Origin of the sequence: Corynebacterium tuberculostearicum SK141 (assembly GCF_000175635.1) — a bacterium.
GTDB classification, from domain to species: Bacteria; Actinomycetota; Actinomycetes; order Mycobacteriales; family Mycobacteriaceae; genus Corynebacterium; species Corynebacterium tuberculostearicum_C.
In genome coordinates, this window is record NZ_ACVP01000027.1 from 1 (window position 1) to 57,671 (window position 57,671).

Sequence of the window (57,671 nt, forward strand, 5' to 3'; positions counted from 1 at the left end):
GGTTCGGCCAAGGCGCTAAGGCTTAAGTGTCATTCATGTCATTTGGGTGCGGACCGCCTCGTCCCTCTTCGCCCTCATCCAGGGCGGTGATGGCAGCCATCTCGTCCTCGGTGAGCTCAAAGTCGAAGACGTCGAAATTCTCCGCGATGCGCGATGGCGTGGCGGACTTAGGGAAGAGGATGACGCCATTTTGCAGGTGCCAACGGATGACGACCTGCGCTGGGCTGACATCGTGCGCCGCAGCGGCGTCGGTGACCTCGGGGGCATCCAAAATATCGCTCTTACCCTGCCCCAAAGGCCCCCATGCCTCAATAGCGACGGTGTGGGCGCGGAAGGCGTCCAGCTCGCGCCAGCGCTGCAGGTAAGGGTGAAGCTCAACCTGATTGACCGCCGGCTTGACGTCGGTCTTGAGCTCCAGCTGGTCCAGGTGCTCGAGCTCGAAGTTGGAGACGCCGATGGACTTTGCCTTGCCCTGCTTTTGCAGCTCGATGAGCTGCTGCCAGGCCTCGACGTAGGTTCCCTTCGCCGGGGTCGGCCAATGGATGAGGTAGAGATCCACATACTCTAGGCCGAGCTTGTCCAAAGATTCATCAAGTGCTGCGGCGGCATCGGTCTGGCGGTCATTCCACAGCTTGGTGGTGACAAAAAGTTCCTCGCGCGGGATGCCGGACTTGGCAATTGCCCGGCCCACGCCTTCCTCGTTGCCATAGATAGCGGCGGTATCGATATGGCGATAGCCCACGCGCAGGGCCTCGGCTACCAGCTCTTCGGTCTTATCCGGATCCATTTGGAATACGCCAAAGCCCAGCTGCGGGATGGTATTGCCGTCATTAAGGGTGATGTTAGGTACGCTCATGCGCCCCAGACTACCTGCCTACTGCAGTGGGCCGAGCGTGATGAATTTATTCCACGTCTCCCACTCATCTTGCAGGCGGGCGCGCTCGTGGGGTGGGGTAGCGGTGCCGTCGATAAGCGCGGCATCAATCATGAGCACGCCATTGTCAAAGAACAACGCGGCGTGCCCCGAGGCGCCATGGCGCAGTACCGGAACCAAGTTCAACCCATCGAAGGACAAGCGAGCATTGGGCCGCACATCCAGCCCGGCAATGGCGGCGAGGGTAGGAGCCAAGTCAATAGGGGAGACTAGCTCGTTATTCTCCCCGTTTTCCGCCACGCCCGGCCATAGCACCGACATGGGGGCATTTCCGCCCAGCAGGGAGCAGACGGCAATGACGCCTTCAACCTGGTCGAGTTCCTCCAAGCTGGGCTGTTCTAGCAAGCGAAAGACGTCTTCACCGGCAGGGTGCGTGTCTTCGCGGACCTCATAGCCCACCCCAGCAAAAACCTCGCTGATGCGCGTGGTGGCTTGGCGCTGTGGGTACTGCCCGGTCAGGGTACCGCGGCGGGAGTCCGCATAGGTTTCCGAAGGCACCCACGTGTTATTAAAACGAACGCCGCGCAGTGCGGTCTCCGGCGCATGGTCAAAGGTCGCAAGAGTGATATCCATGGACTCAATTCTAGGCTTGCCGACGCCCCCTACGGCGAACTTTGCTCACAGAAATCACCGCCGCGGTTCTAGTCGAGCTCTAGTCCCTCGATGCCGTGCATCGTCACGGTCTCTGAGAGTGGCGCGCGGCCAGGAGCCGTGTTGAAGACTGGGCTCGATTCATCGGCCGTACCAAAGGTAATGGCGGTGACCAGCTTGTATTCCTCGTCCACGCCGAGGAATTCACGTGCGGTTGGCGCAATCAGGGAAATCATGCCCTGCGGGATGCCGTGGTAGCCGTGTGCCTCGAGGGAAAGCAGGAAGTTTTCGGTGTAGGTTCCCTGGTCAAAGGCGGCGCGGATGCGGTCGCCCATCGGCGGGATAAAAAGCAGCACCGCATGGGGCGCGCCAAAGAAGCGCAGGTTTTCGCGGATGAACTCCATGCGGCCTTCTTTATCCTCGCGCTTAATGCCAAGCAGCCCGTACATTTTGGCGGCCAGTTCCTGGGAACGCTGGGGATGGATGCCCTCACCATAATCGGTGGTGAAGTCCGGGCTAAGGCCGTTGGTATCGAATTCCTTGATCAGTGCGGCGCTAAGCTCCTTGAGCTTTTCTCCGCCCACCACGTGCACGTTCCACGGCTGGGTATTGGAGTTGGACGGTGCGGATTGAGCGTCCTCCAAAACCTGCTTGATGTCTTCAACCGGCATGGGCTCCGGCAGGAACGCGCGGGGAGAATGGCGACTGCGGATGAATTCGGAATACTTATTCGAGGAAGTCATGCGCGCCACCCTACACATCATCGCATGTGTCTGCCTTAAACCAAGCGTGGCCAGCGCGGGTGAGCGGGTCTGGGGTAGGTAAAACGAAAAAATCGCCCACCTGAACGATGAGCGAAAATGGAGGGAATGACGGGAATCGAACCCGCGTCTTCAGCTTGGAAGGCTGAGGTATTAGCCACTATACGACATTCCCACAGCGCGCTATTGAACGCTGCGCCATACTTTAGCGCACGCGGGGGCAAAAATGAAAATAGGGAACTAGGGTGGCGCTTGAGCCGTTGTTATAAGAGGAATGGCCCTACCAATAGAAAGCGATGATCGTAGTGGGAATTTTGCTCCTTGTGCTGGCAGTCGGCGGAGGCGCGTGGTTTATGTCTTCGCACAACTCCCAAAAACGCCGCGAGGAACGAGAAGCACAGCAATTGGCCGATGCACAAGCTGACGCTCGCCGGTGGATTGAACGCCTGGGCGGCCAAGTAATGCAGATTTCTGGCACAGACTCTGCCTCCCAGCAGGCAATGGCCGATGCGTCCGAGCGTTTCACGGCAGCTAACTCGGCGATTTCGCGCGCCACCACCGCAAAGCAGGCAAACCTAGCGCGTGAGTCCGCTTTGGAGGGCATGCATTATGTGAATGCTGCGCGCGAGATTATGGGCATGAACCCAGGCCCAGAACTGCCGCCGCTCGAGGGGCAGCGCGCCGCCGGCAAGGTGACGGAAAAGCGCACGGTGGAAACGAATGGCCAGCAGATTACTGCCTCGCCGTATGCTTCCGCGGATACCCCGAACTACTACCCAGGCGGAACCGTGGCCGGCCGTCCGGTTCCGGCGGGTTGGTATTCCCGTCCATGGTGGGCTGATGCATTGCAGACCGGCGTGTGGATGGTGGGCTACTCCATGATGTTTAATGCTCTGTTCTCCGGCATGTCCGGCATTGGCTATTCCGCAGCTGCCGCAGAAAGCGGCGACTGGGGTGGAGCCGATGACATGGGTGGTGCTGGCGACATGGGCGGTGACGCTGGAGATGCTGGCGACGTCGGTGACATGGGCGGCGGCGATGACGGCGGCGGCCTATTTGATGGCCTTGGCGATGGCGATGGCGGCGGATTCTTTGACGGAATGTTTGATTTCGATTTCTAGCCGCTAGGCTGTCAAAAGCGGCCTCTGTGCTGCGTTGATTCCATTAAGTGGGGGTCCGTTTAGGAGATTTAAAACGGACACGGTACACTGTCTCAGGTATGCAACGCAGCCAAGGCAACTTGGTGGCCTACATACGGGGCGTGGCGCAGTTTGGTAGCGCACCTGCTTTGGGAGCAGGGGGTCGCAGGTTCAAATCCTGTCGCCCCGACGTATGGGGGTCTGGAAATGCCCTAATAAGGATTTCCGGACCCCCTTTAAGTTTATGTACGTAAAACAATGAAGCCAGGGAGATTCACTCGTGAAGACCACCGTAGACAAGCTGAGCGATACCCGCGTTAAGCTCACCGTCAACGTTCCGTTTGCGGAGCTGGACCAGGAAATCGATCAAGCTTACGCGGCAATCGCGCAGCAGGTTTCTATTCCAGGTTTCCGTAAGGGCAAGGCACCGCGCCAGCTTATTGACGCTCGCTTCGGCCGCGGCCCCATCCTGGAGCAGGTTGTCAACGACATGCTGCCTTCCCGTTACGAGCAGGCAGTCAAGGAAAACGATCTGAAGGTCATCGGCCAGCCGGACGTTGACATTTCCAAGATCGAAGACAAGGACTTTGTGGAGTTCACCGCCGAGGTTGATATCCGCCCTGAGTTCGAGATTCCGGACTTCTCCAAGATCTCCGTTACCGTTCCGGCCCTGAAGGCTGACGAAGAGGACGTCGACAAGGCTCTGGAGGAGCTGGCAGAGCGCTTCGGTGAGCTCAAGGACACCAAGCGCAAGATGAAGACCGGCGACTACGCCATCATCGACATTACCGCTGAGATCGACGGCGAGAAGATTGAAGATGCTTCCACCGAGGGCCTCTCCTACCGCATCGGTGACGATGACCTCATCAAGGGTCTGGACACCGCCCTGCGCGGCATGAAGACCGGTGAGGATAACGAGTTCACCTCCACCATCCAGTCCGGTGAGCACAAGGATGAAGAGGCCACCATCAAGGTCCACGTCCAGCAGTCCAAGGAGCGCAAGCTGCCGGCTATGGACGATGAGTTCGCTCAGATGGCTTCTGAGTTCGACACCATGGACGAGCTGCGTGAATCCACCAAGACCCAGGTGGAGGAGACCAAGAAGGCTGAGCAGGCTGCACAGATCCGCGATGAGGTTCTGAAGTCCGCACTGTCCGAGGTTGAATTCGAGCTGCCGCAGTCCGTAGTTGACGAGCAGGCTCACTCCCAGCTGCACCAGATCCTGGGCCAGCTGGCTCACGATGAGAAGGCACTGGCTCAGCTGCTTGAGGCACAGGGCACCTCTCGCGAGGAGTTTGATAAGCAGACTCGCGAGCAGGCAGAAGAGTCCGTCCGCACCCAGCTGTTCCTCGACGCTGTAGCAGAGAAGGAAGAGCCGGAAGTCTCCCAGCAGGAGCTGACCGACCACATCCTGTTCACCGCTCAGTCCTACGGCATGGACCCGAACCAGTTCATCCAGCAGCTGCAGTCCAACGGCCAGATCGCTAACCTCTTCTCTGACGTGCGCCGTGGCAAGGCACTGGCTGCCGCTATCTGCCGCACCACCGTCAAGGATGAAGAGGGAAACGACGTGGACGTTGACCAGTACTTCGGTGAAATCGAAGAAGAGGACGCTGCAGAAGCTTCCGAGGAGAAGTAATCTCCCGCTTGTAACGCGCTGCTGCCACATGTGTGGTGGCGAGCGCGCATGAAACCCCGGATTCAGGTAACTCAAGGATGAGCCTGAATCCGGGGTTTGTGTCATTGTGAACGCCCTCTAGGAGTCTTTGAGTACTTCGAAGAGGGCATGATGTGTGTTGGCTGGGGATACCGCTAGCCGTTCTTGGCTCTAAAGGCCTCGTCGGTCAACTGCAGGAAGCGCATAACGTAATCCTTGACAAAGTCTGCGGTACGTTGATTGAGATGTCCGGACTCTTCGAAAAGGGTGGGGGATTGGCCCAGAAATACTTCGGGCTGACCAGGGAGCGGCATGTCGAAGTAGGACAGAGCGAGGCGAAGGTTCTTCTGTGAACTGTAGCCGCCCATGCGGCCTACAGAGTGGCTAATGATACCTACGGGAAGGTTCTTCCACGCCACATCTGAGTTGGGTTTAGAGCCGATGTCCACTGCGTTTTTGAGGCAGGCAGGGATAGTGCGGTTGTTCTCTGGCGTAATGAAGAGGATCCCGCTCGAGTTCTTGATGGTCTCGCGAAAGGTGGTGTACTCAGCCGGAGTGGGCTTGTCCGTGACGGCGGGGTCATCGTAGTCGAAGTCATAGAGCGGCAAGTCACGGATTTCCACGATGTTTGCCTCGTAGCCTTCAGGGATCATCGTGAGCACCTCGTGTGCAATCTTGCGTGCAAATGACTCTCGGCGCAGGCTGCCGACGATAACGCTGATATGTGGGGTGGTCATGGTAAACCTTCTTTCTTAGTTGGGTGTAGGGAGACGTGGTCAAGGGAGAAAAGGCTTGCAGCCAAAGGCCGGTGGTGGGCCGGCAGCGTGGGCGGCGGTGAGGAAGCCATCTACTTTGTCTCCTTCTTCATGGCGGAAGTACAGTTCGATGAGTCCTAGAAGCCCCCCGAGGACGGCCTCTCGTGCGGCGGATGTATTCAACAGCCGCATGGCTGCGGGTTGGTTTCCTTCGCGGATGGCTTCAAACAGCGCGATGGTCTCAAGCCAGCTTCCTTGGTCCGGTCGCGGAAAAGGTTTAGAAATCCCAGTCATCATCACTCGTTTCTTCAGCAGTACCAATGACATAGGAGGAACCAGATCCGGAGAAGAAGTCATGGTTCTCATCTGCTCCGGGGGCTAGGGCCGCGAGGATTTCTGGGTTCACTTCCGTTTCTTCGGGCGGGAAATAATCCGGGTAGCCCAAATTCATGAGTGCCTTATTGGCGTTATAGCGAACGAACACGGCTACATCATCCATGAGTCCCAAAGGCTCATATAGCTCGCCGGAATAGTCCAGCTCTAGTGCATAAAGCTCTTCTAGCAAAGAAATGGTGAAATCATGCATCTCCTTCTGCCGTAGCGGGGTCGTGGATTCCAGACCGCGCTGATATTTGTAACCCGAGTAGTAGCCGTGCACTGCCTTGTCACGCAGAATGAGGCGGATCATGTCTGCCGTATTTGTCAGGGTGGCGTGGACAGAAAAGTGCAAGGGAAGATAGAAACCCGCGTAGAGAAGCAGCGAGGAAAGCAACGTCGATGACACCTTGCGTTTGAGTGGATCCGGCCCAAAATAGTGCGCGAGAACTTTCTTGGCGCGTGCCTGGAGAAGGTCGTTATTCACCGCCCAGCGGTATGCTTCATCAATTTCCTTTGTACTGCTCAGGGTAGAAAACACTGAAGAGTATGAACGGGCATGGACTGACTGCATGAAGGCGATGTTGGTATACACGGCCTCCTCGTGTTCGGTGCGGGCATCTTGAATCTGACAGATTTCACCCACGGTGGCCTGGACAGTATCCAGGGTGGTGAGTCCCGTGAACACCCGCATGGTGAGGTTGCGTTCCTCGGGTGTCATCTTCTGCCACGCCGGGAGATCATTAGAAAGCGGGACCTTCTCTGGCAACCAAAAGTTGGCGGTTAGACGGTTCCACACTTCAAGATCCTTGTCATCGCTCACCCGGTTCCAATTGATGGCGCGGATGCGGGCTGAAGGATCATGCCGGTAGCTCGGCGGAGTAACTGAAATGCTGGTTAGTTCAGCACTATTCGATGTTGACGACATAGCTTCTTTCTTTCTGAGTGAATGGTTGTGGACAAGGAGGAGGACCGTGCTCCTACAAAGCACAGGAGACGCAGCCTTCGACCTCGGTTCCTTGGAGCGCGGATTGGCGTAAACGGATGTAGTAGAGGGTCTTGATTCCGGCTTTCCAGGCATAGATTTGTGCCTTGTTGATGTCCCGCGTGGTGGTATCAGCGGTAAAGAACAAGGTCAGGGAAAGCCCTTGGTCCACGTGTTGGGTGGCCATGGCGTAGGTGTCGATGATTTTTTCGTATCCCACGGCGTAGGAGTCATCGAAATACTCCAGGTTGTCGTTGGTCATTTCCGGCGCGGGGTAGTACACGCGCCCCAAGCGGCCTTCCTTGCGTATTTCAATTTTGGAGGCAATTGGGTGGATGGACGCGGTGGAGTCATTGATGTAGGAAATTGATCCAGTGGGTGGAACTGCCTGCAAGTAGGCGTTGTAGATGCCGTCTTGCATCACTAGATTCTTGAGCCGTAGCCAATCCTCGCGTTGAGGGATCTGCACGCCTGCTTCGTGGAAGAGCTGTTTTACGTGTTCAGTGGTTGGCGCCCAGTCTTGGTCGATGTATTTGTCAAAGTAGGCGCCAGTGGCATAGGTGGATTCTTCGAAGCCTGTGAATCGTTGCCCTTTTTCAACCGCGAGTGCATGGGATGCGCGGAGCGCATGGTAGGTCACCGTGAGGAAATAGATATTTGTAAAGTCCAGTGCCTCGGCGCAGCCATAAGGAATACGCTGTGAAGCAAGGAAGCCGTGGAGATTCATTTGGCCCAGACCAATGGCATGCATGGAAGCATTTCCGTGAGCGATGGAGGGAACAGCTTCGATATTCGTCAGGTCTGAAACCTTCGTGAGGGCACGCACTGCGGTTTCGACGGTCTCCCCGAAGTCCGGCGATTCAAAAGCCTTCGCAATGTTGAGCGAACCTAGATTGCAGGAAATATCCTGGCCAACGGTGGTGTAGTCACCCGAAGCTCCGTAGGTCGATGGCGTGTTGACCTGGAGGATTTCGCTACACAGGTTGGACATATTGATATGTCCTTTGAGGGGATTAGCGCGGTTGACCGTATCCTCAAAGAGGATGTAGGGGTATCCGGATTCGAACTGAAGCTCAGCCAGCGTGGTGAAAAACTCGCGGGCCTTAATGGTCGTGTGAGAGATTCGCGGATTGGCAACCAGCTCGTCGTAGTACTCGGTGATGGACATGTCAGACATGGCTACGCCGTACTCGCGAGCGATGTCATACGGGCTAAAAAGATGCATATCCTTGTTCTCTTTGGCCAGGCGGAAGGTTATATCTGGAATAACAACCCCCAGCGAAAGAGTCTTGATGCGGACTTTCTCATCGGCATTTTCCCGCTTGGTATCCAGGAAGCGAAGAATATCTGGATGGTGCGCATGCAGGTAGACGGATCCAGCGCCCTGCCGGGAGCCCAATTGGTTGGCATAGCTGAAGCTATCTTCGAGAATCTTCATGACTGGGACTACGCCGGAAGCCTGGTTCTCAATCTTTTTGATCGGGGCTCCGGATTCGCGCAGATTGCTCAGCAACAGGGCCACTCCACCACCGCGCTTTGATAGTTGCAGTGCAGAGTTCACGCAGCGGCCAATGCTCTCCAAATTGTCTTCGATTCGCAGGAGGAAGCAGGAGACCATTTCGCCGCGCTGGGCTTTGCCTGCGTTGAGAAAAGTAGGGGTGGCGGGCTGGAAGCGTCCGGTCATGATGCCATCCACCAGCTTTTCTGCGAGCTCTTCGTCGCCCTGTGCAAGGTATAAAGCTGTGGTGGCGACGCGTTCTTCGTAGCCTTCTAGGAATCGGGAGCCATCAAAGGTTTTCAGTGCATATGAAGTGAAGAACTTAAATGCGCCGAGGAAGGTGCGGAACTGATGCTTAACTCGATGTGCTCTGTCGTACATGGCGCACAGAAAGGCGTCATCATAAAGCTCAAGGAAATCCCGCTCGTAGTACTCGTTATCAACCAACCATTCCAAGCGTTGCTTGGTGGAATCGAACTGATGCATGCGGGGAGCGACATGGTGCGTGACATAGTCTTGTGCTGCCTGAATGTCCTTGTCAAACTGGATTTTTCCAGAAGCGTCGAACAAGTTCAGCTGCGCGTTGAGTGCGTGGTAGCTCTTGCGCTTGCCGACACCGCCGGCATTGTCTGCTGAAGCGGTGCGGGGCGTAGCGCCAATAGTCTGTGTGGGGGTGGCATCAAGAGGCCACATTGTGTTTTCCAATCTGTGTGATGCGGATGTGTTCTTCATCTTGTGGGGGATTAATGGGGTGTCATCGTTAGCTGCTTTTGCTGCTCCCAAAACTTCTGAAGGCCCTGCTTTACGGCGGCGATGTCCTTCTGGGTGCCGAGAAGCTCGAAGTGATACAGCTCCGGTACGTGGCACTTGGCGGAAATGATGCGTCCGGCGACGCAGTAAGCACTTCCGAAGTTGGTATTCCCTGAGGTAATAACGCCCCGGATAAAGGAGCGGTTGATTGGGTCATTGAGGAAGTCGATGACCTGTTTGGGGACTGCGCGTTTGAGCGAGCCGCCGCCGTAGGTGGGAACGATGAGTACGTACGGGTGTGAAACCTGGATCATCCCGGTTTTCTTGGGGCGCAGTGGAATGCGCACCGCGGGTCTATCTAAGCGTTCGACGAATCTTTTCGTGTTCTCTGAAACGCTGGAAAAGTACACCAAATCTGGTGAGTCTGACATAGCAATCCTGCTCATCCTGGCCTTAGCCATAAGTGGGATAGGTGATATTCGAAAAGACTAACTACGCAATGCCGTAGTTGCAACTACGGTCTAACGTAGTTTTGAAAAGGGCAGGTGAGAGCAGGATTAATGCAAAGGGGAATGTCTAAAGGTTGTGGTGTGCTACAAACACTGCGTCGGTAGCTGGGCGTCCAAGTGCTACCCACTGAGTGCCGCCGGCCACCTGTATTTCGAGAGAATCTGAAAAGGGCGCTCCCTCGCGCGTGCTAAGAACAGCCCCAGTGACAATGCCGCGCTCTTCAAGGAACTTCAGCAGTTGTGGGTCGGAATCAGAAATGCGTTCCACGGTCACCTGCGATTGTGCACCGCTGTCGGTGAGGCGATGCGCACTGGGGATGGTGATCTGTCCATCAACCGTAGGGATAGGATCGCCGTGCGGATCCCTAGTGGGGTAATCAAGGAACTTATCCACACGTTCTATGAGCATGTCAGACACCGCGTGTTCGAGATTTTCGGCTTCATTATGGACTTCGTCCCAGGTGTAGCCCAATGCTTGAACCAAAAAAGACTCAAGCAATCGGTGACGGCGCACCATGACCAATGCGTACTGCCTGCCAAGTTCGGTTAACTCCACAGAGCCATAGGGCGTGTGTGACACGAGCCCTTGCTTCGCCATTTTGCGCACTGCATCGGAAACCGAGGAGAGCTTGAGTCCCAGCTGTTTCGCTATAAGCGTGGCGGTAACGGGCTCGGATGACCATTCCTTTAGCCCCCAGATAGCTTTCAAATAGTTCTGGGTACTGGTGGACAGCTCGGAAACAGACATGAGTAAATGTTAACCCAGCTTCCGTGTGCGCCTTTGGCGCTGTGGCCCAACGCTCATAGCGAACAGAGGCCAAGTTTGAGAGGAATGCCGGTAAGGTGGGGCCAGTTAAAGCATTCTTCACTTGAAGGAGAACCACTAATGTCTGAGAAGATTTCAATGAACTCGTCGTCTACGGGTATGAATCTGAGCGATAGCGTGTACGAGCGCCTGTTGCGCGAGCGCATTATCTTCCTGGGAACCCAGGTCGATGATGAGATTGCGAACAAGCTGTGCGCCCAGATCCTCCTGCTGTCCGCCGAGGACCCCACTCGCGACATTTCGCTCTACATCAACTCCCCGGGTGGCTCTGTCACTGCGGGCATGGCTATTTATGACACCATGAAGTACTCGCCGTGCGATATTGCCACGTACGGCATGGGCCTGGCTGCCTCCATGGGTCAGTTCCTGCTTTCCGGCGGCACCAAGGGCAAGCGCTACGCTCTGCCGCACGCGCGCATTATGATGCACCAGCCTTCCGCTGGTGTCGGTGGTACCGCTGCGGATATCGCGATCCAGGCTGAGCAGTTTGCTCAGACTAAGCGCGAGATGGCCGAGCTCATTGCAGAGCACACCGGCCAGACTTTTGAGCAGATCACCAAAGACTCCGATCGTGACCGTTGGATGACCGCACAGCAGGCTAAGGACTACGGCATTGTTGACCATGTCATTGAGTCCGTTAACGGTCCGCTGAGCAACTAGGGAATAAGGAGAAAATCACTATGAATCAATCCCAGATGCCAAGTTCCCGCTACGTTCTGCCGTCCTTCATTGAGCAGTCCGCACAGGGCACTAAGGAAACCAACCCATACTCCAAGCTTTTTGAAGAGCGCATCATCTTCCTGGGGACCCAGGTGGATGATACTTCCGCCAATGACATCATGGCGCAGTTGCTAGTCCTGGAAAGCCAAGACCCGGACCGTGACATCACCATGTACATCAACTCGCCGGGTGGTTCCTTTACCGCGCTGATGGCTATTTATGACACCATGCGCTACGTGCGTCCTGACGTTCAGACCGTGTGCTTGGGCCAGGCTGCTTCCGCAGCAGCAGTGCTCCTAGCTGCGGGGGCACCGGGCAAGCGCGCAGCGCTGCCAAACTCCCGCGTGCTTATCCACCAGCCGGCGACCCAGGGTACCCAAGGCCAGGTTTCTGACTTGGAGATCCAGGCCGCCGAGATTGAGCGCATGCGTAAGCTGATGGAAACCACCCTGTCTGAGCACACTGGTCGTACCGCTGAGCAGATCCGCATTGACACTGACCGCGATAAGATTCTGACCGCTCAGGAGGCCGTCGAATACGGCATCATCGATACGGTCTTTGATTACCGCAAGCTCAACGCTTAATTTGGAATAACTTATTCCACGTGGCCCCTGCCGCGCAGCCGGATTCCGGTTGCGCGGCAGGGGCTTTTGGCATTGTGGGGCAGGGAAGGGGCAAAGCCCTGCTAAATCTTGCTGCACCCGAATGGGGTAATGCTCTCTGCGCAATATCTGCAGGTCGTTCGGTTTATTTCTATCGTGCGACACTAAACTTATAATGGCCGATTTGTGATTTAGGCCTCCAAGTGGTCAGATGTTTTCATGGAGAAACACACATCTGAGGCGGCGGCCCAGGCTGCTGCGCCCACGCCGCAGAGCGGCGAGCGTACATTCTTTGGTCACCCTTGGGGTTTGGCCAACCTCTTTGGCGTGGAAATGTGGGAGCGCTTCAGCTTCTACGGCATGCAGGCGCTTGTCTTGCTGTACATGTATTACGCCACGACCGATGGCGGCCTGGGCCTAGACCGCGCGGACGCAACGTCCATCGTGGGTGCCTATGGCGGCTTGGTGTACATGGCCTGCTTGTTGGCTTCCCTGGTTGCCGACCGCGTCTTGGGTGCAGAGCGCACCCTGTTCTATTCGGCCGTTCTGGTTATGGCCGGCCACCTCGCGTTGGCGTTTATCCCCGCGGTAACTGGTTTGGCCATTGGTCTTGTCCTCATTGCGATTGGTTCCGGTGGCGTTAAGACCACCGCGCAGGTTGTGCTTGGCTCCATGTATTCCCGCGATGACCCGCGCCGCGATGGTGGTTTCTCCATCTTTTATATGGGCGTCAATATCGGTGGCCTCTTCGGGCCGCTGATTACTACTGCGTTGTGGGGCTGGAAGGGCTTCCACTGGGGCTTCGGCATCGCGGCAATTGGTATGGCGCTCGGCCTGATTCAGTATTCCCTGATGCGCAAGACCACCATCAAGGATGCAGGGCATGAGGTTCCAAACCCGGCTAGCTCGAAGCAACTGCTCATGGGTGGGGTTGTGGTAGCAGCCATCATTGTGATTATGGTGGTGGCATTGGCTACCGGCGCAATTCAAGTAGACTGGCTGTCCAATATCGTCACCGCGGTTGCTCTGGTTGCAGCAATCTATCTATGGGCGCAGATGTATACCTCGAAGTTGGTGACCCGCGAGGAAAAGAACCGTCTGTTGGGCTTTATTCCGATGTTTGTTTCCGGTGTTTTGTTCTTTGGCATCTTCCAGCAGCAGTTCACCGTAATGACGATTTATGCGGATGTGCGCTTGGATCGCCACATGTTTGGTTGGGAGATTCCGCCATCACTGGTTCAGTCCATTAACCCGATCTTTATTGTTATTTTCTCCGCTATCTTCGCGGCGATGTGGACGAAGCTAGGGAATAGGCAGTGGTCCACCCCAGTAAAGTTCGGTGTAGCCAATATCGTCATCGGCATTTCCTTGTTCTTCTTCCTGCCGTACTCGGGTTCGGCGGCGAACTCCACGCCGATGTATGTCATCATCCTCATTTTGTTCCTGTTCACTATGGCGGAGCTTCTCCTGTCGCCAGTGGGCAATGCACTGGCCACCAAGGTGGCGCCGGTGGCATTCCCGTCCCGCATGATGGCGGTATGGATGATGGCGGTGGCCATGGGTACCTCACTGGCCGGCTCCTTGGCTAGCTTCTATAACCCGGATGATGCAGGCGCGGAGAATACCTTCTTTATCTCTCTTGGTGTTGTATCCATCGTGCTGGGTGCGATCCTGCTTGTCCTAAGCCGTTGGGTGGTAAAGAAGTTCTCCACCTTCCGCTAGGTTTGGTAAAACACCCTTAAATGGGAGGTATGTTGGCTTGATGTTGGCATACCTCCCTTAGTGGTTTTTATCACTCAGGTTAAGTGGGGGAGGCGGGGGAATATAAACGCATTAGCTGCGGATAACCTCTCATTAGAAAAAGTGAGAGAGCTGATTACACGCCCCAGTAGGTTAACTAAAGGTTAACCAAAGAAAACATTAAAGAAAATCAATTGTCTGTGGATAGGCGCAGGAGTAATCTGCATTTCGTCCGCGACGCGTGAAGGCGCCGTAGATGCGTACCGTGTTCATCTGTTTTCTTTCCAAGGGGCCAACGCTGTGACAGCGACTCTGATTATCCTCGGTATTGTGGTGGTAACCGCCCTTGCCTTTGACTTTACGAACGGATTTCATGACACTGCCAACGCGATGGCTACGTCCATTGCCACCGGTGCTTTGAAGCCTTTTACTGCGGTGGCAATCTCCGCAGTCCTCAACCTTGTCGGTGCTTTCCTTTCGGTCAACGTTGCTGCGACCGTGGCAAAGGGCATCGTTAACCTTGATTCCTACGACCTGTCTGGCGCCGCCGCTGATACCGACGGCCAGGCGCTTTTGATGGTCGTCTTCACCGGCCTTATCGGCGGCATCATCTGGAACCTGTTCACCTGGTTGCTGGGTATGCCGTCCAGTTCCTCCCACGCCTTGTTCGGTGGCCTTATTGGTGCCGCCTTCGCCGCGATGGGCTCTACCGGTGTGGAGTGGTCCTCCATTGCCGGCAAGATTATTATCCCGGCCGTTGCCTCGCCGATTATCGCGGCGCTGGTATCCGCATGTGCGACCTTCCTTATCTACTGGGTTACCAACACAATTCCCAACAAGGCGAAGAACGAGCACTTCCGCCACGGTCAGATCGTCACCGCCTGCCTGGTGTCCCTGGCGCACGGCGCTGGCGATGCGCAGAAGACCATGGGTGTTATCTTCCTGGCATTGGTTGCTTCCGGGCATGCGGTTGCTGACGCCCGCATTCCAACCTGGGTTATCGTTTCCTGTGCTGTGGCTATCGCGGCCGGCACTTTGTCCGGCGGCTGGCGCGTTATCCGCACCCTGGGCAAGGGTCTGGTGGAGATTGAGTCCCCGCAGGGCATGGCCGCGGAAGCTACCTCCGCAGCGATCATCTTGACCTCTGCTACCGGTGGTATGGCACTGTCCACCACCCACGTGTCCACCGGTTCCATTTTGGGTACCGGCCTGGGCCGTCGCGGTGCCGAGGTTCGCTGGGGTGTGGCCATGCGCATGGTGTCCGCATGGCTCATTACCTTGCCGTGCGCTGCGTTCGTGGGCTTTGCTACCTGGTGGTTGGCACATGGCGTCTCTTCCTTTACTAACGTAGCAACCGGCGCCATCGTGGACTTCGTCTTGCTGCTGGCAATGGCCGCACTCATCGTGGTTCGCTCCCGCATGAACCCGGTGGATGCTTCCAACGTCAACAATGATTGGGACCCGAACTCCGAGTCTGTGGATTCCTCCATGGGTGCGGGCTCTGACCGCAAGGAGCCAGTTGCTGCCGGTGCCGCACCAGTGTCCGCTACCAAGGCGGAGGATGCCTCCGCGCCGTCTACTGCTCAAGAGGAGCGCTAAACCATGACTGCTGCAGAAATCTTCCAGTCCCTTATTCACGTTGCAGGCTTGGCGCTGGTCTTCGGCGCTGGCATTCCGCTCCTGTTCTCCCTGGGCATGCGGTGCATGACCGGTGATCCAATTCGTGACGACAACGGCGTTGTCGTGGGCGATACTCCGGCAAGTACGCAGATGAAGGTACTGGGCTGGACCGTCTATGCGGTGTTGGCCGTAGTCATTCTCGTGGCCATCATGTGGATTGCTCGCGATACGCTGGACCACTACTTCGGCTTTACGCCGTTCGGTGACCTATAAAGAATCCCCTTGCCTGAGGGCAAACCTTCCGTGTGATGCGCGGCACACTTTTCCAAAGTTAACAAAAGGTTAACTTTAAGCGACCTAGGGGTTGCTTAGTGGAAGTGTGCCGCGTATATTCTTCTCTATCAAACAGAGAGAAAGCCACATGGAGGTGTGAGAAATGAACAAGATGCGTACTTTGATGGACGGCATCGCTGATGCGTTCAAGGGCTCCACCACTGGAACCGGCCTGGACACCGTTTCAGAAGCTCCGGTTCGCGCTTTGGTGGCAGAAACCCTGCTTGACGCTGATAAGACCCCTGCTACTACCAAGGACGTAGCAGAGGCACTAGAAACCGTCACCGGTCATGCTCCGGATGAACACGAGATGCTCGATGCAGAACTTTTCCTGCTCGACTTCGATTGGCTGCAGTAAGCAGCACCTGAATGAAATCCCCACGAGGCCCCTTGCCGCACACTGTGTAGCAGGGGGCTTTGTGCTGCGTGGGGCACACGGGGGCGTCGGTAAGCGCGGCTAATCGCGCGGCGGCAGGATGGCCTCAGGGGTTTCGGGCAGGAGCTGGCCGCCATCGATAATAAGGGTTTGGCCGGTGATATAGCCTGCCTCTTCCGAAGCCAGGAAGGCCGCTGCGTTGCCAATATCGCGTGGGGTGCCCAGGCGGTGCAGCGGTACCGAGCGCGTCATTTGATCGAGGTACTCCTGGCCTTGGGCCTCGAGGCCCTCGGTGAGGATATTGCCTGGGAGGACCCCGTTGATGGTGATGCCATCGCGGGCCACCTCGAGCGCGGCCGAGCGCATAAACCCCTGCTGGGCGGCTTTGGAGGCGCCGTAGTGGGCCCAACCGGGAAAGCCCGTGTGCGAGCCGGTGATAGATGTGGTGATGACGATTCGTCCATAGCGGCGTTGCTTGAGGTAGGGGAGCGCCTCTTGGACCACCTTGAAAGTGCCGTGGGCGTTGATGGCAAACATCGCCTCCCACTTATCATCGGTCATCTCTGCCAGCGGGCAGTTGGGAAAGACGCCAGCATTGGAGCACACAATGTCGAAGCCGCCGTGCTCGGCAGTGACCTGGCGATACATGTCCTTAACCGAAGCGCGGTCGGTGACGTCCACGCGAATGGCGCTGGCACCCAACTCCTTAGCGGTAGCGGTGGCGTGGTCTAAGTCGATATCGGCGATGATGACGGTGGCGCCGGCCTCCCGCAGCGAGGCGACGATGCCGCGGCCAATGCCGGAGGCGCCGCCGGTGACAACGGCTACCCGGCCTGTGAGATCGAACATGATGCTCCTGTTCCTAAAAGGGGTGGGATGAGGGTGATTTCACCTTCTAGTTTAGGCCGCAGGAGCAGGAAGGGCCTGGGAAATTCGCCACGCGGGAGGGAATGAATGAAGGGCCTGTCGGGTTGATTTACTAAGGTAGAAACAGATGAAGATTAAGCCGCTCGGAAGGGTAGAATCGTCCTTCCAACTGTGGATAGCGGTACGAAAAGCGAGTGTGAAAGAACTTAATGGCACGTATGCAAGAAAGCGCTGACCTGCTCAAGTGTTCCTTTTGTGGCAAGAGTCAGAAGCAGGTGAAAAAGCTCATCGCCGGCGGCGGTGTCTACATCTGCGACGAGTGCATCGAGCTATGCAATGAGATCATCGAAGAGGAACTGGGCCAAGAGCAGGCGCAAGAATCCTCTGATGCAGAGGTGCGCCTGCCCCGACCCTCGCAGATTTCCGCCTTCCTAGACAAATATGTCATTGGCCAAGACAGGGCCAAGCGCGTGTTGTCTGTGGCGGTGTATAACCACTACAAGCGCATCAAGGCCGAAGAGTCGGCCGCGTTGGAGGCCCGCCGCAAGAAGGCCGAGGGCGATGAGGTGGAGATCTCTAAGTCCAATATCTTGATGTTGGGCCCCACCGGTTCCGGTAAGACCTACCTGGCGCAGACCTTGGCCCGGCTTCTCGATGTCCCCTTTGCCATTGCCGATGCCACCAGCCTCACCGAGGCCGGCTACGTGGGTGAAGACGTGGAAAATATCCTGTTGAAGCTGCTGCAGGCCGCAGACTTTGACGTGGAGCGTGCCCAGCGCGGCATCATCTACGTCGATGAGGTGGACAAGATTTCCCGTAAGTCGGAGAACCCGTCCATTACCCGCGACGTCTCCGGTGAGGGCGTGCAGCAGGCGCTGCTGAAGATCTTGGAAGGCACCGTGGCGGCCATCCCGCCGCAAGGCGGCCGCAAGCACCCGAACCAGGAGTTTATCCAGCTGGATACCTCCAATATCTTGTTCATTGTGGCCGGCGCATTCGCGGGCCTGGATCAGGTCATTGCGGATCGCGTGGGCAAGAAGGGCGTGGGTTTTGGAGCCAACCTGGATACCAAGGACGAGCGCGAAAAGGTCGATCTCTTCTCCCAGGTACGGCCTGAGGACCTAGTGAAGTTCGGTCTTATTCCAGAGTTCATCGGCCGCCTGCCTGTCGTGGCCACGGTGGATAACCTGGACCGTGAATCCCTGGTCAAGGTGCTCACCGAGCCCAAGAACTCCCTGGTTAAGCAGTACAGCCGCCTCTTTGAGATGGATGACTGCGAATTGGACATCGAGCCTGCGGCATTGGATGCCATCGCGGAGCTCGCCTTGGAGCGCAAGACGGGTGCGCGTGGCCTGCGCGCCATCATGGAAGAGCTTTTGGTCCCAGTCATGTACGACCTGCCAGACCGCGAGGATATTGCCACGGTACACATCACGTCGGAGTGCGTGACCGAGGGAGCGGAGCCGCAGTTTAGCTATAAGGATGAGGCAAAGGAATCCGCTTAAGCCGGCGCTATTACTCCTCGTTGTAGATATCCTGCGGGGAGGCCTCGTCGCCTTCCTTGGTATCGAACGAGGACGAGGTGAGGTAGGACTCGTGGCCTGAGTCCGGAATATTGGCGGTCAAAAACGCCAGTACAGCATCGACGGTGAGCCTATGCATGCCGTCGATATTTTCTTGGGTATTGAAGTTCACGCCCAGCATGTTTTCCACCATCACCTGATTGGTCACGCGGTAGACCGTCAACGAGGAAATCAAGGTGAAGATGTCATTGGCGGAAATGCCCGGGCGGAAGGCGCCGGCGTCTTGGCCCAAGAGCAGCAAGCGGTCAAGGTGGAGGGCCACCCCGGCGACGTCGGCAATAGCCTGCTGTGCCGGGTCCACAATCTGCTGGTTAGTTTCCCATACCAGCATGCGGATGGCCTCTGGATTGGCTACGCGCTCGTGGAAGAGCCAATCTACCAACTTGCGCACGCCTTCGACCGGAACTGCGGTATCGATTTCCAGGGCATCTTCAGGCGGATTGAGGCGCTGCGCGGCGGTGCTCAGCGCACGCAGGTACAAGCCCTTCTTATCGCCAAAGTGATAGTGAATCATGCGCTTAGACATGCCGGATTCTTGGGCGATGGTCTCTAGCTTGGTTTCTGTAAAACCAAAGCGAGAAAACTGCTTGATCGCAACGTCCACCACGGAGTCAATGCTGACGGATTCCGCGTGGGCAGCGTGAGGAGAATCCGCCTGGTCTGCAGCCTGCAGTGGGTCAGTATTCTCAGTGCTCATTGCGTAAGTCCTTAATCCTTGCGGCGCGGCGGTGGCGCGGTGAACTGATGTCTAGTAGTGCGGGAGTAGGCAATCCCTATGCATTCTGGGTGTGCAGCGCGGGGGAGTGTCCCGCATTTCCTTTTCCTATCATGCCCGATTAATCACCCCGTGCGGGAGTTTCTGGCCCATTGGGGGCGCTAATTTGGAGGTGAATGGGGGTAATTTAACGCAAGTGCCCTAGATTTTCCCTCCAAAAGAGGGGGCCAGATTCACAGCGCGGAGGCTGGGGGTGGGGCTAAGCTCGGGGATGAATTACATTGTCGCAGCCCTGATTGAGGAGGCTTTTACATCATGACTCAGCCCGTCAAGATCACTGTCACCGGCGCCGCCGGCAACATCGCGTATTCGCTGCTGTGGCGCATCGCTGCCGGCGATGTGTACGGAAAAGACACCCCGGTAGACCTAGCATTGCTGGAAATTCCCGCTGCGGTGGAAAAGGCTAAGGGCGTAGCCATGGAGCTCAATGACTCCGCCCTGCCGTTGGTTAACTCCATTACGGTTACTGATGATCTGAAAGAAGCCTTTGAGAACACCTCCGCCGCCTTCCTTGTCGGCGCTCGCCCACGTAGCAAGGGAATGGAGCGCGCCGACCTGCTGGAAGCCAATGGCGCCATCTTCACCAAGCAGGGCAAGGCTATCAATGACTACGCCGCGCGCGATGTCCGCGTGCTCGTGGTGGGCAACCCGGCCAATACCAATGCGCTCATCGCGGCGAATAATGCACCGGACTTGGATGATTCCCAGTTCACTGCCCTCATGCGCTTGGATCACAACCGCACCTTGAGCCAGCTAGCGCTAAAGACCGACAAATCCACCACCGATTTCACCAAGGTGGCGGTCTGGGGCAACCACTCCGCTAGCCAGTTCCCGGATATCACCTACTCCAACGCTGAGGTGGACCAGGACTGGTACCGCGAGGAAATGATCCCCAAGGTGGCCAAGCGCGGTGCGGAGATTATTGAGGTACGCGGCAGCTCCTCGGCCGCTTCGGCGGCGTCGGCAGCCGTGGACCACATGCATGACTGGATCCATGGCACCGAGGACTGGCGCACCGCGGCGGTGCCATCGGACGGATCCTACGGCGTCGACAAGGGCCTTATTTGCGGATTCCCCACGGTCAGCCGCAATGGACAGTGGGAGATTGTGCAGGGGCTCGAGCTCACTGAGTTCCAAAAGGAGCGCATCGAGGCCTCTGTGGCCGAGCTGCGCGAGGAGCGCAAGGCAGTGGCGGACCTGCTCTAAAACCCGCTCGGGGCGCACCTCATACTCGGTGCGCACCCTGCCTGGCTGAGCCGGTTGACGTGCAAGGTAGAATCGGCCAGGTGACTGAGCAAAATAATGAGCAATTAGTTGGTACCAACCGCGCCGATGCGCTGCCCAAGTCCTGGGAGCCGCAGGCCGTAGAGAAGGACCTCTATGAGGGCTGGGTAGAAAAGGGCTACTTCACGCCGGATGCGAATTCGGAGGCTGAGCCTTATTCCATCGTGCTGCCGCCGCCGAATGTGACCGGCCAGCTGCACATGGGACACGCCCTGGACCACACGCTGATTGATTCCATTATCCGCCGCAAGCGCATGCAGGGCTACGCCACCCTGTGGCTGCCCGGTGCCGATCACGCCGGCATTGCCACCCAGACCAAGGTCGAGGCCAAGCTCAAGGAGACCGAGGGCAAGAAGCGCTGGGACTATGAGCGCGAAGAATTCATTGACAAGGTCTGGGAGTGGAAGGAGCAGTACGGCGGCACCATCCAGAACCAGATGCGCGCCATCGGTGACTCCGTGGACTGGTCCCGCGAGCGCTTCACCTTGGATGATGGCCTCTCCCGCGCCGTCCAGACCATCTTTAAGAACCTCTACGATGAGGGCATGATCTACCAGGCCAACCGCCTGGTGAACTGGTCGCCGGTGCTTGAGACCGCCGTCTCCGATATCGAGGTCGTTTACAAGGACGTTGAGGGCGAGCTGGTCTCCATCCGCTATGGCTCGCTCAATGACAATGAACCGCACCTCATCGTGGCCACCACCCGTGTGGAAACCATGCTGGGTGACGTCGCTATTGCCGTACACCCCGACGACGAGCGCTACGCCGACTTGGTGGGCAAGGAGCTGCCGCACCCGTTCCGCGATGACCTGACGCTCAAGATCATCGCCGATGATTACGTAGACATGGAATTCGGTACCGGCGCGGTGAAGATCACCCCGGCGCACGACCCGAATGACTACGCGATGGGCACCCGCCACAACTTGGACATGCCCACGGTCATCGATACCACCGGCCACATTGCTAATACCGGCACCCGCTTCGACGGCCTGACCCGCGAGGAAGCCCGCGTGGAGATCCGGGAAGCGCTGCGCGAGCAGGGCCGCATTGTTAAGGAAATCCGCCCGTACGTCCACTCCGTGGGCCACTCGGAGCGCTCCGGCGAGCCCATCGAGCCGCGCCTGTCCCTGCAGTGGTTCGTAGACGTGGCCAAGATGGCCAAGGCCTCTGGCGACGCCGTGCGCGAGGGCGATACCACCCTGCACCCGCAGTCGCTCGAGCCGCGCTACTTCGAGTGGGTCGATGACATGCACGATTGGTGCATCTCCCGGCAGCTGTGGTGGGGCCACCGCATTCCTATCTGGTACGGGCCCGAAGGCGAAGACGGCCAGCGAGACATCGTCTGTGTCGGCCCTGATGAGGAGCCACCGGCAGGGTACGAGCAGGATCCGGACGTGCTGGATACCTGGTTCTCCTCCGCGCTGTGGCCATTTTCCACCCTGGGCTGGCCAGAAAAGACCTCGGATCTGGAGAAGTTCTATCCCACCAACGTGCTGGTCACTGCCTACGACATTTTGTTCTTCTGGGTGGCTCGCATGATGATGTTCGGCACCTTTGCCGGCACCCACACCCCGGAGCTGTTGGGCGAGGGCACCGATGGCCGCCCGCAGGTTCCGTTCAAGGACCTGTACCTGCACGGACTGGTCCGCGATGAGCAGGGCCGCAAAATGTCTAAGTCCTTGGGCAACGGCATTGACCCGATGGATTGGGTGCGCGATTACGGTGCGGATGCCCTGCGCTTTACCCTTGCCCGCGGTGCCAACCCTGGCGTGGACCTGCCGCTTGGCTCCGATGCCGCCGCGGCCGCCCGCAACTTTGCTACCAAGCTCTTTAACGCCACCAAGTTCGCGCTCATGAACGGCGCTGGAGCGGCCACGCTGCCGAACCGTGCGGAGCTTAGCGACGCCGACCGGTGGATCCTTGACCGCGCCGAAGAAGTCCGCGCCAAGGTGGATGCCTACCTGGATGACTACCAGTTTGCTAAGGCCAACGAGCTGCTCTACCACTTCACCTGGGACGAGCTGTGTGACTGGTACTTGGAGATTGCCAAGACCCAGATCCCGCGCGATGGCGTAAGCGAGCAGGGCCGCAATACCCAGATCGTGTTGGGCCGCGTGCTCGATGTCGTCCTGCGCCTGCTGCACCCGACCATGCCATTCGTGACCGAGGTGCTGTGGAAGGCGCTGACCGGCGGCGAGTCCATCGTCGTGGCGCCATGGCCTACCGTTGCCGATACCAATGGTGGCGCCACCAAGGATGAGGTGGCCGCCCGCCGCATCGAGGACGCCGATAAGCTCATCACCGAGCTGCGCCGATTCCGCTCCGACCAGGGCGTAAAGCCTTCCCAGAAGGTACCGGGCCGCCTCGACTTTGCCGCAGCGGATCTCGTCGGCCAAGAGGAACTGGTGCGCAACCTGGCCAATACCACCGCCCCGGGCGAGGACTTCGATCCTTCCGCCTCCATCGAGGTGCGCCTTTCCCAGGCCACCGTGGAGGTCACCCTGGATACCCACGGCGCCGTGGATGTAGAAGCCGAGCGCAAGCGCCTGGAGAAGGATCTGGCCAAGGCGAATAAGGAACTGGAGCAGACCGGCAAGAAGCTGGGCAACGAGAACTTCTTGTCCAAGGCGCCGGAAGAAGTGGTCAATAAGATCAAGGAGCGCCAGCAGGTCGCCCGCGAAGAGGTCGAGCGCATCACCAGCCGTTTGGAGGGCCTGAAGTAGTGGCGGACAAGGACAAGGAGACTGAGGACTTCGAAATCGTCGATGCCCTCAAAGAAGGCACCGATGGTGGCCCGGTGGAAATCACCGAGTCCGGCCTGACTCTCAACTTGGGCATGGGCAGCGAGGACGAGTACAACGAGGCCGCACCACAAGAGGTGTCGGCCGAAGAGCTGCGCGCCCTAGCGGAGGTAGAAGACGAGCTCAACGAACGCTGGCCGGAGACCAAGATTGAGCCTTCCCTCGACCGCATCGAGATGCTCATGGATCTGCTTGGCCACCCTGAGCGTTCCTTCGATGTCATCCACATTGCCGGCACCAACGGCAAGTCCTCCACCGCGCGCATGGTGGATTCGCTCCTGCGCGCCTTCCACCGCCGCGTCGGCCTTGTCACCAGCCCGCACCTGCAACGCGTTACCGAGCGCATCGGCATCGATGGCCAGCCCATCCACCCGCGCAACTATGTGCGCATCTGGCACGAGATCAAGCCCTTTGTGGAGATGGTCGATGCCCAGTCGGACGTCCCCATGTCCAAGTTCGAGGTCCTCGTTGGCTTGTCCTATGCCGCGTTTGCCGACGCCCCCGTGGACGTAGCCGTCGTTGAAGTCGGCCTCGGCGGCCGCTGGGATGCTACCAACGTGGTCAATGCGGACGTTTCCGTCATCACCCCGGTGGGCTTGGACCACACGGACTACTTGGGCGATACCCTCGCTGAAATTGCCGGCGAAAAGGCTGGCATTATCAAGCCGCGCGAGGACGCTGATGACCCGCTGACCCCGAATGAAAACATCGTGGTCATCGCCGAGCAGGATCCGGAAGCAATGCGGGTTATTCTGCAACAGGCCGTGGACGTGGAGGCGGGCGTCGCCCGCTCCGGCTCCGAATTTGCTGCCCTCGAGTCCCGCATCGCCGTCGGCGGCCAGCAGGTCAACATCCAGGGCCTTGGCGGCCTGTACGAGGACATCTTCTTGCCCCTGCACGGCGAGCACCAAGCCAAGAATGCTGCCGTGGCTCTTGCTGCGGTGGAGGCGTTCTTCGGCGCCTCGGCCGGCCACCCGCTGGATGTTGCCACCGTGCGCAATGGCTTCGCGCAGGCAATTTCTCCTGGCCGCTTGGAGCGCGTGCGCACCTCACCAACGACGTTTATTGACGCCGCCCATAATCCACATGGTGCCAAGGCGCTCGGCGCGGCGCTGGACCGCGATTTCGACTTCGCCCGCCTCATCGGTGTGCTCTCGATCTTTGCGGATAAGGACGCCACCGGCATCCTCACCGCACTAGAGCCTTACCTCACCGAGGTAGTCATCACCCCAAACTCCTCGCCGCGCGCGCTCGATGCCTACGACTTGGCAGAGACCGCCCGCGATATCTTTGGCGAGGAGCGAGTGTACGTAGCCGATAACCTGCCGGGCGCCTATGCCCAGGCCGTGGAGCTTGCCGAGGACGCCGAGGTCCAGTCCGGCTCCGGCATCATCATCACCGGCTCGGTCGTCACCGCTGGTGATGCCCGCGCGATGTTTGGAAAGGAACCCGCATGAGCCGCGACAATCACCACCCGCGCGGAGAGCACCAGCCTCGCCCGCCCCGCCGCACCCGCGGCCGCGGCCGCGAAGAACAGATCCCGGAAAACGAGATCGGCCCCCTCGGCATGGGCCAAGCCCCAGTCAAGGACCCGCTCAAAAGCTTCAACGGGATGGTCATTGCCAGCTCCCTGACCATGGAGGCGCTCGCCCTATCCTTCGCACTGCCGATGCTCTACAAGCTCTATGACGGTACCTTGTGGACCCCCTTTAACTACGGCTTTGTCATCGCCGCAGTGGTATTCCACCTCGTGATGATCGCGTTCATGAATAAGAAGTGGGCGCTGTCCGTCATTGTGTGGGCACAGCTGTTGTGCGTCATTGTGGGCTTTATGGTCCACTGGGCCGTGGCCGCCATCTTTATCATCTTTGGCATGGAGTGGTTGCTGGCCGTCTACCTGCGCAGCAACCTCATCGCCCGCATGAAGCGCGGTTACCTCACCACGCAGCACCTCAACGAGAAATAGGCTCGATACCTTCGGCGGGTGGGGCAGACGCGATAGACTAGCGCCCATGCGCACTCTCTATCTCGTCCTTGCCGCACTCGCCTGCATCGCCGCGGTGGTAGCCCGCGCCGCTACGGGAACGCCGTGGCTACCGCTAGTCGCCCTCATCATTGGCGGCGTTTTTCTGGTTTTGGCGCTGCGGAGCAACTTCGAACCGGCCAAAGAAGCCACCTTCGAGGATTTGGACAAGGAACAGCGCGCAGAGCTGCAACGCCTGCTGGCCAATGGCCAGTTTGGCGCCGCAGTAGGCCAGGTACGCCTGTGGTTCAGGGGGACTTCGCAGGGGCGCGCTGAAGAGATAGTCAAGCGGCTCGCAGAGCATTAGACGCCAGATTTTTACCCCAACGGGATACCCCAGCGCGCGACGCATGCGTGCGGTTTCGGTACAGTGTGGGGCATGACTGAACGTACACTGATTCTCATCAAGCCGGACGGCGTAAAGAACGGCCACGTAGGCGAAATCATCTCCCGCATCGAGCGCAAGGGCCTGAAGCTGGCTGAGCTCGATCTGCGCGTTGCTGACCGCGAGACCGCGGAGAAGCACTACGAGGAGCACAAGGACAAGCCATTCTTCGGTGACCTCGTCGAGTTCATCACCTCCGCACCGCTTATCGCTGGTGTTGTTGAGGGTGAGCGCGCCATCGAGGCATGGCGTCAGCTGGCTGGCGGCACCGACCCAGTCTCCAAGGCCACCCCAGGCACCATCCGCGGCGACTTCGCTCTGACCGTTGGCGAGAACATCGTCCACGGCTCTGACTCCCCAGAGTCCGCTGAGCGCGAGATCGCTATCTGGTTCCCGAACCTCTAAACTTTTGCGCACTTAGCGCATCATTCAGCCCGAGCCTGTAGGCTCGGGCTTTATTTATTGCTTGATCCATAAGCCCAGGCGGAGAGCCGCATACCGAGTATCCGGCCCTACCCTGAATAAGTATTGAAACGGCAAAGCCGCAAATACGTAGAGAAGCAGAACTGGAGCAGGGGTTTTGTTTCGGGGCTGAAGGTGCTTAACGCGGCAGATCATTGCTGAGGATAATGCACGCGAGGTCATTCACCTCTCAGACTAGGACTGGAGTTCTCCTAATCGAAGGAGAGTAACTGGCGCAGTGTGCGGAAGGCTTCCTTTTGCACTCGATGGGTAACGGTACGGCCCGATTGTTGCTTGATTAAGAGACCGGATTCCCTCAACTTGCCGAGGTGATGAGATACCGTCGGTTGGCTCAGGCCGGAAAGCGCGGTCAACTCCGTAACACTCATCGGGCCGCAGCCCTCGTCGCACAATATGGATAGCAGGCGCAGGCGGGCTGGGTCAGCAAGTACTTTAAATTGCTGGGAAAAGCGGAGGGAGTCGCCTTGGCTGAGTGGGCCACTGCTCAGGGAACAGCACTGTGCATCCGGGGTGCTATCGGCATTGCTAGGGGAGGAGTCCATGCACACAGTATAAGGAGTCTGCCTCCCATTCCGTTATATTGACGAGTATCAATATGGGTGATTAAAGTACTGTTCGAAAGTTGAATTCCTCGGCGTACAAGGAGAGCCATGGCCGTTACGCAACGCCCAAAGTTGTCATTTCTCGATAGATTCCTTCCTGTGTGGATCATCATGGCCATGGCTGTGGGGCTATTGATAGGCCACTTTCTGCCAGGCATTGGAGAAGCACTGTCTGCTCTAGAGGTTGGCGGTATTTCTCTTCCAATCGCGCTGGGCCTGCTAGTTATGATGTATCCGCCCCTGGCTAAAGTTCGCTACGAAAAGACTCGAGACATTGCTGCCGATGGTCGCCTGATGGTGATATCTATCGTGCTGAACTGGGTGGTGGGGCCTGCATTGATGTTCACCCTGGCGTGGATATTTCTTGCCGATCAGTCAGAGCTGCGAACCGGCCTGATTATCGTTGGGCTAGCCCGTTGTATCGCAATGGTCCTAGTGTGGTCCGATCTCTCCTGCGCCGATCGGGAGGCCACCGCCGTTCTTGTCGCCATAAACTCTGTATTCCAAGTAGCCATGTTTGGCGTCATGGGTTGGTTCTACTTGCAAGTTCTACCTGGATGGTTAGGCCTAGACACCACCTCTGTTGAATTTTCTTTCTGGTCCATCGTCACAGCGGTTCTTGTGTTCCTAGGAATCCCCCTGCTGCTTGGCGTGCTCTCACGGGTGTGGGGAGAAAAGGTCAAAGGACGCGAATGGTTCGAAGACCGTTTTCTCCCGGCAGTCTCGCCTTTGGCGATGATTGGTTTGCTCTACACCATCGTGCTGCTGTTTTCACTGCAAGGCGAGCAGCTGGTAGCCCAGCCGACAGCCGTGGTGAGAGTGGCGATTCCACTGGTTATTTACTTCGTTGGAATGTTTTTCCTTGCCTTGGGCGTAGCAAAAGCCGGGGGAATGAACTACGCACAGTCTGCTTCCGTGGCTTTTACAGCAGCCGGAAATAACTTCGAGCTAGCCATTGCAGTTTCCATCGGCACCTTTGGCGCCGCGTCAGCACAGGCCCTCGCCGGCACCATCGGGCCACTGATTGAAATCCCAGTGCTCGTGGGCCTCGTTTATATAATGCTCTGGATAGGCCCGAAGCTCTTCCCAGGAGACAAAAGCTTGCCAAGTTAGCGCCGGCCCACTTGATACAGACAGCGAACCCCAGTCGGCGTGATGGTGATGGTCCACTTTGCGGGCGCGGTGCGCAGTCCCATGCGGCTCAGCTTCACCAGGTCCGCCTTTGCTAAAGCATCGAGCTGTTCGGATAGAGGGTCGAGGTCTACCTTCATGAACTTCGAGAGGGCAGTGGAATTAATCGTGTTTCCCTGCACCGCGCCGGCGGCGACGAGGGCGGTGAGGATGTCCGAGTGGGCGTCGGCAAGCTCCAAGCGAGCCTCCGTAACCCCGTCGAGCGGGTCCTTTTCCAAAATCTTGTTAATGCGGCGCCGACCGATGCGGAAGGACTGGGAAAACATGCTCCATATGCCAAGCGGCAAACCAAAGGCCCACCACGCGCCGGATAGGACGCCGGCAACGGGCGGGGCCAGTTCTACCTCTGGGAGCAGGCCGGCCGCGCTCAGTGGCGCCATGATCAACGGTGCAGCGATCGGGATAAACGGGGCAATATAGGCAATCGTGGGATAGTCGCCGTCGCGGAATTCCTCTTGTGCAGCGTTGATGCCGCGCGGGTAATTGCGGATGAGGTGCACCAAGCCCAGCACTGCAAAGACGGCAAAAACACCGGCTCCCATCAACATATAATCCACGCCCGTGTTGGCGAAGCCAATGGCAAAGCCGGCCGGCACGCCAAAATAAAGTGCGGAGCGCACTGGGACTTCATTACGCTGTCGGTACTGCGCGAGTTCGCGCGCGGGGATTCGTGCTAGTTCGGCCACCCCGCCAACATAACACCGCCTGCCAGCTTGGCCGCGGTTCTGTGACACAATGGGGGATAGCGCGTACGAGACGCGGCATAACTTCATATCCCACAAACTTTTATAGCGCGCACTATGCCTCGTGCGGCGGCGGTACGGTCTTCGGCCGTGCCTGCGCCCGAGGCCGCGCCAAATACAGACGATGTACAGGAGTAAGCCCAAAAATGGTGGCACAGAACTCTCAAGAAACAACTGAAAGCCTCAAAGCGGCGGCGTCTTTGGCCCAGAACCTGGACCGCGGTCAACTCAAGGATAAGACCCGCGTGTATTCCCTGGCCAAGCAGCTGGGGCTTTCCTCGCGCGAGCTGGTGGCACAGCTTAAAGACATGGGCCTGAAAAAGAGCGCGCAAAGCTCCCTTTCCCGCGAGGAAGCAGGCCAGGTGCTGGACACTGTAGCGAACGCCGCCGCGGTTGCCGACGCCCCTTCGGGCGACACCACCGAAGTACCGGCTGAAGAGCCCGAGGACAAGGCCGCCGCACAATCGGAAGAGAACCCAGACGAGGAACAGGAAAAGAAGCCGGCGAAAAAGCGCGCCAAGCGCGCCCGCAAGGCCACCCGTAAGTCCGCCGCCGTAGCGCCTGAAGAGCCGGCAGATGCCGCCGAGTCAGGGGAAGGGGAGCAGTCCGCGGAAGATGAAGAGCACCTGCGCCACCGCGTGCGCAAGAACGTAGACAATGAGATCTCCCAGATCGAAGACAAGGTAGAGGCATCGCTGGCCCAGGCCGCAGCCGAAACTGGCGCAGCCGCCGAGGAGCCTGAGGACGCTGAAGCGGCAGCCCCCGAAGCAGTAGAAGCCACGGAGGAGGCGGAGAAAGCACCTGCGAGCGGCTTTGATACCGGAACGGTTGATGCGGCAAAACTGCACGAGGCGCTGGCCGAGGCCGGCGAGGACTTCGAGGATGACTACTACGCCCCGCACATCGTTCCGCGCGCGGAATCCGAGGAAGACTCCGGGCACTATGACTTTGCGCCCATCTTCATGGCCCCGCAGCAGGACGAAGCAGCGGCATTCGCACCGGCAGTAGACGCAGAGGAGGAGGACTTCGCTGCCGACGACTCCGCACGCGATGACAATGAGGGCGCAGCGGATTCCGCCGACGAAAACCGTGGGCACTCCGGCTCCGGCTCCGACCGCGGTTCCGGAAAGTCTGAGGGCCGCCGCCGTGGGCGCCGTGGCGCATCCCGTGGACGCGGCGCCGGTGCAAAGCGTGAAGAGCAGGCAGGCGAGCCCGAGCACATTGAAGAGCCGAAGGCGATCCGCGGCTCCACGCGCATCGAGGCGCAGAAGCGCCGTCGTGCTGAATTGCGCGAAAAGGGCCGCTCCCGCCAACATATCGTTTCCCAAGCGGAGTTCCTTGCCCGCCGCGAAGCCGTCGAGCGCACCATGGTGGTGCGCGATAAGGAGCGCGAGGACGGCGCCGGCATCATCACCCAGGTGGGCGTGCTGGAAGATGACCTGCTGGTCGAGCACTTTGTGACCACCGAGTCCCAGGCCTCGCTCATTGGCAATATCTACTTGGGCCGCGTCCAGAACGTGCTGCCGTCCATGGAGGCGGCCTTCGTGGATATCGGACAGGGCCGAAACGGCGTGCTCTACGCCGGTGAAATCGACTGGCGCAAGACCAAGCTGCACGGGCGCGCCCGCAAGGTAGAAAACGCCCTGAAGTCTGGTGACCAGGTGCTGGTGCAGGTGGCTAAGGATCCCATCGGCCACAAGGGCGCGCGACTTACCACCCAGATTTCCCTTGCTGGCCGCTACCTGGTCTACGTACCGGGCGGGCGCAGCGCCGGCATTTCCCGCAAGTTGCCCGCTCCGGAGCGCAAGCGCTTGAAGGATATCCTCGGCCGCGTGGTTCCAGGCGATGGCGGCGCGATTATCCGCACCGCCGCTGAAAACGTCCCAGAAGAGGCAATCGCTACCGACGTCAACCGCCTGCACAGCCGGTGGGAGGACATCGTGGCACACGCTAAGAAGGAGAAATCCTCCAAGGGCGCCAAGCCGGTGACCATGTATGAAGAGCCCAATATGCTCATCAAGGTGGTGCGCGATCTCTTCAACGAGGACTTCACCGAGCTCATCGTCGATGGCAAGCGCTCCTTCAATACCGTCCGCGCCTATGTGGATTCCATGGCGCCGGACCTTGCGGACCGCGTGGTGCGCTACCGCGCCAAGGACCACGGCGGGCAGGATGCCTTCGAGGCTTACCGCATAGATGAGCAGCTGCATAAGGCGCTCTCCCGCAAGGTATGGCTGCCGTCGGGCGGCACGCTGGTTATTGACCGCACCGAGGCCATGACCGTCATTGATGTTAATACCGGCAAGTTCACCGGCTCTGGCGGCAATCTAGAGGAAACCGTTACCCGCAATAACCTCGAGGCGGCCGAAGAAATCGTGCGCCAGATGCGCCTGCGCGATCTCGGCGGCATGATCGTCGTGGACTTTATCGATATGGTCCTGCCAGAAAACCAGGATTTGGTGCTGCGCCGCCTGAAGGAAGCCTTGGGCCGCGATCGCACCCGCCACCAGGTCTCCGAGGTCACCTCGCTCGGTTTGGTACAGATGACCCGCAAGCGCTTGGGCACCGGCCTGGTGGAGACCTTCTCCACCGAGTGCGAATGCTGCAACGGTCGCGGCATTATCATTCACCAGTATCCGGTGGACGAGGCCGAGGACGATCAGCGCTCCAAGCATTCTGGCCGCAAGTCCAAGGCACACAAGAAGCAGCACCACGATCCGCAGCAGCACCCGACTGCGGTGGCGATGCATAAGCACGAGCTTGACGACGCCCCCGAGAGCTCCTCCAAACCTAAGCGCTTTAAGAAAACCCAGGCGCCGGTCTACGGTACCGAGAGCGAAGAGGCCGCGCGAGAATCTGCGAAGACGTCGTTGGAAGACCTGGTAGCAAACGTTGTTGTGGATGAGCGCGGTCCGGCTCAGTCCCACGCTGGATCGGAAGAGCACAGCGGAGACCACGACCGCAGCAAGGAGCGCGGACGTGGACGCGGTCGTCGCCGCGCGCGCAAGCGCACTCAGACTGAGGTTTCCGATATCGAGGCCATCGCGTATGCCGCGGCGGATAATGCGGCCGAGAGCGACGAGGTGCAGGAATTTAATTCCTATGTCCCCGATGCGGATACGGACGCGGACTCGGGTGCCGTTGCTCAGGCACACCCTGGTGCAGCGGCCCGCTCCAAGCGTGGCAAGAAGCCGCGCCGGGCGACGCGCCGGTCGAAGGTAACCCGCGAGGCCGTAGGCGGTGAGCAGAAGGCACCGGAAAAGAAAGCCGCTCCGGAGAAAGCAACTGGAAAGACCTATGACGAGGCAGTAGCCGAGTTTGAGGCTTCCCCGCGCCGCAAGCGCCGCACCCGCGGCAATTCGCGCTCCGATAGGCGCCCGCAGCCGCAGGATTTCGCGGTCGCCGGTGAGCAGGACTCTGCCGACGGCGACGGTAACGCCAGCGGGGCTGAAGCCCAGCACGGAGAGAAGACCTCGCGCGAAGAGCGCAAGGCTCGCGGGCGTGGCCGCCGTCGCTCAGTGCGCACCCAGCAGGCCAAGCGCCGGAGCACCTCGCGCGTGCCGCACGAGGTCAAGGAAAAGGCGCAGGAGCACGAACACAAGCAGGCGGGCGGGTCCGCCGAGCAGCGCCATGAAAAGGCAGCTGGCGCCGCACGCGCGGGGCGCGCCGGTGGCAAGGGCCGTGGGCGTCGCCGTGCCGTGCGCCAGGCCGCTCCTAAAAAGGCGGTAGCAGAGAATCCGAAGGTAGCGAAGACCGCCCCGGGCCGTTCGACGCAGCAGGATGGCTCGTCGGATCGTTCCGGTGCTGGCCAGCGGGCGGCCACGGGCGATACCAAGGTGCTGCGCCGCGGAAAGAAGAGGGCGGTGCGCAAGAAGGGGACGTCGGCAAGCGCTAAGGCCCCAAAGGCGCAGGATAACGCCGCTCAAAAGCAGTCTTCCGCACGCGGCGCACACCAGGAAAACGCGCGCGCTAAGTCTGGGCGCGGCCGACGCCGCGTAGCACGGCGAAGCACGTCTTAGGGCTACGCCACGCGGGCACAAAAAGCGTGGTTTGTATTTTGTGCCCGCTACGGGGTAGTCTTTGACAGTCGCTGTTTAGTACTCACGGCGCTGGATCAGTCCGACACTCACTTGGTGAGCTGTGCGGGCATGTTCGCGCGGGAACTAAACGCAATGTGTAAGTGTCCATTCGGAACGCGGCCTCCCCGGTTGCTTCCGAGCGAGTTTAGATAAGGGGTAACCCTCTATGTACGCGATCGTCAAGACCGGCGGCAAGCAGTACAAGGTTGCTGAAGGTGACCTCGTCAAGGTCGAGAAGATCGAGGGTGAGCCAGGCTCTGCCGTAGCTCTCACCCCGGTTCTGCTCGTCGATGGCGCCGATGTTAAGTCCAAGGCTTCCGACTTGGAGAAGGTTTCTGTCTCCGCAGAAATCGTTGAGCAGGGTAAGGGCCCGAAGGTCGATATCCTGAAGTACAAGAACAAGACTGGTTACAAGAAGCGTCAGGGCCACCGTCAGCCTGTGACCACCTTGAAGATCACCGGTATCAAGTAAGCCTTAACCGGCTGTAATTATCCCTAAAGGAGGGAAAACCACATGGCACACAAGAAGGGTGCTTCCAGCTCCAGCAACGGTCGCGATTCCGAGTCCAAGCGTCTCGGTGTCAAGCGCTTCGGTGGTCAGCAGGTTAATGCCGGCGAGATCATCGTGCGTCAGCGCGGTACCAAGTTCCACCCAGGTGAGAACGTAGGTCGTGGCGGCGACGATACCCTGTTCGCGCTTGCAGCTGGCTCCGTTGAGTTCGGTATGAAGCGTGGCCGTCGTATGGTCAACATTGTTCCGGCTGAAGAGGTTGCTGCAGAAGCAACTGCCTAACTAAGGCCGACTGAGAAAATATCCCCGAACAAGCTCTTACTTAAAGTGGGAGTGGTTCGGGGATATTCTCGTTTTATAAGCGATCTTGGTTGTGGTGCTGCGAAGCCACAGACCGCTCCCTTCTTACGTCGGCTTTGGGGGAGGGCAAATAAACTGCCTTACCGATGTAGAGCTATAGGAATCTGGTAGGCGTCACCTAGGTGACACTGTGCCGCATATGCGAATACCAAGGAATGCAGTGGTTTCGGGGTAATCGAGCTATTGGAATAGCTATGGGTAATTTCGCTCAGAACGCTTCAAGTTTTGCTTCTCAAAAACCGACTCGCATGCAGAGCCGTTCCTCCAACACGCCAGTGATGGAGCACTTGAAGGAATAGATTCTATGGGGCAATAAATTCCTTGATTTTAGCTGGACGGGAACCCAAAAATTTCTTCATTTATCCTTGTCACACGGTTGGAAAGGTTTAATTTACCGAGTAACATACTTGAGGAATAGCGCTGAGATTGTGCGTTTATGCGGTAAACGGATCATATTGTTTTCGGCGGTTTTGTAACCGGAAGGATTACGCAAATATGGCTTTTTCTGCCAATAGCCAGCATCGTTTCCATAGTCCGCTCACCGTGCGGTTGATGGCCTGTGTAACGATCCTTTTAGTCGGGTTCGCGCTCCTAGTAGTGCCTCATAATGAGCCTCAGGCTGAGGCCGCTACTACCTCGACGACCACTGGCTCGCCATTTGGGGACTGCGCCTTCCGAAAAGGAACCGGCGTAACCGAGCCATGGGCGAGCCAAATTTGTTGGTTGGATGTTAGCAACATGACCACGCCTGGTCACAAGACCAGAAAGATTGGCGACTACACCATTGAATTTGATCTCTCGATTGCTGCTAAAGACTCGGCGACCAACTATACTGCGGAACCCAATCCTTCGTGGAACCTAGCCGTCTTTGGCAAGCCCGGCTTCTTTGAAAAAGAAAGTGAAGATCTCAAGGACGTCCTGCAAATGACGGGCGGCAACAATAGCTTCACTAGGTTCACGTTGGATAACATAGTGGTCAAACGAGGGGAAAACTCTTCTCCCGTGTCGAATTATCGGTTCGCAGTCGCCGATGCGGAATCAACCGGTGCGGGCGGTCCCGGTGAAATGATCAGCGTGGACGGAGGACAAGTAAGCGCACCCACCGAGCTCAAATCAGGAACCGGTGAGAAACGTGCCTGTGAACTCAAATTTGGTGCGGGTACTGAACCAATAGAGAGGGAGTGGGGCTCAGCCGCCGATGGAAGGAGCCGCGGTTTTGTCTGCCATTCAAAGCAAACCGGCAGTCACGCTTCCTGGATCGTTGGAGTGGATAAACCGCAAAAAATGGAAATCAGCATGGGCTCTTTTCGTAACGGTACCCAAGCCGTCGCCATGGGCGTGGCATTGAGCCGAATCAATTTCGGTTCCGCCAAGGATTTCGCCCAAGTAGAATCCACGACCGAGGAAAAGCTGAGCGGTCAAACCCGAACTGCTAGCTATACTCCGTTCCTACGTGACGGGAATGCGGATACCGATTTGCCGGCACCAGAAAATGGTTATACCACTGCGATGCGCAGGTTGGACACGACGGGTACTGCGCAGGACCGGCTTGGCTTTCGGTCGCAGACTAATCCAAAGGACAAGGCATTCGATCGGTATGACCCCGTATGGACCTGTACGCTTAAATCCTCCGAGGGAGCTAGTGAGACCAAGGTAATTAAAGGGGGTAGCGTTCCTGATGGGTACTCTCTTGAAAAAGATACTGCGAGTGGAACGTCTCGGCTGCTGTTGCCTTCAAGCGAAACAAGACAACCTAATTGTAGCGTTGTTTGGAAGTCAAAATTTAAGCCCGCTTCTTTGACCTTGGGCAAGAACGTAGAAGGTTCAGCTGCGAACTTTAGTGATGTGCAGCTACAAAAATTTACGCTGCATTATAAGTGCACTGCACCTGCTGGGTTCACGACTGCATACCCAGACATCAAGCTGGAAGATGACGTACAGCTCGAGCGTGGTACAAACACCGTAATCGACCGATTGCCTCAGGGCGCTAGTTGTACTGTAACTGAGAAGTTGACGGATGGTGGTCAACCCGGTGCAGGGATCGATTTCAGCCTGTCTTGGAATGGGCAACAGGCAACAGGAAATATTAATAGCCCCGTAAACGTCGATCTTAGCCCCGCAGCAGGAGACACCAGTGGTGTTGTTGCGGGTTCAGCAAAAGCCTTAAATAAGTATGACTATCAAAAAGCTTCGCTGAAACTGAGCAAGCACATTTTGGGAAAGCCTGTCAGCGACGGGAAGGTAGGGGGAACCTACCGATTCGGCGTGCGGTGTGAGGGCACCAATTTGGGGCAGCGAGAAGTCTCCTTTGATCTGAGTAAATCCAACCCCACCAACGCAGTGACGATTCCGGATCTTCCAGTGGGGCGCGACTGCGTCTTAACCCCGTTGACTGACCTTACTGAGCAGCAACGCCAAATGATCAAACTGGATAAGCGCGACGGTTCCCTAAACGGCCAGCACCTTGATCCTGATGGAAACAATGGCTTTCACTTCACCTTGGATAAGCAAGGCGATACAAAGGAACTACACTTCGAAACCAGCTATTCCTATTTAACTTCGCCTCTAGTTATCCGCAAAGAGATAACAGGTTTGGCCGCGGGTAACGACGAGCTAAAGGCATTAAACTTTGATATCAATTATCGTTGCTCTGCTGAGGGACAAACCGTAAGTGAGGGTAGTACTACAATCACCGCAGAGGATGGCGAAAAGAGCGTCGGCGAAGTACGAATCGGCGCAGATTGTTTAGTCTGGGAAAATGAACCAGGAGATACCACCACTACGCACTTTCAAGGTGCTAAGGTTCGCGCCTCGGATGCTAGCGACAAGGTAACGGAACTGGATAATTCCGACGCAAAAACTCAAAAAATAACCACTATTCGCAAGGCTTCTGGCACAGACCGCAACCTTGTGACGGTTTCAAACATCTACGATCCAAAACTGGGAACCGTGGACCTGCATAAGGTTGTAGATTCACAGGTCGAGGGTGTTCTACCCGATTCCTATACTTTCACGTATCGATGTGGAACCCGAAACATTGCGGGAGATAACGGTAAGGTTCTGCCTGTTGAGCTAAGCGGTAAAGTAGTCGTGCCAGGTGATGGAACGATGCGGTTGGAATCTGATGATCCCGACCTTGCCTCGAAGCTAAATAGCCAAGATGGAAAGTTGGGTGTTCCCTACGGCAATGACTGCACCTTCACTGAAGAGACACCAAATGTTGCTGGTGGAATTATCTTCAGCACAGATGTTGATAGCGCAAAGACAACGGTCAACGCCGAGAACAATACCGCAACGGTAACCAATAAATTCACCGCTGCCGGAAAAGGCCTTACGGTTTCCTTGCGTACCGGCGGGCGGAGCACTCTTGCGCCTGAATCGTTGTCGTATTCATTGCGTTGTGACAATGGCTATACCACCAATTTTGACCTTAAATCCGGCGATCAGGTAGTCATTCCTGCCCAGAAAGTTCCGAAGGGCACTAATTGCTCGCTAAAAGAGTCTGGTGACTCAAATAAACGAACCTCTGAAAGCGGCAACGAATATCCGATTCGCAATGATTCAGAATACTTGTACGCCGCAGACGATAATGAAGGTAACGATATTGGCGACGGGGCACAGTTCACTATTGGGGACCAATCAACCATGGATGTGCATCATCACTATGACTTCATCCAAGCTTCGGTTGAGGACTCCAAGCAGGTGGAGTTTAACGACCCTGATTCCTTGATCTCTGATGCACGCCGCAAAATTAAGTCGGAGCGTATCTTCCCTGTCGAACTGAAATGTACTAACCCAGATGGCTCCGCAGGCATTGACGTCACAACGACCGTTCAACAAGGACGGCCAAGCGAACCTATTCAGGTCAACGTGGGCTCCGACTGTACTGCCTCAGAGGGAGAAACAACCACAGCGGTGGGCATCACCCTGGACAAGTCGATTAACGTCAACGGAACCCCCACAGAGGGAGGAACGGCGAAGTTTACTGTAGGCAATTCAGATAGTGTCGACGTAACCTTCGTAAATACCTATTCCCGTCGAACCACGTATATTGAGCTCAGCAAAAAGGCAATTTTGCCGAGCGACAGCATTCGTGATCAGTACAAGAATGCCAATAAGGATCTGCAGGATGCGCTTTATGATCACCATTTTGATCTAGTATGCCGTGATCCGGAAACGGGAGACGAGGCAGTACTGCAGAGCCAAAGCGGATCCATTAAGGGCGAAGGCAAGACTACCTTCACCGGTGTCCCGGTGGGTGCGGATTGCCAAATTACTGGTGACCACTTTGGCTCCCTAAAGCTGACCATGAACGATGGCAGCGATGATCTAAATGCGTACTTACGGCCCGCGTATATTGACTGGGTGGTGGATAGGCAAGGTGGAAACGCTTACCCAGATCAGAAGCTGGATAATGAAAAGACAACCTCGCCAGCATTCCTTACTGTGGATGAACCGAATGACAATAAGATTCGTCTCGACAACCACTATGAGTACGAAACCTCAAAGGTAAAGATCAGTAAGGATCTAGTAGGCAAAGATGGCAACCTGAAGGAAATTCCGGAGGATTATCCTTTCAATTTCACTATGCAGTGCAAGGCCATTGGCTATCAGACAAATAATATTGGTGAGACCTCTTTTATTCCAGAGAAGCTGCGTCCGCAGTCGAGTTATATCTTGCCGTCGACGTTGAAGAAATCGGAGTTTAACGGCACTGGTTCAAACGGTGATGAGTCCATATTGTCCTTCGCTTCGGACGAAGCTATCGTGCCTGCTGGTTCGTACTGCAGGTTCGCTGAAGAAGAGAGCTCTAGCACTCCGCAGACTTTGCGGATTACACCAGACGAGCGAACCGTGACTGCGTATGCGCCAGCCCCAGACGCAAGTGACGTTCAGGACCTGCATTTTGTCAATCGCGTTGAGCGACGGACTGCTCCAGTGAAACTAGTCTTGAGTAACTTTGGTTACCTGGTGGGTGCCGATTCCCAAGGATATGAAGCTAATGTTGTGTGCAAGGATCCCGCTGACTCGGCGGCCTCTCAACAATTCCCACTAGCTTCTGTTGCTGCTACAGAGCTTTCCCAATCGGACCAGGCCCCGGCAAATGGCCAAACTATGGACCTGCCAGTGGGCGTTGACTGTGAACTGGAGCTCAGCGGTCCGGCACTACAACCCCGCGGCGAACTTGAGGTGACGAACGGCGAACGAACCCCGTTGACTCAGTACACCAAATGGTCGCAAGGCGAGCGTGAGGGTGCACGAGGATTGCTTTCGGATATTCCTTCCGAAGACGTATCTGCCGAAAACAAGAACCTCAAGTACTCTTTCGCTACGGCTGGAAATCTTCCTTCGGATAAGACGGAGCTAGTAATCGGTGTGGATATTTACCACCCTAGGGCTCATTATGATGCCACCTTTACCAAGACTACAGATGGGGCCGTGGGCAAGGATGCTACTTTCCGGTTCGAGCACTCGTGTAGTGATCCAGCGTTGAGCGATTCTTCGCAGAGCAACGCTTTCACGCTTAAGGCAGGACAAAGTTATACGATAAAAAACATTCCGGTGAACAGTCCTTGCACCGTTAATGAAGTAGATGACGGTGTGAAGAACAATGACTCGATTTTCCATATTTCGCAGCATGGCGATTTGGTTGAAGCAGATACTGAACACTCTGCGGCTATTCCTGGCAACCCTAAGGAAAATGGTTCTGAGCCGATCCGACCGGTATCGTTCACGGTTCGGCCGGTGACAGACGGGAAAGATACTTCCCGCTCTGGTGACCGTTGGACGCTGACCGCCAATAATAAATTCGCGGGCATAAGCGTCACGAAGTCGATTGAGGGCACGCCTTTGGGCAACCTAACCGGCGATCTTTTTGGAACCACCTTGTTGCCTGCTGAGGCCGAGAAGATGAGTATGTCTTACGAGGTAGCCAATGATGGCGCGTATGATCTGTCCGACTTCCGAATCCAAGATGCTTCTCTTGCAGGACTAACCCTGGTTAAGGACGGCACATCGGTAGAATTAGGCGAAGATGGAGTCGTTCCGTCGAGCGTATGCGCACCGTCACAGTCCCTGGCTAGGGGAGAATCTTTCACTTGCTCCTTCGACGTTGTAATCCCAGCAGACAAGGACGAGACCTATCGCTATCCGGATTCAGGCCAGCCTGAAGTTAAGGTGACCGCGCAGGCCTCTGAGGACGGACATCAGTTCACTACCTCAGCTAGTGATTCTCACGGAGCGCTTCGACCTTCTGGGCTCATCGGAGGTCTACTGCCAGAAACCGGAATGCAGACCTTGGTGTGGGTACTGGTACTTGGGTTGATCCTCTTAGGCTTCGGCTTGTGGCGCTATCTACGTCGTCCAGATGAAGATGGCGAAGAAGATCGTCCAACCGTTCAAGATTAAAGCGCCGCGCACTGTTCCTGCTCCTTGAAATAAAAGGGGCGGGAACAGTGGGGCAGGGTCCGCAGAGAATGCGCAGCGCTTTTCGGTATATGAACGGCTAGAGCGCGTGTTTTATAGCCGCGAGATTTCGCGGCGATTAGAGCCGAATTTCGGTTAATAGCAGTCCTATTTAAGGAGGATTAGTTTGCAAGAAAACTAAAATATGACCCAAAACTTTGCCGGCGGGAGGAGCTTCGCAATAAGTATCTCCATGGGTAGTAGCGCCCGTGCGAGGATCTGGAATTAGTATTTGTTAGATACTATTTTGCGATGCTTGGATTTAATGGTTCTTCCGCTTGTGCTGGGGTTATGTATTCACATATACTCTGTTCAGAATTTCCTTCACTCAACTCTGTCGGCTCATTTGGAAAAGTCGAAATGGGTATTAACGAGAGGACAACCCTTATATGTCTCGTATTGTTTCCAAGACTTTCGCTATTGCACTCGCCGCCGGATTGGCCGCTGCTAGCCCTGCGGCATTTGCTGCACCTGGCGACACCACAACTGCTGCCGCTCCTTCTGCTTCGGCCCGCCAAACCATTGATGCCAAAGCAACGGGTTCCCTTACGATTGACAAGCGTAGTGGTGAAGTAGGCTCCGAGGACAAGCTCGAGGGCATGAAGTTCAAGATCGAGAAAGTTCAAATGGACAATACTCTCGATACCGCTGCAGGCTGGAAGGAAGCCGGAGATAAAGTCGCTGCAGGTCCCGGCGACGCAACGATTGACGCTGGATTTCAGGCTAAGGAGCTGACCACCGATGGAAGCGGCACCGCTAAGTTTGATGGTCTTCCAGTAGGCCTGTACAAGGTTACTGAGCTTCCAGTAGAAGGCTCCAAGTACACCGTTGGTTCGCCGTTCTTGGTCACTATTCCTATGACCCAAGAAGACGGATCTATTAACTACAATCCGACTGTATCGCCAAAGAACCAGCTCATTCAGCCAAAGAAGACTTCCACTAATAACAATGCCAACGTGGGAGATAATATTGGCTACACCATCACCGCACCGGTGCCCGCTGGCGACGTTGATAAAAATGGTGCACGTACCCTGCCTAAGCTGCAGGTGACGGATGACCTGTCCGAATATCTTGAGTACGCAAGCACTGCAGACCAAGTTTCCGTTGCAGTCAAGGGCGTCGATCTTGTTCGTGGCGAAGACTACACTGTACAGATTTCTGGGAAGAATCTGACGGTCGATTTCACGGATTCGGGACTTCAAAAGCTGGCGCAGGCGCGAGCTGACCAGCCAGATTTGGCAGTGGAGATTAAGTTCGATGCGAAAGTTGTGAAAATTCCAGCCAATGGTCAGATCACCAACACCGCTGTTGAGCATATCAACGGAAATGACATCAATACCTCGCCGACTGATAAAACAGACGGTCCGACGGTCACCCACTACAACGATGTTTCCATTACTAAGAACCTGAATGGTAATCCTACCGAAGACGGTAAAAATGGTGACGGCGCTGAATTTCAGGTCTTTGAATGTACCGAACAAAGTGGAAAGTGGACGGTAGCTGATGGTGCTGCCCCGATTAAGGGCGCCAACGCCGAAGGCACAGCTGCTGCGGACGCCACTCTTAAGGCTGTAGGTGCCGATCAGACCAAGGCAGCGGTAGCAGACGGCTACTTCCTGCAATTTGATCCGGAGAAGGATTACTGTGCGGTTGAGACTAAGGCACCGGCAGGCTATCTGGTGAACCCAGACCCACAGCACCTGACGGCTTCGCAGGACAAACGTGATGAGCGTGTCATCTTTACCGCTACTGTGGATGACGTGAAGGATAATATCTGGGGCAAGCTCCCGGCCACCGGTATGCGCACTATGTTGATTATCTTGGGCCTTGGCGCCCTCCTGTTCATCGGTGGTGCTGCTTATCAGCTGAAGCGTCGTAACGCTTAGCCTGCGATTATTGTCTATTCCGGCGCGGCCTAGAGTCGGCGTCGGAATAGTTTTTGAGCAGCAAGGGCTCGTGGCTAGGCGTGCCCTTGGATGCCCTGTCGAAGGAAGGTCTTGAAGGTGGGTGAAGGACAACGACGGCCGCGCATGTTTCGCGCGGGAGTTGTTGCGGCTAGCCTTTTAACGGGCTTCGCGGCACAACCATTGATAATGCCATCTTTCGGTACAGGAGAAACTGCGGTAGCAGCTGCTCAAACGTTAAACGGCCGGACCAGCGACGTACATGTCGATCTCACTGAGTCAGTGGGGGCCGAGTGGTTTGAGAAAATTGGAGATAGAAAACTGGTGCTTTCGCGCATCAATGGCGTGGGCACTAAGGATCTTCCGGCCCTGGATGTTCCCCGGTTGCTCAAAGACAGCCCGGAGGACTTCGTCCGCATATATGAGGCTGTGACTGCCGATGGCAAGGCCACCTTCCGCGGTGTTAAGCCCGGGATCTATTTGATTGATATCGCAGACAACCCAGGTTCCCAAGATCCGAGCGTGTCCTATGCTCCCTTTGTTATAGCTATTACTGGTGATGGTGAAGAGCATCGGGTGGAATTGAAAGCACAAGTCCTCAACGTCAGTATTATTCCGCGGACGTCGTGCTTAATTCCTGGTGAGCATTATGCGGTCGCCCCTGGCGGTGTGGTGAAATACGAGATTTCTGCTGCTACCCCGAATACGAGCACGGATGGGTCGATTGGCCATTATCGGCTCACTACAGAGCTATCGGATATGCATGAGGCACAGGAAGGCGACACGGACTCGGCTCAGCCAGAGCCAGCTACCTACGTTGAAGTCGAGTCCGTACGTCTTGTAGGCGCAGGGGAAGTTCTCGAGCTTGATGCGAAGAGCTACACCGTGGAAAAGAAACAAGGGAGCGTCACTATTGAACTTAAAAAGGAAGCTCTAGATAAGCTGGCGCAGCTTCGTGAATTAGACCCTAATACCGCAGTTAAGGTCACGCTTCGTTCACGGGCTAGGCAAGATGCTACGGGAGAGCTGCGTGCAACAACTACATTAGCCACGGACGGCATGGATGCACAGCGCAGTGAGGTAGAGGCGTCGGCAAGCACCAACGTTCCTATCTATAAATTTGAATCGTGCTTTCCACCCTCTGAGTCAAGCACCACCACTTCAAAACCCACTCCGGCGGTAACGCAGCATACGGAGCCGGAGCCTTCTGCTTCGTCACCTTCCACGTTGCGACCTGCCGCTGAACCTGCAGAACCAGGCTCCTCTCAGCCGCGCCCGGATAGGCCAAGTGACATTCCAGGTTTCCCCACGCCTCCAGATGAAGATGGGCACACAGGGCCGTTGACGCCCCAAGAAGGCGATCCCGAAACTAGCGATGAATCTGGAGAACACGGCGGTATTGTAGGCAGCCTCGCTTCCACGGGTGCTTCCGTTATTGGAGTGACAGTTCTAGCAGTGCTGTTGATCCTCGTAGGTATCATTTTGTTGATCCGGCGCCGAGATGACGAGGAAGATTCAGCCACAGCAACCGAAAAGGACGAGGGTTAATTGTGACAACAAGCGCGAAAGATAGGCCGGCCTCGACGCAAAAGAAGCGCAAGAAGGGCAATGCAGTGTCTATCATCGCGCTGCTTCTGGGGGCTTTGCTGCTGTTGTACCCAGTGGTATCAACACTGGCAAACCATAATAAGCTGATGCGCCAAACAGAAGCCTATAGTGGAAAGGTCGCTGATCTAAGCCAAGACGAAAAGGAGCGTCAGCTTCAACGGGCCCACGAATACAATGACCGTCTTTTGGCAGAGGGGCCTCACGCGCGGCCACCGGTGAACACGGATCCCGGGATGGAAGACTATATGTCGCAGCTGAATGTGGATGGCCCCCAGGGAATGATTGCCCGCATACGCATTCCATCGATTGATGTGGATTTGCCGGTGTTCCATACCACCGCGCCAAAGGTGCTGTACCAGGGGGCTGGTCACATGTTTGGGTCAACCTTGCCGGTGGGTGGGGATGGGACCAATGCGGTGCTGTCGGCGCATACCGGCATGGTCAATGCATCTATGTTTGACCGTTTACCTACCCTTAAAGAAGGCGATGATATCTTCATCGACGTAATGGGGGAGCGTTTGCGGTACAAAATGACCAGCCGGGAAGTAGTTAAGCCCGATGATTATGAAGCCGTTACCTATGAACCTGGGTACGATAAAATCACGCTTATTACGTGTACCCCATATGGGCTTAATACCGATAGGTTATTAGTTCATGCGGAGCGCTATCCGTTGGATCCCGGAAATCCGGAACCGTCGCCCGCCGGGTTCGGTTGGTCATGGTGGATGATTGCTGTCGTGCTCATCGTTTTACTTACTCTGTCTCTCATTTTGTGGAAGAACCGATGCCGGCGAAAGAAGCGAAAAGAGCGGGAAGGACAAGAAGCCGCACAGGAGCACCAGTCTGCGGTTGAAGATGCTGAAGGTGGATCGGGGGCTGGGCACTAAGCCTCGCTGGCCGCCGTTTTAGTTTGAATTTAGAAGGTAACTGATAGACTTCAGATCCCATGATATTTCGAGGAGAAGGCGAACATGGCACGTTTTATTGACCGCGTCGTCCTGCACCTGCAAGCAGGCGATGGTGGACACGGCTGTGTGTCCGTCCACCGCGAAAAGTTTAAGCCTTTGGGCGGACCTGATGGCGGCAATGGCGGCCACGGTGGCGACATCATCCTCGAGGTATCTGAGCAAATCCATACGCTTATGGATTTCCACTACCGCCCGCATATTAAGGCCCAACGCGGCGCCAACGGTGCCGGTGATATGCGCAACGGTGCCCGCGGAGAGGATTTGATTCTCGAGGTTCCCGCCGGCACTGTGGTGCGCACGGAAAAAGGGGAGACCCTCGCGGATCTCACCATCCCGGGCACTCGCTTCGTTGCCGCGGAAGGCGGTTATGGCGGACTGGGCAATGCCGCGCTGGCTTCCAAGAATCGTAAGGCACCAGGCTTTGCCCTCCAGGGGGAGCCGGGCCAAGCCCATGATCTCATTCTGGAGCTGAAGTCTATGGCGGATGTCGGACTCGTGGGGTTTCCCTCGGCCGGTAAGTCTTCGCTGATTTCGGTACTTTCGGCTGCCAAGCCCAAGATTGGCGATTATCCGTTTACTACCCTGCAGCCGAATCTTGGTGTGGTGGACATGGGGGATAGTTCCTTTACCATCGCAGATGTCCCTGGACTAATCCCCGGCGCAGCCGATGGCAAGGGCCTCGGACTAGATTTCCTGCGCCATATTGAGCGCACCGCCGTGCTTGCTCACGTGGTCGACACAGCTTCCATAGAACCAGGCCGTGATCCGGAATCCGATATCGAAGCGCTGGAAAACGAACTGGCCAAGTATCAGGAAGCTCTCCAGGAGGACACCGGTCTTGGCGATCTTCGCGAGCGCCCACGCATTATTATTCTCAATAAAGCGGATGTCCCAGAAGCGGAGGAGCTGGCGGAGTTCGTTAAGGATGACCTCAAGGAGAAATTCGGCTGGCCCGTCTTCATTATCTCCGCGGCGGCCCGCAAGGGGCTGGATCCGCTGAAGTATAAGCTCATGGAGATGGTGACGGAACACTATAAAGCGCAGCCGAAGCCAAAGCGCGATCCGAAGCACAGCATCATTCATCCGAAGGCACAGGCGCACAAGAAGAACACTGGTTCCTTCGCTGATTTCACCATCGCCCGCGATCCGGAAGTCGAAGGCGGCTTCATTGTCGAGGGCGAGAAAATCGAGCGCTGGATCACCCAAACCGACTTCGAAAATGACGAGGCCGTGGGCTATCTGGCTGACCGTCTGGCCAAGGCCGGCGTGGAGGATGAGCTGCGCGCGCAGGGTGCCGTGGAAGGTTGTCCGGTGACGATCGGCGGCATTACCTTCGAGTGGGAGCCGATGACTGGCGGTGATCCGACGATGGCCAGCCGCGGCGAAGATGCTCGCCTTAAAGGAACCGCCCGTGCTTCTGCAGCGGAGCGCAAGCGCGCCTCTCAGGCACGCCGTGGTCTTATCGATGAATACGATTACGGCACCGATGAAGAGGTCACTCGGGAGGGTGCTAATCAGGATAGGTGGCAGGGCTAGTTCCAGATCCCCCTATTCTTGGGGTGTGCTGGAGGGTGGGCTTTGTAAACTCGGTTGGCATGTCTTCTGATCAACAGAATGAGCACATCCTTCCGCTTCCGGTAGAGCCTTTTGACGGACCTACCGCTGATACCCCGTTCCCGGAACCGCTCGATGAAAATCCGGTGGCGTCCGGTTTTGAATCGGATCTCCGCCGAGACATCGCGCAGGCAAAGCGCGTAGTGGTCAAGATTGGTTCCTCTTCTCTCACGGATGAAAATTTCCGCGTTTCTCAAGAAAAGATCGATCACATCGTTGATGCCGTCCATGCGCGCATGGGCCGATCCGATGTCATCATCGTCTCCTCCGGTGCGGTTGCCGCAGGTATGGGCCCGCTCGGTCTGCACCAGCGCCCGACCGATTTGGCTACCAAGCAGGCCTCCGCGTCCGTTGGCCAGGTGCACTTGGCCTCTGTGTGGGGCCAGTCCTTTGCGCGCTATAAGCGCACCATCGGCCAGGTCCTCCTCACCGCCTCCGATACGGGGCACCGCGACCGCGCCCGCAATGCGCAGCGCACCATCGATCGCCTGCGCCAGCTGCGCACCATCCCCATCGTGAACGAGAACGATGCGGTGGCGACGTCGGAAATGCACTTCGGTGATAACGACCGCCTCTCTGCGCTGGTGGCCAACCTGGTGGGCGCGGACGCACTCTTCCTATTTTCTGACGTGCCTGGTTTGTACGATAAGAACCCTGCCGAGCCGGATGCCAAGTTCATCGATGAGGTGCGCACCGGCAAGGACTTGAAGGGCGTTGTCGCCGGCGATGGCGGCAAGGTCGGCACCGGCGGCATGGCCACCAAGGTCTCCGCGGCCCGCCTGGCTACTCGCGGCGGCATTCCAGTGCTGCTGACCTCCACGGATAATATCGGCCCCGCGCTTGCCGACGCCTCCGTGGGCACCGTCTTCCACACCCGCGAGGAACGCCAGCTGTCCGCCTGGAAGTTCTGGGCGCTCTACTGCGCCGATACCGGCGGAGCCGTCCGCCTCGATGAGGGCGCCAAGGAGGCCGTGACCAAGGGCGGAACGTCTCTGCTGGCTGTCGGCATTACCGATGTGCAAGGCGAGTTCACCAAGGGCGAAATCATCGACATCTTGGGCCCGAATGGCGAGGTCATCGGCCGCGGCGAGGTCCGCTTCGACTCCGAGGAGCTCCACGCCATCAAGGGCAAGAAGATGGAAGAGCTTCCCGAGGATCAGCGCCGTTCCGTCGTCCACGCGGATTATCTGTCCAACTTCGCCTCCCGCATCTAAACCCGAGTCCGAGATTCCCCGTATGGTTGGGGCATGAAGTATTTCATGGGACCGGACACCTGGCAGCCGATGGTAGAAGACATCGAGGCTGCCGGGCACCAACGCGTAAGCAGCATCGAGGACGCCGAGGTCTATATCAATAATGCGCCCAACCCGCGCCGCATCCCGGAGATGCCGGCGAATATCGGCTGGGTGCAGCATTGTTATACCGGCGTCAATCAGCTCATCGATGCAGGGGTCATTACCCCAGACGGCGTGCCATGGTGCAACTCCGCCGGCGCCTTTGCCCAGCCGGTGGCCGAGTCCGCACTGGGCCTGGCCCTTTCCCAGGCGCACCACCACAAGGCCTTCGCCACAGCTGCTACCTGGTCCGTGGCCAAGGAGCTGGACGAGTCCCAGGCCTGGCTCTATAACCAACAAGGGCCGAAGAGGGTAGCGATCTTTGGCGCTGGGGGCATCGGCAAGCAGCTCATTAAGCTCCTGCAACCCTTCGGCGTGCACATTACTGCGGTCAATCGCTCCGGCCGCGCGGTGGAAGGCGCCGATGAGGTCGTGCCCATGGACCAAGCCCAGCACGTGTGGGGCGAGGTGGATTTCATCTTCTGCATCCTCCCGGCCACCAAAGACACGGAGGGGCTTATCGATGCCGCCACCTTCCGCGCCATGAAACCCTCCGCCATTTTTGTCAACGTCGGCCGTGGCAGCACTGTCGTCACCGAGGATCTCGTGGCCGCCCTGCGCGATGGCGACATCGCCGGCGCGGGCTTGGAGGTTATGGATCCCGAGCCGCTGCCTGATGGCCATCCGCTTTATGACCTACCCAATTGCACCATGACGCCGCATATGGCCGCCTCTGCGCACGTGGCGCAGTATCACCTGGGCGCTATCTTCAACGCCAATGCCGCGGCGTGGAAGAGGGGAGAGGCCATGCCCACCCGCGTGGATGCGGAGGCTGGCTATTAATGAAGTACGCGATGCTGCCCACCCCGTGGGAGGAAACCCTGCAGGCCGTCGATGCCGCCGGCCATGAGCGTGTCTCGCTGGACGACGCCGAGGTGCTCATTTTCAATGGCGGTTCAGATGATTTCCCACAACCTCTGCCGCCGAGCGTCGGCTTGGTGCAGGTTCCTTTTGCCGGGGTGGACCACCTGCTCGAGGTCATGCGCGATACCACCGCCCGCTGGTCCAACGCGGCAGGGCTGTATGACGCCACCGTGGCCGAATCCACCATTGCGCTGCTACTCGCGCAGTTGCACGCGCACAAGCGCGTGGGGACCAGCTGGAATAACCGCGATGAGGTGGAGGCGCACACCAGCTTCCTTTTTGAGGATAAGACGGTTGCGGTGGTGGGTGCTGGGGGCATCGGCAAGCGGCTTATCCGCATGCTCGAGGGCTTTGGCCCGCGCATCATTGCGGTCAATCGCTCCGGCAATCCGGTGGAGGGCGCCGATGAAACCTTCGCCACCGCCGATATCGAGCGCGTGTGGCCGGCCGCCGATTATTTCGTGGCGTTGGCGCCGCTCACGGACCAGACCCACCAGCTTTTTAACGCCGCTGCTTTCCGTGCCATGCCGAACCACGCCGTGGTTATCAATGTCGGCCGTGGGCCACTGGTGGACACCGATGCGCTTGTCGAAGCCCTGCGTGCCGGCCACATCGCCGGCGCCGGCTTGGATGTCACCGACCCCGAGCCGCTGCCCGATGGGCACCCACTGTGGGACATGCCCAACGTAGTCATCACCCCGCATCTGGCCAATCCGCCGTATTCGGTGCGCAGGCGTATCGGTTCGCATACAGTAAAGGTCATGGAGCGCTTCGCCGCCGGTGAGGAAATCCCTACGGAAGTAGATACTGAAGCCGGCTACTGATGGATAGCCCCGGTAGCCGCGCTGACGATGGCCAGCTCAACCCCACCGCGGCTGGGGTCGCTGAAATGCGCGTGGCCTTTCGTTAGGCTGGTATGACATGAGCAACACTGAACGCGAAGAAGTTCTGTCCAAAGCCCGTGCTGCCAAGGACGTCGCGCCCGTCGTGGCGCAGCTGTCCACGCCGCGCAAGAATGAAATCTTGCAGCGCGCAGCCGAAAACCTCATCGCCCACACCGAAGATATCCTCGCCGCAAATAAGCAGGACATCGAGGCCGGCCGCGAGCGCGGCATGTCCGAGTCCCTCATTGACCGCCTCTCCCTTGACGCCGCGCGCGTGGAGGGCATCGCTGGCGGCCTGCGCCAGGTTGCCGGCCTGCAGGACCCAGTAGGCGAGATCCTGCAGGGCCGCACCATGGACAATGGCATCCAGATGAAGCAGGTGCGCGTCCCGCTCGGTGTGATGGGCATGGTCTATGAGGCCCGCCCGAACGTCACCGTGGACGCCTTTGGTTTGGCCATCAAGTCCGGCAACGTGCCGCTGCTGCGCGGTTCCAAGTCTGCCCGCAACTCCAATGCTAAGCTGGTAGAAATCCTGCAGGATACCCTCGCCGAGTTCGATCTACCGCGCGAGGCCGTGCAGCTCCTGCCGTGCGAGACCCACGATTCCGTCCAAGACCTCATCACCGCTCGTGGCCTGGTGGACCTGGTCATTCCGCGTGGTGGCGCCAAGCTTATTGAAGCCGTGGTCACCGGCGCCACCGTCCCGGCCATCGAGACCGGCACCGGCAACTGCCACTTCTATGTGGATGCCTCTGCGGACCTGGACAAGGCTATCGACATGGTCATCAACGGCAAGACCCGCCGCACCTCCGTATGCAACTCCACGGAGTGCGTGCTTATCGACGCCGCCTTGGACGACTCCGCCAAGCTCCGCATCATCACCGCGCTGCAGGAGGCGGGCGTGACCATCCACGGCGACGTCGCCGAGCTTGAGGCCTTCGGCGTCCAGGATGCCGTACAGGCCACCGATGAGGACTGGCGCGAGGAGTCGCTGTCCATGGATATCTGCGCCAAGGTGGTCGACGGTGTCGACGGTGCCATTGCCCACATCGCCGAATTCACCACCGGCCACACCGAGGCCATCGCCGCGCAAGACGCCGACGTCCTAGTGAAGTTCGGCAACGAAGTGGATGCCGCTGCGGTCATGCTCAATGCCTCTACCGCCTTCACCGATGGTGAGGTCTACGGCATGGGTGCGGAAATCGGCATTTCCACCCAGAAGCTGCATGCCCGCGGCCCGATGGCGCTGCCGGAGCTGACCTCTACCAAGTGGATTCTGCAGGGCACCGGTCAGACCCGCCCTTAGTAGTGCGACTATAATCACCACCCATGACTAGCCCACAGCGCATCGGCATCATGGGTGGCACCTTTGATCCCATCCACAATGGTCACTTGGTAGCGGCCAGTGAGGCCGCCCACCGCTTTGCCCTCGATACCGTCGTCTTCGTGCCCACCGGGCAGCCTTGGCAAAAGTCCCACCGCGACGTCACCGCGGCCGAGCACCGTTATTTGATGACGATGGTGGCTACCGCATCCAACCCGCGCTTTACCGTCTCCCGCGTGGATATTGACCGCGAGGGGCCTACCTATACCATCGATACGCTGCGGGATTTGCGGGAACTCTTCCCAGAAGCGGAGTTCTACTTCATCACCGGGGCCGACTCGCTGGCTTCCATCATGAGCTGGCATAACTGGGAAGAGATGCTGGAGATGGCGCACTTTGTGGGCGTGACCCGCCCCGGCTATGAATTGAGCGCCGATATGCTACCTGCCGATGCGCAAGAGGCCATCGATCTTATCGACATTCCCGCCATGGCCATTTCCTCCACGGCGTGCCGCGAACGCGCCGGGCAGGGGCAGCCCGTGTGGTACCTCGTTCCGGATGGGGTGGTGCAGTACATCACCAAGAACAATCTCTATGGGCCCAACCCAGATAAGCCCCTGTAGAAACTTCCGCGGCCTTCCCAAGATTTTGGGCACGGGCCTGCTAAACGTGCAAGAATAGACTCTCAATAGAGATAGTTCATACCGAAAATACTCAGACGCGAAAAGGGAATTTTTACACATTGTCTACTTCTGATCTCGCCCGCCGCATGGCAGAAACCGCGGCCCACGCCGCGCAAGAAAAGCTGGCCACCAATATCGCGGCCATTGATGTCTCCGATGTCCTCGCTATCACCGAGGTCTTCGTGCTCGCTTCTGCAGACAACGAGCGTCAGGTCGGCTCCATCGTGGATGAAGTCGAAGACGAAATGACCAAGCAAGGCTTCGAGCCGCAGCGCCGCGAAGGCAACCGCGAGAACCGTTGGGTGCTGCTGGATTATGGCAATATCGTCGTCCACGTTCAGCGCAATGACCAGCGCGAGTTCTACGGCTTGGACCGCCTGTACCACGATTGCCCAGCACTGGAGATCGAGGGCATCGAGGCCCCAGAGCGTCCGGGCGAATGGACCAATGGCGTTAACCCGCGAGAAGTTGATTCCATCGACGAGCTCCCCCTGGCCGATAAGGTCCCTGGTGAGGACGAGGAGCTTTAAACCCGCATGAGCCGCCGCCTGATCCTGATCCGCCACGGACAAACTACCTATAACGCCACCGGCCGCATGCAGGGCCACTTGGACACCGAGCTGTCCGAGCTGGGCTATGAGCAGGCCCGCGCCGCCGCGCGCCTGCTGCAGGATCAGGGCGTGTCTAAAATCGTCGCCTCTGACCTCATTCGCGCGCGCGAAACCGCGCGCGTGGTCGCCGAGGCCCTCGGCGTGGGTTTCACCACGGATGCCCGCCTGCGCGAGACGCACCTAGGCCAGTGGCAGGGCAGAACCTCCGCCGAGGTAGATACCGAGTTCCCTGGCGCGCGCGCCATCTGGCGCCACGACCCCACTTGGGCCCCGCCGCAGGGCGAATCCCGCGTGGATGTGGCCGAGCGTGCCCGGCCCGTCGTCGATGAGCTCATGGCAGACTTCGCCGGCTGGGACCACGGCCCCGTCCTCATCGTGGCCCATGGCGGCGCTATCTCGGCGCTGACCTGCCACCTGCTGGGCCTTGACCATGCGCAGTACGGAATCCTTTCCGGACTGAAGAATACCCACTGGTCGCAGCTGACGGCCCGCCCGGACTTTAACCCGGAAACGCCGCTGTCCTCGCTGGAGTTCACCCCAGATAATGTGGGCAGCGCCCAGTGGTATTTCGACGGCTGGAATATGGGCGGCGAGGTCACCGGGGATGGCGGGGCGGATATCTAGTGACGGTCCGCGTCATTACGGATTCCTCCGCGGGCCTGCCGCCAGAGCTGGCGGAGCAGCTATCCATCACCGTCATTGACTTGCACCTCATGGAAAGCCACGGCAAGGATGGCCTGGAGCGCTCCACCTCGGGGTTGAGCGCGCTGGAGCTGGCCGCCGCCTACGGCCGCGAGATGGAGCGCGCCCAGGATGACGGCGTGGTGGCTATTCACCTGTCCAAAGAGCTATCTTCCACCTATTCCGCGGCGGTGTCCGCCTCCGGCGTCTTTCCGCACACGGTGCGGGTTATTGACTCCGGTTCGGCCGGCATGGCCATGGGCGCGGCCGCCATGTCCGCCGCCAAGCTCGCCTCCCACGGCGCCAGCCTGGATGAGTGCTATGCCGCGGCCATCGATACCCTTAAACGCGCGGCCACCTGGGTCTACCTGCACTCCACGGAGGACCTGCGCCGATCCGGCCGCCTATCCCCGGCCACGGCAGTGCTTTCTACGGCGCTTTTGGCTACCAAGCCGATTATGTCGATTACCCGTGGCAAGCTGGAGCTGGTGGGCAAGACCCGCACCCAGACCAAGGCTTTTACCAAGCTGGTGGACCTCATCGCCTCCCGCGCGGACGGCGAGCCGGCCTTCGTCGCCATCCAGCACAACCAGGCCGAAGATGCGGCTGCCAAGCTGGAGGCGCTCATTAAAGCAGCGTTGCCGCAGGGGTCGTCCTTCATCTGTACTCCGCTTAATGACGTCCTCTCTGTCCACGCCGGCCCCTCCGCCATCGGCGTCTCCGCCGTGTTTAGCTCCGAGCCTCCCGCCGAACCAGCACATCCTCACACACGTGGTCGACCCCGCGCGTTCCCGCCGCGCCGATCTGTGGATAACTAGCCCCACCGCGCCGGGTTCGTTGACGCCCACAACAAGTTATCCACAGCCCACCTCCGCCCGACCTTTCACTGGTGTGCGCCTGCGCTTAGCCTCAGCGCCATGGCGGCACCCAAGATCAGCGAACGACTCCGCGAATTTACCCAACCCACCGGCGAGGAAGAACTCCTCGCCGTCGATTACCCGCGCCCGCGACTGCGCATCAGCCCCTGGCAGGCCTGCGCAGTGGCGGTCATTCTTGTTATCGCCGTGGTGGTCTGGCTCGGCATTAATGCGCGCTCCGATGAATCCTCCGGCATGCCCGAGCCTGCGGCAATGAGCCCAGGCGCGGCCCCCAGCGAGGAACCCAGCGAAATCATCGTTTCGGTCATTGGCGAAGTTGCCGAGCCCGGCCTGAAGACACTCGAGCCGGGTGCGCGCGTCGCCGATGCCCTCGCCGCCGCCCAGCCACTACCAAGCGCCGAGACCATGGTCCTCAACCATGCGCAGCGGCTTACCGACGGCCAACAGCTCCACATCCTGCCCTCCGGCGCCGCCCCAGCTCCCGCACCCGGCGAACCTGCCCCATACGGCGACAACTCCAGCAGCCCCGGCGGCAGCGCTAGCGGCAGCGGCGTGAGCCTTAATAGCGCCACCGCCGAGGAGCTCACGGAACTCAAGGGTGTCGGCGAGGTGACCGCGCACGCCATCGTGGCCTACCGCGAGGAGCACGGCGGTTTCAAGGATGTAGAAGAGCTCCTCGAGGTCTCCGGCATCGGGCCGGCGAAGCTGGCACAGCTCAAAGATCAAATCCAGCTCTAACCCGTACTCGAGCGTGCGATGCGAGAACTGCGGCTCGTCCCCGGCGCGGCCACCGCTTGGCTGTCCGTCATCGCCGTGCTGCTCGCCGGCCGCGGCTGGGCCATCGCACTCATCACGGTCGTCGTCGCGCTGTGCCTCATTGCTCGTCAGTGGGGCCAAGCGCTCTTTTGCGGTGCAGTCGCTGGGGGTGCGGCGCTCGTCGCCGCGGTGCGCCAGGCTCGTGCTGCCGCCTTCGACCTCGGCACTGAAGTCACCGGGCGCCTTGTCACTGCACCAACGCAGACCAGTACGGGCGGCTGGCTGCTCAAGCTCAAGGTTCCGGGATACCCGACCCAGCTGCCGGTCTTTAGCCCGGAACCGGTCCCGGCGGCGGCCGGCAGTGAGCTTACGGCCAGGGTGAGGGTAGGGGAGTCGGATAGGGCGGGCGTCGGAAAGCTCAGCGCCAATGCCACCGACGTGCAGGTAACCGCCGAGCCCGAAGGCTTGGCCGGCTGGGCGGCCGAGGTGGCCGAGAATTTCCGCGCGCTGGTCCTCGATACCGTCGGTCCTTCCAGCCAGGGCCTTATCCCCGGCATGGTGCTCGGCGATACCGCGCTGCAAGATACCACCGAGCGCGACCTGTATATCGCCACCGGGCTCTCCCACTTGAGTGCTGTATCCGGCGCCAACGTGGCCATCGTCTGCTCCGCCGCTGCCGTGGTCTGCGCCGCCTTCGCGCTCGGTCCCCGCACCCGCGTGACCGCCTCCCTGTGTGCCCTTGCCACCTATGTTCTGCTTGTGGGCTTCGAACCTTCCGTCCAGCGCGCGGCCGTCGCTGGAGTAGTGGGGCTGCTTGCCGTGCTCAATTCCACGCGCATGGAGCCCATCCATGCGCTCAGCCTCGGCATCATCGCGCTGCTCTTTGTGGATTCCGACCTCGCCGTGCACTTCGGCTTCGCCCTATCCTGTGCGGCGACGCTCGGCATCGTGGCGCTGAGCCCGCTCATCTATAAGCACTTGGCCGTGACCGGCTGGCCCGCCATCTTCCTGCGCGCGGTTGCCGTGGCCATCGCGGCCGATATCGTCACCCTGCCGCTGGTGGCACTCATGTCCGGCGAGGTCTCCGTGGTCTCCGTGCTGGCCAATATCCTCGTCGAGCCCGCCACCGTGCCGATTACCATCGTGGGGCTAATCGCCGCCATCTTTGCCCAGCTCGGCCCGCTCGACGTGCTGGGTGCCGGCTTGCTGCGCCTTATCGAGCCCTTCTCATGGTGGATTAATACCATTGCCCACGGCGTGGCCCACCTGCCCGTGGTCACCATCCCCGCCAGCCCGCTTTTTACGCTGCTTGCCTACGCCTGGATTATCGCCGGCCTCCTCTATCACCGCCCGTGGCTCACCTTGGCGCTGACGCTGGCGGGCATCGCCTGGCTCGGCCTGGCCGCAGGCTAGAATGGCGGGCATGCCTCCAGTACACCTCATCCTCGGCGACGATGAATTCCTCACCGAACGCGCCCGCCTGCAGATTCAGCGCGCCGCGGCCGAGGAGAGCGGATCTAACGGCACCCGCCCCGAGCTGACCAAGCTTAAGGCCTCCGAGGTCTCTGAGGGAGAGCTCCTCGAGGCCACCAGTCCGTCGCTGTTTGGCGATAACCGCGTCATCGTGATCAGTGACTGCGAGCGTGCCGGCAAAGAAGTAGTCGATATCCTCCTGCGCGCCTGTGCCAACCCCGCGCCGGGCATGACCATGGTCATCATCTACTCCGTGACGGCCAAGACGCTGAAGAAAAAGAAGAAGCAGCCCGAGCTCGTGGCCAAGCTGCGCAAGATTGCGGAGGTCCACGAGGTCTTCTCGCTCTACCCCAATGAGCTGGGCCAGTGGGCCACCCGCGAATTTTCCAGCCACGGTGTGCGCCCCACCCCGGACGTTATCCACGCCGTGCTCGAGGGCGTAGGCTCTGACCTGCGCGAGCTGGCCTCAGCCATCTCCCAGCTGGTCTCCGATACCGGCGGCAATGTCACCCGCGAGGCGGTGCAAAACTACTACGTCGGCGTGGCCGAGGTGGCCAATTGGGACATTGCCGACGCCGCCGTCGCCGGCCGCGTCGAAGCCGCCGTATCCACCTGCCGCCGCGCCCTCCAGCTGGGCGCGAGCCCCGTGGCGATTGCCGCCGCGCTGGCCAATAAGGTCGGCGCCGTCGCCCGCCTCTACTCCGCGCGCGGGGACCAGTACTCGCTCGCGAGCCAAACCGGCCTGGCACCCTACGTGGTCAAAATGACCCAGCCCGTGGCCCGCCGCTGGTCCGCCGATAATGTCACCAAGGCCGTCATCCTCGTCTCCGAGCTCGATGCCGCCGTCAAAGGCCAAGGCGGTGAGCCCGAATTCGCCCTTGAGGCGGCCGTCAAACGCGTCGCGGAACTGGCGCGATAAGCTAGAAACCATGTCTGAGACGCAAGTGCAAGAATTCGCCGGTCGACTCTTTGACATGGCGCGCGAGGGCAACCTAGACCTCCTCGCCTATATCGACCACGGCGTGAATATCGACCTCGTCAACCACGAAGGCCAGTCCTTTATCATGCTCGCGGCCTATCACGGCCACGCCGAGCTGGTTACCGCACTTGCCCGCGCCGGCGCGGACGTCAACTTGCTCAATGACCGCGGCCAGTCCCCGCTGGCCGGCGCCATCTTCAAGAAGGAAGACGCGGTTATCGACGTCCTCCTTGCCGCCCACGCCGACCCCACCGCCGGCCAGCCCTCTGCGCTGGATTCTGCCCGCCTGTTTGGCCGCGAGGACCTTGTCCCGCGCCTCGAAAGCGAGGCGGGGGAGTGACCTGGACATCCTTTTTCACCCTCTTGTTGATGAACCTGGTGGGCGTCGCCTCGCCGGGGCCGGACATCATTTTGGTGACCCGCTACGCCACCCGCTCGCGCCGCCACGCCATTGCCGCGGCCGCTGGCATCCAGATCGGCGTGCTTTTCTGGTGCGCCGCCACCGTCTTTGGTGCCGCCGCCCTGCTGACGGCCTTCCCGGAAATCCTCGGCGCGGTCCAAGCCGTCGGCGGCTGCTTCTTAGTGTTTATGGGAACGCGCGCGCTGCGCAGCGGCATCGCCCAGCGCGCCAACCCGCCCGTGGACTTAGAAGACGCCGCCGCCCAGCTCGGCCGCCTGCGCACCGCCTTCAAGGTCGGCCTGGCCACGAATATGTCCAACCCGAAAA

At 58.4% G+C, this 57,671-nt stretch carries 50 protein-coding genes and 2 tRNA genes (1 of these 52 running past the window's edge); 38 read left to right on the forward strand and 14 right to left on the reverse strand.

What is annotated here, in order from left to right; translation table 11 throughout:
• Window positions 1–22: 22 nt before the first annotated feature.
• The 4 genes from CORTU0001_RS08920 to CORTU0001_RS08935 all read right to left on the reverse strand — a co-directional run bounded on the left by CORTU0001_RS08920 (window position 23) and on the right by CORTU0001_RS08935 (window position 2,461).
• On the reverse strand, window positions 23–856 hold the full coding sequence (locus tag CORTU0001_RS08920; RefSeq protein WP_005329158.1) for an aldo/keto reductase: 834 nt from the start codon (window positions 854–856) through the stop codon (window positions 23–25).
• 18 nt (window positions 857–874) lie between these two features.
• Window positions 875–1,507, reverse strand: coding sequence for a hypothetical protein (locus CORTU0001_RS08925; protein ID WP_005329161.1), 633 nt, complete (start codon window positions 1,505–1,507; stop codon window positions 875–877).
• A 68-nt stretch (window positions 1,508–1,575) separates the two neighbouring features.
• Window positions 1,576–2,268 carry a nitroreductase gene (locus tag CORTU0001_RS08930; RefSeq protein WP_084771679.1) on the reverse strand — a complete coding sequence of 231 codons (693 nt, stop codon included), beginning with the start codon at window positions 2,266–2,268 and terminating at the stop codon, window positions 1,576–1,578.
• A gap of 118 nt (window positions 2,269–2,386) precedes the next feature.
• A tRNA-Gly gene (locus CORTU0001_RS08935) sits at window positions 2,387–2,461 on the reverse strand.
• Between the two features lie 121 nt (window positions 2,462–2,582).
• Here CORTU0001_RS08935 and CORTU0001_RS08940 point away from each other — a divergent pair.
• The 3 genes from CORTU0001_RS08940 (at window position 2,583) to tig (ending at window position 5,064) form a co-directional block, all read left to right on the forward strand.
• Window positions 2,583–3,407 (forward strand): flagellar basal body-associated FliL family protein, encoded by an 825-nt coding sequence (locus CORTU0001_RS08940; RefSeq protein ID WP_005329173.1) that lies wholly within the window; start codon window positions 2,583–2,585, stop codon window positions 3,405–3,407.
• Between the two features lie 134 nt (window positions 3,408–3,541).
• A tRNA-Pro gene (locus tag CORTU0001_RS08945) sits at window positions 3,542–3,615 on the forward strand.
• Between the two features lie 90 nt (window positions 3,616–3,705).
• Window positions 3,706–5,064: a trigger factor gene (tig, locus tag CORTU0001_RS08950; protein ID WP_005324044.1), complete on the forward strand. Its 1,359-nt coding sequence runs from the start codon at window positions 3,706–3,708 to the stop codon at window positions 5,062–5,064.
• Between the two features lie 173 nt (window positions 5,065–5,237).
• On the opposite strand, the gene CORTU0001_RS08955 is transcribed toward tig, so the two are convergent.
• The 6 genes from CORTU0001_RS08955 to CORTU0001_RS12015 form a co-directional block, all read right to left on the reverse strand.
• Entirely contained in the window at window positions 5,238–5,819 is a 582-nt protein-coding gene (locus tag CORTU0001_RS08955; protein WP_005329174.1) for an NADPH-dependent FMN reductase, read from the reverse strand.
• A 39-nt stretch (window positions 5,820–5,858) separates the two neighbouring features.
• Window positions 5,859–6,194 (reverse strand): hypothetical protein, encoded by a 336-nt coding sequence (locus CORTU0001_RS08960; RefSeq protein WP_141740748.1) that lies wholly within the window; start codon window positions 6,192–6,194, stop codon window positions 5,859–5,861.
• Complete coding sequence (nrdF, locus tag CORTU0001_RS08965) at window positions 6,115–7,140, reverse strand: class 1b ribonucleoside-diphosphate reductase subunit beta (RefSeq protein WP_023020918.1); 1,026 nt, start codon at window positions 7,138–7,140, stop codon at window positions 6,115–6,117. The genes CORTU0001_RS08960 and nrdF overlap by 80 nt, the downstream gene beginning before the upstream one ends.
• A 52-nt stretch (window positions 7,141–7,192) precedes the next feature.
• Complete coding sequence (nrdE, locus tag CORTU0001_RS08970) at window positions 7,193–9,388, reverse strand: class 1b ribonucleoside-diphosphate reductase subunit alpha (protein WP_005329178.1); 2,196 nt, start codon at window positions 9,386–9,388, stop codon at window positions 7,193–7,195.
• Window positions 9,389–9,438: 50 nt separating this feature from the next.
• Entirely contained in the window at window positions 9,439–9,906 is a 468-nt protein-coding gene (nrdI, locus tag CORTU0001_RS08975; protein WP_005324049.1) for a class Ib ribonucleoside-diphosphate reductase assembly flavoprotein NrdI, read from the reverse strand.
• A gap of 115 nt (window positions 9,907–10,021) precedes the next feature.
• Window positions 10,022–10,702: a metal-dependent transcriptional regulator gene (locus tag CORTU0001_RS12015; RefSeq protein ID WP_005329179.1), complete on the reverse strand. Its 681-nt coding sequence runs from the start codon at window positions 10,700–10,702 to the stop codon at window positions 10,022–10,024.
• 138 nt (window positions 10,703–10,840) lie between these two features.
• On the opposite strand from CORTU0001_RS12015, the gene CORTU0001_RS08985 reads away from it, so the two are divergent.
• The 6 genes from CORTU0001_RS08985 (at window position 10,841) to CORTU0001_RS09010 (ending at window position 16,153) form a co-directional block, all read left to right on the forward strand.
• The gene (locus tag CORTU0001_RS08985) at window positions 10,841–11,440 is read left to right on the forward strand and encodes an ATP-dependent Clp protease proteolytic subunit (RefSeq protein ID WP_005324051.1); all 600 of its coding nucleotides are present in this window, start codon (window positions 10,841–10,843) and stop codon (window positions 11,438–11,440) included.
• A 20-nt stretch (window positions 11,441–11,460) separates the two neighbouring features.
• Window positions 11,461–12,084: an ATP-dependent Clp protease proteolytic subunit gene (locus CORTU0001_RS08990; RefSeq protein WP_005324052.1), complete on the forward strand. Its 624-nt coding sequence runs from the start codon at window positions 11,461–11,463 to the stop codon at window positions 12,082–12,084.
• A 237-nt stretch (window positions 12,085–12,321) separates the two neighbouring features.
• Window positions 12,322–13,824 (forward strand): peptide MFS transporter, encoded by a 1,503-nt coding sequence (locus CORTU0001_RS08995; protein ID WP_005329182.1) that lies wholly within the window; start codon window positions 12,322–12,324, stop codon window positions 13,822–13,824.
• 318 nt (window positions 13,825–14,142) lie between these two features.
• Window positions 14,143–15,441: an inorganic phosphate transporter gene (locus CORTU0001_RS09000; protein WP_005329184.1), complete on the forward strand. Its 1,299-nt coding sequence runs from the start codon at window positions 14,143–14,145 to the stop codon at window positions 15,439–15,441.
• Window positions 15,442–15,444: 3 nt separating this feature from the next.
• Window positions 15,445–15,735, forward strand: a complete 291-nt coding sequence (locus CORTU0001_RS09005) for a hypothetical protein (protein ID WP_005324056.1) — start codon at window positions 15,445–15,447, stop codon at window positions 15,733–15,735.
• A gap of 163 nt (window positions 15,736–15,898) precedes the next feature.
• Window positions 15,899–16,153, forward strand: a complete 255-nt coding sequence (locus CORTU0001_RS09010) for a hypothetical protein (protein WP_005324057.1) — start codon at window positions 15,899–15,901, stop codon at window positions 16,151–16,153.
• A gap of 99 nt (window positions 16,154–16,252) precedes the next feature.
• Here CORTU0001_RS09010 and fabG read toward each other — a convergent pair whose 3' ends face one another.
• Window positions 16,253–17,020, reverse strand: coding sequence for a 3-oxoacyl-ACP reductase FabG (fabG, locus tag CORTU0001_RS09015; RefSeq protein ID WP_005329186.1), 768 nt, complete (start codon window positions 17,018–17,020; stop codon window positions 16,253–16,255).
• Between the two features lie 227 nt (window positions 17,021–17,247).
• On the opposite strand from fabG, the gene clpX reads away from it, so the two are divergent.
• Complete coding sequence (clpX, locus tag CORTU0001_RS09020; protein WP_005329189.1) at window positions 17,248–18,543, forward strand: ATP-dependent Clp protease ATP-binding subunit ClpX; 1,296 nt, start codon at window positions 17,248–17,250, stop codon at window positions 18,541–18,543.
• Between the two features lie 10 nt (window positions 18,544–18,553).
• On the opposite strand, the gene CORTU0001_RS09025 is transcribed toward clpX, so the two are convergent.
• Window positions 18,554–19,318, reverse strand: a complete 765-nt coding sequence (locus CORTU0001_RS09025) for a TetR/AcrR family transcriptional regulator (protein ID WP_005329191.1) — start codon at window positions 19,316–19,318, stop codon at window positions 18,554–18,556.
• 333 nt (window positions 19,319–19,651) lie between these two features.
• Here CORTU0001_RS09025 and CORTU0001_RS09030 point away from each other — a divergent pair, with 333 nt between their 5' ends.
• The 6 genes from CORTU0001_RS09030 to ndk all read left to right on the forward strand — a co-directional run bounded on the left by CORTU0001_RS09030 (window position 19,652) and on the right by ndk (window position 26,294).
• Window positions 19,652–20,602, forward strand: coding sequence for a malate dehydrogenase (locus tag CORTU0001_RS09030; protein ID WP_005329193.1), 951 nt, complete (start codon window positions 19,652–19,654; stop codon window positions 20,600–20,602).
• 80 nt (window positions 20,603–20,682) lie between these two features.
• Window positions 20,683–23,403 carry a valine--tRNA ligase gene (locus CORTU0001_RS09035; RefSeq protein WP_005329195.1) on the forward strand — a complete coding sequence of 907 codons (2,721 nt, stop codon included), beginning with the start codon at window positions 20,683–20,685 and terminating at the stop codon, window positions 23,401–23,403.
• Window positions 23,403–24,938, forward strand: a complete 1,536-nt coding sequence (gene folC / locus CORTU0001_RS09040) for a bifunctional tetrahydrofolate synthase/dihydrofolate synthase (RefSeq protein WP_005329197.1) — start codon at window positions 23,403–23,405, stop codon at window positions 24,936–24,938. The genes CORTU0001_RS09035 and folC overlap by 1 nt, the downstream gene beginning before the upstream one ends.
• Window positions 24,935–25,447, forward strand: coding sequence for a DUF4233 domain-containing protein (locus tag CORTU0001_RS09045; RefSeq protein WP_005329199.1), 513 nt, complete (start codon window positions 24,935–24,937; stop codon window positions 25,445–25,447). The genes folC and CORTU0001_RS09045 overlap by 4 nt, the downstream gene beginning before the upstream one ends.
• Window positions 25,448–25,493: 46 nt before the next feature.
• Window positions 25,494–25,811, forward strand: coding sequence for a hypothetical protein (locus CORTU0001_RS09050; protein ID WP_005329202.1), 318 nt, complete (start codon window positions 25,494–25,496; stop codon window positions 25,809–25,811).
• 72 nt (window positions 25,812–25,883) lie between these two features.
• A complete protein-coding gene (gene ndk / locus CORTU0001_RS09055) occupies window positions 25,884–26,294 on the forward strand; it encodes a nucleoside-diphosphate kinase (RefSeq protein ID WP_005324068.1) in 411 nt (136 codons plus the stop codon).
• A 269-nt stretch (window positions 26,295–26,563) separates the two neighbouring features.
• On the opposite strand, the gene CORTU0001_RS11545 is transcribed toward ndk, so the two are convergent.
• Window positions 26,564–26,914 carry an ArsR/SmtB family transcription factor gene (locus CORTU0001_RS11545; RefSeq protein WP_040425217.1) on the reverse strand — a complete coding sequence of 117 codons (351 nt, stop codon included), beginning with the start codon at window positions 26,912–26,914 and terminating at the stop codon, window positions 26,564–26,566.
• Between the two features lie 108 nt (window positions 26,915–27,022).
• Here CORTU0001_RS11545 and arsB point away from each other — a divergent pair, with 108 nt between their 5' ends.
• The gene (gene arsB / locus CORTU0001_RS09060) at window positions 27,023–28,087 is read left to right on the forward strand and encodes an ACR3 family arsenite efflux transporter (protein ID WP_005329207.1); all 1,065 of its coding nucleotides are present in this window, start codon (window positions 27,023–27,025) and stop codon (window positions 28,085–28,087) included.
• On the opposite strand, the gene CORTU0001_RS09065 is transcribed toward arsB, so the two are convergent.
• The gene (locus CORTU0001_RS09065) at window positions 28,084–28,785 is read right to left on the reverse strand and encodes a hypothetical protein (protein WP_005329208.1); all 702 of its coding nucleotides are present in this window, start codon (window positions 28,783–28,785) and stop codon (window positions 28,084–28,086) included. The genes arsB and CORTU0001_RS09065 overlap by 4 nt on opposite strands.
• A gap of 269 nt (window positions 28,786–29,054) precedes the next feature.
• On the opposite strand from CORTU0001_RS09065, the gene CORTU0001_RS09070 reads away from it, so the two are divergent.
• The 21 genes from CORTU0001_RS09070 to CORTU0001_RS09170 form a co-directional block, all read left to right on the forward strand.
• A complete protein-coding gene (locus tag CORTU0001_RS09070) occupies window positions 29,055–32,927 on the forward strand; it encodes a translation initiation factor IF-2 N-terminal domain-containing protein (protein WP_005329210.1) in 3,873 nt (1,290 codons plus the stop codon).
• A 226-nt stretch (window positions 32,928–33,153) separates the two neighbouring features.
• Window positions 33,154–33,459, forward strand: coding sequence for a 50S ribosomal protein L21 (gene rplU, locus CORTU0001_RS09075; RefSeq protein WP_005324077.1), 306 nt, complete (start codon window positions 33,154–33,156; stop codon window positions 33,457–33,459).
• Window positions 33,460–33,501: 42 nt separating this feature from the next.
• Complete coding sequence (rpmA, locus tag CORTU0001_RS09080) at window positions 33,502–33,780, forward strand: 50S ribosomal protein L27 (protein ID WP_005329214.1); 279 nt, start codon at window positions 33,502–33,504, stop codon at window positions 33,778–33,780.
• Between the two features lie 573 nt (window positions 33,781–34,353).
• Window positions 34,354–40,266, forward strand: coding sequence for a DUF5979 domain-containing protein (locus CORTU0001_RS09085; protein WP_034668602.1), 5,913 nt, complete (start codon window positions 34,354–34,356; stop codon window positions 40,264–40,266).
• Window positions 40,267–40,712: 446 nt separating this feature from the next.
• Entirely contained in the window at window positions 40,713–42,209 is a 1,497-nt protein-coding gene (locus CORTU0001_RS09090; protein WP_034668604.1) for a SpaH/EbpB family LPXTG-anchored major pilin, read from the forward strand.
• Between the two features lie 117 nt (window positions 42,210–42,326).
• Window positions 42,327–43,775: a hypothetical protein gene (locus CORTU0001_RS09095; RefSeq protein WP_157749123.1), complete on the forward strand. Its 1,449-nt coding sequence runs from the start codon at window positions 42,327–42,329 to the stop codon at window positions 43,773–43,775.
• 2 nt (window positions 43,776–43,777) lie between these two features.
• Window positions 43,778–44,722, forward strand: a complete 945-nt coding sequence (locus tag CORTU0001_RS09100; protein WP_005329222.1) for a class C sortase — start codon at window positions 43,778–43,780, stop codon at window positions 44,720–44,722.
• 84 nt (window positions 44,723–44,806) lie between these two features.
• The gene (gene obgE, locus CORTU0001_RS09105) at window positions 44,807–46,339 is read left to right on the forward strand and encodes a GTPase ObgE (protein WP_005329223.1); all 1,533 of its coding nucleotides are present in this window, start codon (window positions 44,807–44,809) and stop codon (window positions 46,337–46,339) included.
• Window positions 46,340–46,398: 59 nt separating this feature from the next.
• Window positions 46,399–47,631 carry a glutamate 5-kinase gene (gene proB / locus CORTU0001_RS09110; RefSeq protein ID WP_034668609.1) on the forward strand — a complete coding sequence of 411 codons (1,233 nt, stop codon included), beginning with the start codon at window positions 46,399–46,401 and terminating at the stop codon, window positions 47,629–47,631.
• A 33-nt stretch (window positions 47,632–47,664) separates the two neighbouring features.
• Window positions 47,665–48,594 (forward strand): D-isomer specific 2-hydroxyacid dehydrogenase family protein, encoded by a 930-nt coding sequence (locus CORTU0001_RS09115; RefSeq protein ID WP_005329226.1) that lies wholly within the window; start codon window positions 47,665–47,667, stop codon window positions 48,592–48,594.
• Window positions 48,594–49,499 (forward strand): D-isomer specific 2-hydroxyacid dehydrogenase family protein, encoded by a 906-nt coding sequence (locus CORTU0001_RS09120; protein ID WP_005329228.1) that lies wholly within the window; start codon window positions 48,594–48,596, stop codon window positions 49,497–49,499. The genes CORTU0001_RS09115 and CORTU0001_RS09120 overlap by 1 nt, the downstream gene beginning before the upstream one ends.
• Before the next feature lie 97 nt (window positions 49,500–49,596).
• Window positions 49,597–50,865 carry a glutamate-5-semialdehyde dehydrogenase gene (locus CORTU0001_RS09125; RefSeq protein ID WP_005324089.1) on the forward strand — a complete coding sequence of 423 codons (1,269 nt, stop codon included), beginning with the start codon at window positions 49,597–49,599 and terminating at the stop codon, window positions 50,863–50,865.
• A 23-nt stretch (window positions 50,866–50,888) separates the two neighbouring features.
• The gene (gene nadD, locus CORTU0001_RS09130) at window positions 50,889–51,506 is read left to right on the forward strand and encodes a nicotinate-nucleotide adenylyltransferase (protein WP_005329234.1); all 618 of its coding nucleotides are present in this window, start codon (window positions 50,889–50,891) and stop codon (window positions 51,504–51,506) included.
• Window positions 51,507–51,652: 146 nt separating this feature from the next.
• The gene (gene rsfS / locus CORTU0001_RS09135) at window positions 51,653–52,096 is read left to right on the forward strand and encodes a ribosome silencing factor (RefSeq protein WP_179387589.1); all 444 of its coding nucleotides are present in this window, start codon (window positions 51,653–51,655) and stop codon (window positions 52,094–52,096) included.
• 6 nt (window positions 52,097–52,102) lie between these two features.
• Complete coding sequence (locus CORTU0001_RS09140; RefSeq protein WP_005329236.1) at window positions 52,103–52,801, forward strand: histidine phosphatase family protein; 699 nt, start codon at window positions 52,103–52,105, stop codon at window positions 52,799–52,801.
• A complete protein-coding gene (locus CORTU0001_RS09145) occupies window positions 52,801–53,676 on the forward strand; it encodes a DegV family protein (protein ID WP_005329238.1) in 876 nt (291 codons plus the stop codon). Before CORTU0001_RS09140 ends, CORTU0001_RS09145 begins: the two co-directional genes overlap by 1 nt.
• A 99-nt stretch (window positions 53,677–53,775) precedes the next feature.
• Complete coding sequence (locus CORTU0001_RS09150; protein WP_005329239.1) at window positions 53,776–54,474, forward strand: ComEA family DNA-binding protein; 699 nt, start codon at window positions 53,776–53,778, stop codon at window positions 54,472–54,474.
• A gap of 18 nt (window positions 54,475–54,492) precedes the next feature.
• Complete coding sequence (locus CORTU0001_RS09155; RefSeq protein WP_005329240.1) at window positions 54,493–55,905, forward strand: ComEC/Rec2 family competence protein; 1,413 nt, start codon at window positions 54,493–54,495, stop codon at window positions 55,903–55,905.
• Window position 55,906: 1 nt separating this feature from the next.
• Window positions 55,907–56,884 carry a DNA polymerase III subunit delta gene (holA, locus tag CORTU0001_RS09160; protein WP_005329242.1) on the forward strand — a complete coding sequence of 326 codons (978 nt, stop codon included), beginning with the start codon at window positions 55,907–55,909 and terminating at the stop codon, window positions 56,882–56,884.
• A 10-nt stretch (window positions 56,885–56,894) separates the two neighbouring features.
• Window positions 56,895–57,284, forward strand: a complete 390-nt coding sequence (locus CORTU0001_RS09165; RefSeq protein WP_034668611.1) for an ankyrin repeat domain-containing protein — start codon at window positions 56,895–56,897, stop codon at window positions 57,282–57,284.
• Window positions 57,281–57,671: the 5' portion of a LysE family translocator gene (locus CORTU0001_RS09170; RefSeq protein ID WP_005329247.1), read on the forward strand. The gene runs 257 nt beyond the window's last position; only the first 391 of its 648 coding nucleotides appear in the window; it begins with the start codon at window positions 57,281–57,283; its stop codon lies beyond the right edge, outside the window. The genes CORTU0001_RS09165 and CORTU0001_RS09170 overlap by 4 nt, the downstream gene beginning before the upstream one ends.

What these genes read in the sequence shown, in the direction of transcription:
- CORTU0001_RS08920 (WP_005329158.1), bottom strand. Translation starts at nt 856, where the DNA reads ATGAGCGTACCTAACATCACCCTTAATGACGGCAATACCATCCCGCAG.
- CORTU0001_RS08925 (WP_005329161.1), bottom strand. Translation starts at nt 1,507, where the DNA reads ATGGATATCACTCTTGCGACCTTTGACCATGCGCCGGAGACCGCACTG.
- CORTU0001_RS08930 (WP_084771679.1), bottom strand. Translation starts at nt 2,268, where the DNA reads ATGACTTCCTCGAATAAGTATTCCGAATTCATCCGCAGTCGCCATTCT.
- CORTU0001_RS08940 (WP_005329173.1), top strand. Translation starts at nt 2,583, where the DNA reads ATGATCGTAGTGGGAATTTTGCTCCTTGTGCTGGCAGTCGGCGGAGGC.
- CORTU0001_RS08955 (WP_005329174.1), bottom strand. Translation starts at nt 5,819, where the DNA reads ATGACCACCCCACATATCAGCGTTATCGTCGGCAGCCTGCGCCGAGAG.
- CORTU0001_RS08960 (WP_141740748.1), bottom strand. Translation starts at nt 6,194, where the DNA reads ATGACTTCTTCTCCGGATCTGGTTCCTCCTATGTCATTGGTACTGCTG.
- nrdF (WP_023020918.1), bottom strand. Translation starts at nt 7,140, where the DNA reads ATGTCGTCAACATCGAATAGTGCTGAACTAACCAGCATTTCAGTTACT.
- nrdE (WP_005329178.1), bottom strand. Translation starts at nt 9,388, where the DNA reads ATGTGGCCTCTTGATGCCACCCCCACACAGACTATTGGCGCTACGCCC.
- nrdI (WP_005324049.1), bottom strand. Translation starts at nt 9,906, where the DNA reads ATGGCTAAGGCCAGGATGAGCAGGATTGCTATGTCAGACTCACCAGAT.
- CORTU0001_RS12015 (WP_005329179.1), bottom strand. Translation starts at nt 10,702, where the DNA reads ATGTCTGTTTCCGAGCTGTCCACCAGTACCCAGAACTATTTGAAAGCT.
- CORTU0001_RS08985 (WP_005324051.1), top strand. Translation starts at nt 10,841, where the DNA reads ATGTCTGAGAAGATTTCAATGAACTCGTCGTCTACGGGTATGAATCTG.
- CORTU0001_RS08990 (WP_005324052.1), top strand. Translation starts at nt 11,461, where the DNA reads ATGAATCAATCCCAGATGCCAAGTTCCCGCTACGTTCTGCCGTCCTTC.
- CORTU0001_RS08995 (WP_005329182.1), top strand. Translation starts at nt 12,322, where the DNA reads ATGGAGAAACACACATCTGAGGCGGCGGCCCAGGCTGCTGCGCCCACG.
- CORTU0001_RS09005 (WP_005324056.1), top strand. Translation starts at nt 15,445, where the DNA reads ATGACTGCTGCAGAAATCTTCCAGTCCCTTATTCACGTTGCAGGCTTG.
- CORTU0001_RS09010 (WP_005324057.1), top strand. Translation starts at nt 15,899, where the DNA reads ATGAACAAGATGCGTACTTTGATGGACGGCATCGCTGATGCGTTCAAG.
- fabG (WP_005329186.1), bottom strand. Translation starts at nt 17,020, where the DNA reads ATGTTCGATCTCACAGGCCGGGTAGCCGTTGTCACCGGCGGCGCCTCC.
- clpX (WP_005329189.1), top strand. Translation starts at nt 17,248, where the DNA reads ATGGCACGTATGCAAGAAAGCGCTGACCTGCTCAAGTGTTCCTTTTGT.
- CORTU0001_RS09025 (WP_005329191.1), bottom strand. Translation starts at nt 19,318, where the DNA reads ATGAGCACTGAGAATACTGACCCACTGCAGGCTGCAGACCAGGCGGAT.
- CORTU0001_RS09030 (WP_005329193.1), top strand. Translation starts at nt 19,652, where the DNA reads ATGACTCAGCCCGTCAAGATCACTGTCACCGGCGCCGCCGGCAACATC.
- CORTU0001_RS09045 (WP_005329199.1), top strand. Translation starts at nt 24,935, where the DNA reads ATGAGCCGCGACAATCACCACCCGCGCGGAGAGCACCAGCCTCGCCCG.
- CORTU0001_RS09050 (WP_005329202.1), top strand. Translation starts at nt 25,494, where the DNA reads ATGCGCACTCTCTATCTCGTCCTTGCCGCACTCGCCTGCATCGCCGCG.
- ndk (WP_005324068.1), top strand. Translation starts at nt 25,884, where the DNA reads ATGACTGAACGTACACTGATTCTCATCAAGCCGGACGGCGTAAAGAAC.
- CORTU0001_RS11545 (WP_040425217.1), bottom strand. Translation starts at nt 26,914, where the DNA reads ATGGACTCCTCCCCTAGCAATGCCGATAGCACCCCGGATGCACAGTGC.
- arsB (WP_005329207.1), top strand. Translation starts at nt 27,023, where the DNA reads ATGGCCGTTACGCAACGCCCAAAGTTGTCATTTCTCGATAGATTCCTT.
- CORTU0001_RS09070 (WP_005329210.1), top strand. Translation starts at nt 29,055, where the DNA reads ATGGTGGCACAGAACTCTCAAGAAACAACTGAAAGCCTCAAAGCGGCG.
- rplU (WP_005324077.1), top strand. Translation starts at nt 33,154, where the DNA reads ATGTACGCGATCGTCAAGACCGGCGGCAAGCAGTACAAGGTTGCTGAA.
- rpmA (WP_005329214.1), top strand. Translation starts at nt 33,502, where the DNA reads ATGGCACACAAGAAGGGTGCTTCCAGCTCCAGCAACGGTCGCGATTCC.
- CORTU0001_RS09085 (WP_034668602.1), top strand. Translation starts at nt 34,354, where the DNA reads ATGGCTTTTTCTGCCAATAGCCAGCATCGTTTCCATAGTCCGCTCACC.
- CORTU0001_RS09090 (WP_034668604.1), top strand. Translation starts at nt 40,713, where the DNA reads ATGTCTCGTATTGTTTCCAAGACTTTCGCTATTGCACTCGCCGCCGGA.
- obgE (WP_005329223.1), top strand. Translation starts at nt 44,807, where the DNA reads ATGGCACGTTTTATTGACCGCGTCGTCCTGCACCTGCAAGCAGGCGAT.
- proB (WP_034668609.1), top strand. Translation starts at nt 46,399, where the DNA reads ATGTCTTCTGATCAACAGAATGAGCACATCCTTCCGCTTCCGGTAGAG.
- CORTU0001_RS09115 (WP_005329226.1), top strand. Translation starts at nt 47,665, where the DNA reads ATGAAGTATTTCATGGGACCGGACACCTGGCAGCCGATGGTAGAAGAC.
- CORTU0001_RS09120 (WP_005329228.1), top strand. Translation starts at nt 48,594, where the DNA reads ATGAAGTACGCGATGCTGCCCACCCCGTGGGAGGAAACCCTGCAGGCC.
- CORTU0001_RS09125 (WP_005324089.1), top strand. Translation starts at nt 49,597, where the DNA reads ATGAGCAACACTGAACGCGAAGAAGTTCTGTCCAAAGCCCGTGCTGCC.
- nadD (WP_005329234.1), top strand. Translation starts at nt 50,889, where the DNA reads ATGACTAGCCCACAGCGCATCGGCATCATGGGTGGCACCTTTGATCCC.
- rsfS (WP_179387589.1), top strand. Translation starts at nt 51,653, where the DNA reads ATGGCAGAAACCGCGGCCCACGCCGCGCAAGAAAAGCTGGCCACCAAT.
- CORTU0001_RS09140 (WP_005329236.1), top strand. Translation starts at nt 52,103, where the DNA reads ATGAGCCGCCGCCTGATCCTGATCCGCCACGGACAAACTACCTATAAC.
- CORTU0001_RS09150 (WP_005329239.1), top strand. Translation starts at nt 53,776, where the DNA reads ATGGCGGCACCCAAGATCAGCGAACGACTCCGCGAATTTACCCAACCC.
- CORTU0001_RS09155 (WP_005329240.1), top strand. Translation starts at nt 54,493, where the DNA reads ATGCGAGAACTGCGGCTCGTCCCCGGCGCGGCCACCGCTTGGCTGTCC.
- holA (WP_005329242.1), top strand. Translation starts at nt 55,907, where the DNA reads ATGGCGGGCATGCCTCCAGTACACCTCATCCTCGGCGACGATGAATTC.
- CORTU0001_RS09165 (WP_034668611.1), top strand. Translation starts at nt 56,895, where the DNA reads ATGTCTGAGACGCAAGTGCAAGAATTCGCCGGTCGACTCTTTGACATG.